This is a genomic window from Micromonospora sp. NPDC005367, assembly GCF_040606825.1.
GTDB lineage: Bacteria > Actinomycetota > Actinomycetes > Mycobacteriales > Micromonosporaceae > Micromonospora.
Genome location: NZ_JBEXFP010000033.1, coordinates 1 through 55,387, shown reverse-complemented (window position 1 = coordinate 55,387; position 55,387 = coordinate 1). Strand labels below are relative to the sequence as shown.

Here is a 55,387-nt window from a genome sequence, read left to right as displayed (position 1 = left end):
AAACGCCCTGCGTGACCGCGGCGACCTGACCGGCGCCCTGCACCACCTGCAGGCCGCGCTGCTCATCCGCCGGGAACTCGGTCAACGGCACCGAGAAGCGTCGGTGCTCGACAACCTGGCTCTGGTCCACCGGGCCCTCGGGGACTACGCGCGGGCCGTCACCTGCCACGAGGCGGGACTCGCCGTCGGCGACGGCGGCACCGATCCGTTACGTGAGGCCCAGGCGCTGGTCAACTTCGCCGAGACACTGCTGGCCTCCGGCGAGCACCAGACCGCGATCGTACGCGCGGGCGAGTCGCTGGAGATCTGCCGACGCTACGAGCACCAGCGGGGCACCGGCTTGGCGCTGCAGGTCCTGGGCGACGCCCACGCCGGCCTCGGGCACCGTGCCGCGGCCCGCCAGCACTGGCGGCAGGCGCTGGCCCGGCTCGACGGGCTGGACCCGCAGGCGTCCGCCCGGCTACGTGAGGCCCTGGCCATGACCGGGACACCGGCCCGTGCGACACCCGATGACGCGTAGCCATCAAGTTCGGTGAGCGCGCGCTGACCGGACCAGGCCGCTCGCGGCGGCTACCGGGCGGTGTGGTGAGCGGCCGCGGACCGTCGACGGTCGGTCAGGTCGGTGCGGACCGAAGAGCGTCCGCGACCGAGCGTCGGGTGGCGGCCAGCGCGGGGACGGCGGTGAGTACGGCGACGGCGAGCAGGACCGTGAGTGCCACGGCGAGGAGCCAGGAAACGGGTGGGTACGGGACCTCGTCGATGCTGAGGGACGCGACGAGCCCGATGCCGGTCGGGATCCCCACGGCGACGCCGGGTACGGCGGGAAGCAGTTGCGCTGCCGCCAGGCCCACGCCGGCCTGCCCGGGTGTGGCACCGAGCGTCCGCGCGACGGCCAGCGGCTGCCGGGCGTCGAGTACCGCCGTCCAGGTGCTCACCACGGCGTTGATGAGCGCAAGGATGCACAGCACGACGGTGAGCAGGAGCATGGCCTGCTCGCTCCGTTCCCACCGGGGATCGGCGAGTTGCGTGTAACCGAGGTCGAAGTGCACCACTTGGGTGTTCTCCATGAGGATGGCGACGAGCGTGGCCGTGGTGATCAGGGTGTTCACCATGACGAGTCGGGCGCGGCGCGGCCGGCGCGCGTTGATGCGCACTCCGATCAGCAGGGCGGTGGGCAGCTGTCGTGACAGCCAGATGCGCCACCGCCGGCGCCGCGGCGGCGTTGCGGCGTCGGCCAGTGCGTGAACGGTGCTGGTGGTGGCGGCGCGCACCACCGGTGCCAGAGCCGCCGCCACTGCGATCGTGAGGGCGAGGGCCGTGACGGCGACCACTATGCGCAGCGCGGGGGGCTGGGTGTTGACGGAGCCGATGAGTCCGGCGCTGGGACGGATCAGCACGGGTGCGGCGAACCAGCCGGCGGCCAGGCCTGCGGCGGCGGCGACGAACCCGATGACGAGGTATTCGGCGAGGTGGACGGCGGCGATCATGGCCGGTCCGGCGCCGACGGCCTTGAGCAGCCCTACCCGGCGGCGTTGGCCGATGATCCGGCCCGCCACGATGCCGGCGACGCCGGCCAGCGCAAGGCCGGTGAGCAGCCAGCTGCCGACGAGCAGCACCGTCCGCGCGTCGCTGTACAACAGGCCGTTGAGGTTGCTGATCCTCTGCCAGGTGGTGAGTTGTTCGCTGACGGTGTACGTGGTGCTGGCCGCCGGGTCGGCGAGTTTGAGGTTCAAGGTGTAGGACAGCGGCTGTTCGCCGGCGAGCGTGGTGATGTCGCTGTGGTCGACCCAGACCAGGCCGCCGCGCTCGACCAGGATGCTGCCGGAGTAGTGCCACCCGGCGTACGGATACGTCGCTCTCGCGGCGGTGACCGCGGTCCCGGTCACGCGTAGCGGATGGCCGTCGATGTCGACCGTGTCGCCGGTGCGGATGCCGAGGGCGTCGGCGAAGAAGCGCTCGACGACCACGCCGCCGGGGCGTACCCAGGTGCCGTCGGTCACGGCGGGCCGGTCGACCGATACGGATGCGGTGTCCCGGCCCTCGACGACGGCGTGCGCGGACTTGCCACCTGCCGTCATCGTCAGGTACGCGATCGGGAAGGGGCCGCTGTGATCGGTGACGCCGGCCGCGGTGGCCATCGGTGCGAGCTCGTCCAGGGCGGCCTGACCGGTGGCCCGGGGTGTCGCGATCACGTCCGGGCCGGCGGTGGCGATCCGGGTCCGCTGGTACGGCCGGTCGGCGATTTCGTTGAGGGTGAGGCCGAGGGCCAGCGTGCCGGCCGCGGCGCTGATGGCGACCAGCAGCAGTACGGACTCGGTCCGGCGCCGGCGCAGGTCCCGCACCAGCAGCCGGCACACGAGCAACAGACGTCCGCTCATGTCAGCGCCGCCCGCCGTAGACTGTGCCGGTAGCGGTGGTGGTGGTGCCGGTGAGCCGACTGTCGTCGGCGAACGAGCCGTCCCGCATGGAGATCACTCGGTCGGCGACCGCGGCGATGCGCGCGTCGTGAGTGACCACCACCAAGGTCTGCCCCGCGAGGCGCAGCTCCTCGAACAGTCGCAGCACGTCCAGGGTGGCAGCGCTGTCCAGGTTCCCGGTGGGTTCGTCGGCCAACACGACAAGCGGCTCGTTGCTCAACGCGCGGGCGATGGCGACCCGCTGCCGCTGCCCGCCGGACAACGCCGACGGCAGGTGTTTGGCGCGGTCGGCGAGCCCGACCCGGTCCAGCAGAGTGATGGCGCGCTGGCGAGCCCGGCGCGGAGACTGCCCGGCCAGCAAGGCGGCCAGCTCGACGTTCTCCACCGCGGTCAGCTCGTCCATGAGGTGGAACGACTGGAAGACGAAGCCGACGTGCTGGCGCCGCAGCCGAGCCAGCGCCCGTTCGCTCATCCCGTCGACCCGATGCTCGGCCAGCCAGATCTCGCCGTCGGTCGGGCGTTGCAGCCCGCCCAGCAGGTGCAACAGGGTCGACTTCCCGCAACCGCTGGGACCCATGATCGCGAGCGTCTGCCCGGCCGGCACGTCCAGGTCGATCTCGTCGACCGCGCGGACCAGGGCGCTTCCCCGGCCGTACCACCTGGTCACGCCTCGTGCCCGTAACAGCGCCGACCCGCTCACGCGGCACCACCGCGCACGCCCTCGCTTCGCTCGGTCATGGTTCCACCTTTCGTGACGTCCGGCCGCGCTCGGTCCACATGCGTTCGCACGCCTGCAGCCACTCCAGGTCGGCCCGCAGCCGCAGCACGACCCCCTCCAACAACAAGCCGACAACCGGATCCACCGACCGCTCCAACGCAGCCCGCTGGGCATCCCGCAGCCGACGCAGCAGCTCGCGCCGCTGTGCATCGACCAGGGCCAGCGGATCGGCCAGCCGGGCAGCAGCGGCAGCCACCAGCTTGAGATGGAACTCACTGAGGTCCGGCTTCGGCCAACTCACCTCGGTCAGCCACGCGGCGACCCGCTGCTGTCCGGCCGGAGTCAACGCGTACACCCGCCGGTCCGGCCGGTCCGGCAGCCCCTCCGCCCGCTCCGAGGTCACCAGCCCCGCCTTGGCCAGCCGGGCCAGCGTCACGTAGATCTGCCCAGCGTTCATCGCCTCGCCGAGCGGGCCGAGCGCGCCACGTATCCGGCTACGCAGCTCATAGCCGTATGCCGGCTCCTTCGCCAGCATCGCCAGCACCACGTCCTGCACTCCGGCACCCCTCCGTCGACCGACAATAGATAACGGTTATCCATCATGCTGTCAAATCCAAGGAAGGGGTGCAGCGGACCGAGCCGATGACCGGCTCGTGACGTGCGGCACGGGGATGGAGGTGATCGCACAACCGAAGGTCGGCGCTAGGCTCGCGGACATGCCGGACACCCAGTACGAAGACCTGCTCCGCCACGTCCTTGCCACGGGCGCCCGCAAGGAGGACCGCACCGGCACGGGCACTCGGTCGATCTTCGGCCACCAACTGCGCTACCGGCTCTCCGACGGCTTCCCGCTGATCACGACGAAGAAGGTCCACTTCCGCTCGATCGCGTACGAGCTGCTGTGGTTCCTGCGCGGCGACGGGAACGTCACGTGGCTGCGGGAGAACGGCGTCACGATCTGGGACGAGTGGGCGGCACCGGACGGTGATCTCGGCCCGATCTACGGTGTGCAGTGGCGCTCCTGGCCGACCCCGGACGGCGGGCACATCGACCAGATCAGTGAGGTGCTGCGGACGCTGCGTGAGAACCCGGACTCTCGGCGGATCATCGTGTCCGCGTGGAACGTGGCCGACATTCCGCGGATGGCGCTGCCGCCCTGCCACGCGTTCTTCCAGTTCTACGTCGCCGACGGCAAACTCTCCTGCCAGCTGTACCAGCGCAGCGCCGACCTGTTCCTCGGTGTGCCCTTCAACATCGCGAGCTACGCGCTGCTCACGCACATGATCGCCGAGCAGGTGGGCCTCGAGGTCGGTGACTTCGTCTGGACCGGCGGCGACTGCCACATCTACGACAGCCATGAGGAGCAGGTCCGCACGCAGCTCGCCCGCGACGCGCGGCCGTTCCCCACGCTGAGCCTGAAGCCGACCGACAGCCTGTTCGACTACACCTACGAGCACATCACGCTCGCCGGCTACGACCCGCACCCCGGCATCAAGGCACCGGTGGCGGTGTGATCGGGGTCGAGTGGGCGCAGTCGGCCAACGGTGTCATCGGCCGCGACGGCGCGCTGCCGTGGCACCTGCCGGAGGACCTGAAGCACTTCCGCGAGCTGACCTCGGGCGCGACTGTGATCATGGGCCGGCGCACCTGGGAGTCGCTGCCGCCGCGGTTCCGGCCGCTGCCGGGCCGGCGCAACCTCGTACTGTCCCGTACGCCACAGGAGGGCGTGGAGACGTTCCCCGACCTGCCGCAGGCGCTCGCCGCGGTCTCCGGGGACGTGTGGGTGATGGGTGGCGCGGCGGTGTACCGGGCGGCGCTGCCGCTCGCGGACCGGATCGTGGTCACCGAGATCCGGGAGCTCTTCGACGGGGACACGTACGCGCCGGACGTCGGGCGCCCGGCGGACTCCGTCGGGGCCTGGCAGGAGTCGTCGACCGGGCTGCACTACCGGTTCCTGACCTGGGAGCGAGGCCAGCAACCGGGCTGAGGATCCGAGGGGTTCCGGCGACGGGGGCACCTGAAGCGTCTCAGGCGGAGTCGTCGCCGAAGGTAACGGCATCGACGTGCCATTGCGACTCGTACCGGCCGTCGATGCGTGGATGATGGCTGTTGTGAGCCACGTGCACTCCGTACCGGTGCGGGTTCATCCCGAGCCCTGCGAGACGAGCGCCAGTCTCCCGCATCCGCGGCTGCGACCGTATGTCGTGGGTTACGGGGTCTTCCGTTCCGGCTCGGGAGCAGCCGTGCGGCACCGGGTCCTGCCGATGAACCTGGTCACGATGATCGTCGACTTCGCCGGGCCGAGCAGGGTGATCACCGGGCCCCGGAGCAGCCCCATCGTCGAACAGACTGCTTGGGGTGACGGTGTCTCGATCGGATTGACGCCGGCCGGAGCGACCGCGCTCCTCGGCGTACCGATGCGGGAAATCGTCGGCGGCACCCTCGGGCTGGCGGATGTCCTCGGCCATCGGGAGGTGGAGTTGGCCGAGCGGCTTGGGGAGGCACCGGACCGGCCGACGTGGTTCGCGGTGCTGGACGAGTACCTGACCGCTCGGCTTGCCGGCGCCCAGCAGCCGGACGGGTTGACGATGCATTCGTGGTGGCGACTCCAGCGGTCCGCGAATCGGCCCTGGATCAGCGCGTTGGCCGACGAGCTAGGCGTCAGCAGACGCAACCTCGAGCTCCGGTTCCAGCGAGAGATCGGCCTGTCGCCCGGAACTGTCGCCAGGATCGCGCGCTTTCAAACCGCCGTGCACATGCTCACCAGGTCCGTCGGTCTGTCGCGGACGGCGGTCGACTGCGGATACGCCGACCAGCCGCACTTCAACCGTGAGATCCGCGCCATGTCCGGCCTGACGCCGACCGAGCTGTGCGCATTCTTTCAAGACCGGGAACTCGCCTCCCGGTAGCGTCCCCGGGCATGCAGCTCACCGGCAAGACAGCACTTGTGACCGGCGGTTCGCGGGGGATCGGCCGGGCGATCGTGCGTCGACTCGCCCGAGAAGGCGCAACGGTCGTGTTCACGTACAAGGAGAACAAGACGGCCGCCGACGACCTCGTCAGCCAACTCGCGGGCACGATCGCCGTCCGCGCCGATCAGGAAGAGCTCAGCAGCATCTCGGCAATGTTCCAGCTGGTTCGCGACGGCTTGGACATCCTCGTCAACAACGCCGCAGTCAATCCCCGAATGCTGATCGCCGAAATCACCGAAGACGAGCTCGACCGGGTGTTGACGGTCAACACGAAATTCCCCGTGCTGGCCATGCGCGAGGCGGCGCCGATGCTGCGCGACAACGGCCGCGGCATCAACATTTCCACCCTCAACACGGTGGTGCCCGCACCCGGCCACTCCCTCTACTGCGCCAGCAAAGCCGCGCTCGAACAGTTCACCGCAGTCGCCGCACGAGAGTTCGGCGGCCGCGGCATCACTATCAACACGATCTCGCCCGGCGCGACCGAGACCGCCCTGCTGCGCGCCGTCAACCCCCCGGAAGCCCTGGCCCAAACCGCCGCCCTCACCGCGTTGCAACGGCTCGGCCAGCCCGACGACATCGCGGCCGTTGCCGCCTTCCTCGCCAGCCCCGACGCGCAGTGGATCACTGGTCAGAACATCCGCGCGACAGGGGGCCTGCTCCTTTGAGGGAAGCCGGAGGTCGCTGCAACCGGCGAGCCCGGGTTGAGCTCGACGGTCCTTGCGTGCGCCTGTTCAGCGGAGGTGATCGATTGCCATACGACAGTACTGTCGATCACCGATGCCACCTCCCGACTCGTCACGGCGATGGCCGAGGACGCGCTGATGGCCCGACACTGGTGCGGACACGGAAGGAACCATGCTCAGCTTCGAGATCACCCCCATAGGTACCGTCCAGAACGAGAGGACGGACGTTCAACACACGGACAACTGGGGAGCCGTCCGCAGCACGATCACCATTGACGAGCGCTTCGGCGATGCCTGCCTACAGGGTTTGGACGGCTTCTCCCACGTGGAGATCCTCTTCGTCTTCGACCAGTTCCCGGACCACGGCGACTACCGCGAGCCCCGTCCCAACCGCGGCCGTCCCGATCTCCCGCCCGTCGGTGTGTTCGCCGGACGCGGCCCGCGTAGACCGAACCGCATCGGGGTGACGTGCTGCGCCATCGAATCCGTCCACGGCCGCGAATTGACGGTGGTGGGCCTCGACGCGGTCTCCGGCACCCCGGTCATCGACGTGAAGCCCGTGATGGCGGAGTTCCTGCCGGCGAACGTCGAGCAGCCGGAGTGGGTCAGCCGCCTGATGTCGGAGTACTTCCAGCCGTAAGGCGCGCGCCTCCCGGCCGAGAGCCGTTGGTGGCGACGGGGATTCGAAACACACCATCCGTCCTGCTCACGCAGCAGGCCGACGCCGGGAACGACGGGCCAGGTTCCACCACCCGAGCTGCTGCACGGCGAGAGTGAGCAGCCCGGCCAGCACGATCGCGCACACGTTGATGACCAGTTGGACGGCCGAGCCGCCCGCCTCGTCCCAGACGCCGTACGCCCCGGCTACCGCCACGTTCGCGGCCGCCGGGACCGTCGTGACCGAAATCAGCACACCGACGAGGCTGCCGGACTTCTTCGAAGTCAGCGAGAGCATGCCGGCGACTCCGGCCAGCAGACCCACCACCCAGGAGAGCGACGTCCGGGCGCCAGATGAAATCGGTCAGCGGACGATCGGCCAGCAACATCCCCCGGTTGACCAGTCCCATGGCGGTCAGCGCCCAGGTGCTCAGCACCGTGGCCACCATGGCGGCGAGGAAACCCACCACAATGGCCAGAAGTGACCGCCACACGGTGTCGAACCGGCGACGCAGCAACCCCACGCAGATCGCGGCGAGCGGGCCGAACTCCGGGCCGACCACCATCGCACCGACGATGAGGATCGGCTGATCGAGCAGCACACCGATCCCGGCGATCATGGTGGCCACGATGATCAGGACCAGGTAGGTGCCGCTCAGTTCGGTCTGCTCACCGGTCTTCGCCGCGATCTCGTCCCAGACCACCGCGTCGGCGCCGCTGCCGGGCGCCTCCCGCGCCGCGCGGTCGGCGGCCACCGAGATGGCCAACTCGACGTCGTCGGCCGCGATGCCGCCCTGCGCCTCCACGCCCAGCCGTCGCAGCCCCTGCAACACACTGTCCGCGCTCTCCCGGACCACGTCGCAGGTGATGAGATCACCGGCGGGCTGGCGGGCGGCGCCAGGAAGCACCACCAGATGCGTCACGCCACGTTCGGCGGCCAGCAGATCGGCGACCGCCGCCGACCGATCCGGCGTCGCGATCACCCTCAAGTGCAGCACGCTCTCCCCTTCGATCGGCTGGCCGTCCTTCCTGCCGGTCCAGCCGTCGCGACTCTACTGCCCGATGCGCGGCAGGTACGGACCGCAGGCCGGGGCGTGCGATGCGAACGAGCACGGCCATGGTCGTGAGACGCGGAGACGAACGTAGGACGATCGAGCGTCCATGCCGGCAGGTGACCGACGTCAGCAGCGGATCCGGGGTGCCAGCCGGATGTCGGTGGGGCCGTTGCGGTCCAGGTAGGTCGACTCGGCGAAGGCCAGGAAGCGTTCGGCGTCGGCCGCGGTCGAGGCCAGCCCGAAGGACACCCGTACCGCTCCGCCGGTCGGCAGCCGCAACGTGGCGAGGTGCTGGTCGATCGTTTCGGGGCGGGTGCGGATCGTGTCGCGGAGCAGGTCCCGGTCGATGCCGAAGGCGGCCTCGGCCGCGCCGGGGTTGCAGAAGCACCCGGTACGCAGGGCGAGACCGGCCGTCGACGATTCGACTGCGACGAGCCGCTCGTCGACGAGCGAGCCGTCCGGCTGGTGGAAGTTGAACGCCACCGTGCCACCGCGGGCGGTTCCGGTCGTCGGCCCGTAGAGCCGCACCAGTGGTTGACCGTTGCGGTGGCGCAGCGCGGTCAGCTGCTCCAGTAGCCACCTGGTGAGCAGGTCGACCCGGGTGTGGATGAGGTCGACGCCGATCGAGCCGAGCCAGCTCAGCCCGAACTCCACGTCGGGGATGCTGAGGAAGTTGAGGGTGCCGTCCTCGAACCCCGACTCGTCGCCCATCGGCTGGTGCCAGTCGCCCTGGACGCTGACGGCGCGGATGGTGCCGCCGGCGAACCAGGGGCGGCGCAGCCGGGCCAGCGCGTCGCGCCGGGCGAGCAGCGCCCCCACTCCGGTGGGGTAGCCGAAGAGCTTGTACCAGCTGAGGCAGACGAAGTCCGGCCGGACGGCGCTCAGGTCCAGCCGGTTCGTCGGTGCGAACGCGGCGGCGTCGAGCAGCACGTCGTAGCCGTGCTGCTGGGCCAGGTCCACCCAGGTCAGCGGATGCTGCACGCCGGTGAAGTTGCTCTGTGCCGGGTACGCGAACAGCCCCGAACTGCCGGAGCCGCGCCGCCGGGAGCGGCCGGTGAGCCTGCCTCGGGCGGTGGTCAGCGCGGCGATCACGTCGGGTTCGGCCACCCGCAGCTCGGGCCCGGTCAGTGGTACGTAGCGCACCGGCGCGTGAGCTGCGCGGGCGTACTCCCGGATGCCGTTGACCGAGTTGTGGTTGTCCCAGGTCAGCACGAGTGGGCGGCCGCGGCCGAAGTCGTACGCCTCGCCGACCAGTCGGCAGGCGCCACTGGCGTTCGGAGTGAAGATGACCGCGTACTCGGCCGGGTCGGCGCGGAAGAAGTCGAGCACCGCGTGCCGAGCCGACTCGACGAGTGAGCCGGCGGCTTCGGAGGTGGGGTTCTCCGAGTGCGGGTTGCTGTACAGCTCGCTGAGCAGCCGGTCGTGGTGGGCGACGATCTGGGCCCGTGCGACCACCCCGGCCCCCGTGTAGTCGAGGTAGACCCGGCCGTCGCGGTCGAGGTGGCGATACTCGGTGGCGCGCAGCTCGTCGATGCGGGTGGTGCGCGCGTACGCGGTGGTCGCCGTGATACGCGTGCCGGGAGGTGCCGCGGATCCGTGTTCCTCGGTTGTCATGTGGGGTGCGGCCAATCCGGTCGGTGGGTCGAGCCGTCGGCGCTCACCTCCCGAGGATCGCACGACGTCGATGTAACCTGTCTGTCGTAATTCGGCGCCGGCGCAGTAGCCCGACCGGTCGGGCCAACCCCCGCCGGGCCGATCCGGCTCAGGGCGCTCCGGTCCAGCTTGCCGTTGGGCAGGGTGGGCAGCCGCCGCACCTGCTCGAACACGGTGGGCACGGCGACGGCGGGCAGCCGGTCGAGCAGATGCGCGCGCAGGGTCTTCGGCGCCACCGGTTCGGCGCAGACCACGAACGCGACGCCCTGGTACGGAACGCCGACGCCGGCCACGAGCACCGCCGGATGGGACATCAGGGCGTGTTCGATCTCGGCCGGTTCGATGCGCATGCCGCCGACCTTGAGCTGCTCGTCGACGCGCCCGTGGTAACGAAGCAGGCCGTCGGCGCCCAGGCTGACCCGGTCGCCGGTGCGGTACACGGGGCCCCCGGACACCACTCCGGGCGAGGAGATGCACAGCTCGCCGTCGTCGATGGAAATGGTCGTACCGGGGATCGGGCGTCCGATCGGTACCGGGTCCTCCCCCGCCACACACCGGTGCACGGTGCTCCAGACGGTGCACTCGGTGGGCCCGTACTCGTTGTAGAGCGCCGCGTGTGGCATCCGCTCGTAGTGCAGGTCGACCAGGCCGGGCGGGCAGCTCTCGCCGGCCACGATCACGGTGGAGAGGCTGGGCATCGGCGACCGCAACGCCAACCGGTAGAGCGACGGCACCATCAGCGTGTGCGTGGGCCGGTACGCGGCGCCGGCCCGGGCCAGCGCCCGTACGTCGAACGGCCGGTCGCTCGGGATGATCAGGGTGCCGCCGGTGCACAGCGTCCAGTAGATGCCCGCGACGGAACTGTCGAACGAGATCGACGAGCAGAGCAGGAACCGCTGCGGCGGGGGGCCGTAGTACTCCAGACGGGCCTTGGTCGAGTAGCTCAGCGCCGCCCTCGACACGGTGACCGGTTTCGGCACGCCGGTCGAGCCGCTGGTGAACATGGTGTACGCGTCCGGCCCGTCCCGCCAGGGCGAGCAGGAGGCCGGCGGCAGTGACGCCAGCAGCTCCTCGGTGAGGGTGACTCGGGCACCGCCGGCCGAGGCCATCAGTTCCCGGCGGGCCGCCGGGAACGCCGCGTCGACGGGGACGTACCGCGCTCCCGCCCGCAGGACCCCGAGCATGGCCACGACGGCCCACCGCGACAGCCGGGTGTGCACGATCACCGGCTCACCGGCGGTCACTCCCCGCTGTTCGAGGTGCAGGGCGACCGCACTGCTCAGGCCGTCCAGGTCCGCGTACGTCAGGGCCTGCTCGGGATCCACCACGGCCGGCGCCTCCCGGCGCGTACCCAGTTGGGCGGCCAGCGCCTCGGGGATCACCGTCGCCTGCCCACGACCGGCATCCGCTTGATCCCGTGCAGCCAGGCCGACCGGACGCGCTCAGGCTCGCCGGCGGGCTCGAAGGAGGAGAACGTGGCGAACAGTTCCTCGAAGAAGATGCGCAACGTCATCCGGGCCAACGCCGATCCCAGGCAGTAGTGCCGCCCGTCCCCGAATGCCAGATGCCGGTTCGGGTGGCGGTCCGGGTGCAGCGTGTCCGCGTCGGGGAAGACGGCCTCGTCGCGGTTCGCCGACCCGAGCCACACCACGACCGGCTCGCCCGCCGCGACCGGTACACCCCCGACGCTGATGTCCCGCGTGGCCAGTCGCATGAAGTGCCCGGCCGGCGTGGCGAACCGGAGCGCCTCCTCGACCGCGCGGTCGATGCGCTGGGGTTGCCGGGCCCACTCCTCGTAACGCCCGAGGCGGATCAGCTCGGCCAGCGCCACGCGAGGCACGTGCGGGATGGCGGCGGCGCCGCCGAGGAGCACGCTGTAGCAGTTGGCCACGACGGCGCCGGGACGCAGCGGCATGGCTCCCAGCACGTCCACCAGGTCGCCGCGCGGGTGCCGCCGATGCTCGAACAGCAGGTTGAACAGGTAGGCGAACAGCTCCCGGTGGCCGCGCTCAAGGGTCGCGGACGGGCCGTCGGGCAGCATGACGTCCGGGTCGTGTTCGGCCACCGACATGGACACCCACCGGGCCAGGTCGGGCCAGTCGGCGGCCCGGATGCCCATCAGCGGCCCCAGGAACGCCAGCGGCAGGGTCGAGGTGAGCTCGGCGAAGTCCAGGTCGCCGCCGGCCGGGCGGAGCATCTCCCGTACGAAGGAGCGGATGGCCGGTGCGTGCCGCGCCACCGTGCGGCCGGTCATCTGACGTTGCAGCGGCCCGCGGATGAGTCCGTGTCGCGGCGGATCGCTCGCCGCGAACTGCTGGTCCTGCGCCGGCTCCGGCCGGCCGATCATGCTGAGCATCACCCCGCCGGTGGAGGTGAATCCGGCATGGTCGGCCAGGACGGCTCTGACGTCGGCGTAGCGGGTGACCGCCCAGAAGCCGGACCGGTCGTCGACCGGTTGCCAGCCGACCGGATCCGAACGGCGCAGCGCCTGCCACACGGCGTGCGGGTCTCCGGCGCCGTACAGGGCGGGGTCGGCGAGGCGGGCGCCGCCCGGGGGGCGGGTGTGGCCGCACGGCGGGGTGCTCATGCGGCAAGCACCTCGTCGACCAGTTCGGCGATGGTCGGCTTGAGGAACAGCACCGCCGCGTCGACCTCGATGCCGAACTCGTCGTACAGGTCCATCAGCAGGTCGGCGGCGAGCAGCGAGTCCCCGCCGAGGGCGAAGAAGTTGTCCTCGACGCCGACCGGCGTGATGTTGAGCTTCTCGCTCCACAGCCGGGTCAACATCGCCTCAAGCTCGGGTCGCGTGGGCATCTATCTCCTCCCATCGGTCGACGAACCGCCGTAGCAACGCGCGCATCTCGGCGTCCTGGTAGGAGCGGCGGTAGCGCAGGCAGGCGGTGTAGCTGCCGGCCGCGCCCGGTTCGAGCCAGAACGCCAGCCCGTTGACGGGCAGCACCGGCCCGCCCAGGCCGAGCCCGCCGGGGATCGTCAACGGTTCGACTCCCGCGCCGTCGGGCACCTGGATGACCTCGAACTGGGCCAGACTCGGTCCGCCGTCGGCGAACAACGCGTCGGCCTGCGGCACCGCGTCCAGCAGCAGCGGGAACGGGATCTCGTTGGCGTACGCCTCGGCGAACGCGTGATGCACCGCGCCCACGGTCGACGGGCCGAGCCGTACCGGCAGCACGTTCATGTACAGCCCGACGGTGTCCCAGTCGGATCTGCGTCGGCCGTGGGTGAGCACCGGGATGACCGTCTCGCCCTGGCAGAGCGGGCCGAGGGCCCGCGCGAACGCGGTGAACAGTACGACGAACGGTGTGCTGCGCACGGCCCGGGCGACCGCGCCCGCCCGCTCCTGGGTGATGCCGCTCGGTGCCCGGATCTCCGCCGTGCCGAGTTCACCGCGCGCACCCGGGGCGAGCGCCGGGACGTCGGTGAGCATCCGGTTCCAGAACGGCGTGAATCGGGTGACCCGGTGCGGCGGGTGGGTGGCGGCGCGGTGGTGGTAGTACGAGGGCGCCGGTCCGCTTCCCGGCTTCAGGACCTCGCGGACGAGCAGCCGCATCGACCACGGGTCGGAGACGTTGTGGTGCGCCACGAGCAGCAGTTCGGTACCGGCCAGGTACGCCCAGAGCAGGCATCGCGCGTCGGGCGGGTACCGGCCGGCGGCTGCCGCCGCCCACACGTCGTCGACTGTTCGCAGCGGAACCGGCCCCTCCCCCAGTACTGGGTGCCGGGCGACGAGGGCGTCGAGGGCCTGCCGCAACGCGGCGAGGTCGGGCTCTGCCGGCAGCCGGATCCCGCCCAGTGCGACGAACCGGTCGACTTCCGCCGGTGCGCCCGCCCAGGACAGGATGCGCTGTCCGAACGGCTGGTCATGCACGTCGTCCTCCTCCCGTGGCCTTCCCGGCCATGTCGATGGGTACCTGCTCGCGCCGGGCCGGCTCCGGGGTCGGCGGTGGCGCGGCGGCCACTAAGGGGGTGCCGTCGGGCAGGTCGCGCTCCAGCCGCAGGGGCGAGAAGTAGAGCCACAGGCCGGAGGCCCACACGCCGGCCGCGGCGATCCACAGCGTCGGCCGTACCCCGAGCCAGCTGCCCAGCAGGCCGCCGGCCAGGGCTCCGACCGGCATCACCCCGAAGATCACCCACCGGACCGAGGCCGTCATCCGCCCCAACAGTTCCGGCGGGCACGCCCCTTGCCGGTAGCTGACCGCGGCGGCGTTGTAGATGGCGAACAGCGCGCCCATGCCGGCCATGCCGACCGTGTAGGCGATCGGACCCCAACCGGGCTGGGCGGCCGGCACGAGCAGTACCGTCCAGCCGAGCCCGAGCGGGGCGATCCAGATGATCCGTGCCGTGCCCACCAGGCGCGCCAGCCGCGCGGACAGCAGGCCGCCGGCGATCCCACCCAGCGTGGTCAGCGCCATCACCGCCCCGACGGCCTGTTCGTTCAGGTGCAGGTCGCGCACCAGGTACAGGACGGCCAGCGCGAAGATCATCTGACTGAACAGGTTGAGCGACGCCGAGGCCGCCACCAGCCTGGGCATGATCGGATGGCGGAACACGAAGGACAGCCCGGCGGCCAGCTCACGTCGGAAGTCCGGCCGCCGCGTCGCGACCGGTGGTTCCTCTGAGCGTCGGATGAACAGCAGGGACACCGCGTTGACCAGGTAGGCGAGCGCGTCGATGCCCGCCGTACGCGCCACACCCAGCACCGACGCCACGACGCCGCCCGCGCTGTACCCGGCGATACGCGAGACCGAGTACGTGGTGGCGAGCTTGCCGTTGGCGTCGAGCAGCTGGCCGCCGGGGACGACCGCCGGCAGGAAGCTCTGGTGCGCGGTCTCGTACAACACCGTGCAGACGCTGGACAGCAGCGCCACGATCCAGAGGTGGGCCATCGTGACCCAGCCGGCCCAGGCGCCGACCGCGACGGTTGCCACGAGCCCGGCCCGGGCGAGGTGACAGGCCACCATGACCGGGCGTTTACGCATCCGGTCCACCCAGACCCCGGCGGGCAGGGACAGGAACAGGTAGGCGACCATCCGGGTGGCACTGAGGACTCCGACCTCCACCGCGGAGGCGTCCAGGACGGTCACCGCGAGCAGCGGAATGACCAGCAGCGAGACGGCGTCACCGACCTCGCTGAGGGTCCGGCCCGACCACAGCACCATGAAGTCGCGGTTCCGCCACAGGCTTGCGCTCATCGGGCGTCCTCGACGGTGCACCGCAGGAGATCGATCATGGCGGTCAGGAACCGTTCCACATCGGCTCGCCCGTACCCGTCGCGCATCACCCGCAGGGTGAGCTGCACCGACGGATAAGCCCTCGCCACCAGGTAGAAGCTGGCCCCGCTGTACGCGCGGGGTGGGAGCCACTCGATGCGGCCGGGCGTGACCTCGGACGGCTCGGGGTCGGCGTCGTCCGGCGCGGGAATGAAGGTGAAGTAGCTGCCGTGGTCGAAGTCGTGGGGGCCGGCGGCGAACGGGTCGTACACGCCGTGCCGCATGGCGTGTACCGCCGCGACGTTGAGCTCGCGGGCCACCGGGCCGAGCGGGCCGTCGGGATCGCAGGAGGCCAGCATGGGCACCCACTGGGTCATGGACGACACCAGCCGCCGTACCGACGGCTCCAGACGGTTCGCGGACAACTGCCACAGCAGCTGGTCCGCCGCCCCCGTGGTGGCGGCCAGCGCCCGCGCGTACACCGCGAGCAGCAGGTTGGGCAGGGTCACCTGCAGGTGCTGTGCCGCGCGGCGGGCCGCACCGTACGGGATGCCCGTGTGGGCGTACGCCCGCAGCAGTGCACCTCGGGACACCGGTACCCGGGGCACGGCGGTGACGATCTGCCGGCGGTACTCACCGGCCGCGGTCAACCTGTCCCGGAACGCGTCGCTGCGCTGCCGTTCGGCCAGTTCACGAGGTGTGGGGGCGGCACGGAGAGGCTCGTCGCGCAGCAGGGCGTAGAAGTCGGACTCCAGGGTCCGTACCGCGGCGCCGTCAGCCGCGATGTGGTGGATCACCAGCTGGACCTGCGGTGACCCGTCGTCGGCGGTGCGGACCCAGGCCCGCCAGGCCGGCTGCTCGGTCAGGTCGAACGGCTCCCGGACGGACGCCTCCGCGAACCGCACGAGCGGGTCGCGCAGGACCGCCTGGCGCACCTCGCCGGGCTTGTCGGCCGGGCGGTAGACGGTGCGCAGCGACTCGTGCCGCACCGCCAGCGCGGTGAGGGCGTGCCGGACCTGCTCCACGGTGACCCCGGCCGGGATCGGCCACGCGGGATCGAGATTCGACTCCCACAGCTGCTCGGGTGGGCGCACCATGAGGGCCTTCCACATGGAGAGCTGCCCCATGGTGAGCGGGTAGGTGCCCTGAATCCGCATGAATCCTCCAGCTTCGCGGGGATGGGTGGTCACCTCGCGGTGACCACCCACCGTGGTTCTCGTGCTCTCTCAGCTGGCGCAGTCGTCCTTACGCATCGCCGCACCTCCTCTCGTCAGCGCCGTCGATCTCCTCCGGTGATGAGGGTGGATCCGGAGGCACATCGCGGAGTGATGGAGCTTCGGGTCAGGTCCAGCTGACGCCGCGCTTGCCGACGCTGCGCATGGCGTTCCTCCCCTCTGACGAGGCGGCCCCGTGCCCGCCCAGTGAACTCAGCGTCGGCCGCCGCCGGCCTGCGCGACAGGGCTGCCGGCGATCGAGGTTGTTCGAAGTTGTTCGAGCGGCGCCGCGGTCGTCACCGGCGCGGACGCACGCTGCCGCCGCCACAGCGGTACGAGAGCGAGAACCAGCAGCGCGCCCGACAGTCCGCTGAATCCGATGACCGTGGTGGCCGCCCAGCGGTCCGCGGCCATACCCGCCATGACCATCGCCATCCCCTGGAACCCGCTCAGACCGGTGATGGCCACACCGAACGCGCGCCCCCGGTACTGCGCCGGCACGGCCCGGCCGAACAGCGCGTTCAGCGGAATGGCGAAGGCGCTCGCCGCGCCGGCCGACACCAACAGTGACAGCACCACCCACAGCGGCGGAACGAACCAGACCGCCGCCAGCACCCCGGCGGCCAGCACCGCAAGGGGCAGGATCAGTCGCGCCCGAGTCGCCGGTGGGCAGAGCCGGGTGAGAGCCACCCCGCCGAGGGCCATCCCGGTCGGCGCCGCCGCCAGCAACAGTCCGACCGTGCCGGCGCCGCCGCCGTACTGGCTGGCCAGCGGCGCCATCAACCCCTCCGCGGCGTAGGTGAACGCGCTGGCCGTCCAGAGAACGAGGACGTAGGCGCGCAGCCGGGGATCACTCCAGATCACCCGGAGACCGGCAGCTCGGCCGGGACCTGCCGGGTCCACCGCCGGGCGGGGCGCGGGGCGGCGCCGGACCCCGATCATGATGAGAAGCGCGGAGAGCAGGAACGTGCCGGCGTCCACCAGCAGCGCGCCGCGCAGCGACAACAGCGCCACCAGACTTCCGCCGACGGCGAACCCGACCACCTGCACGACCTGGGCGCAGATGTTGTCCACACCGTTGGCCACCGGATACCGGTCACCGTCGAGAACCTCGGGCATCAACGCCGCCCGCGCGGCGACGAACGGCGGCCGCAACAGGTTGACCGCGAAGAGCAACACCACCAGGGCGGGCGCCGCGAGGCCGGGCAGCGCCGCCAACGGGATGAGCGCGGCACGCGCGAGGTCACAGGCGACCAGGACCCGCCTCCGGGGGAACCGATCGGCAAGGCCGGACAGCAGCGGTCCACCGGTGAGCCAGGCCAGATAGGAACTGGCGTACGCGGCCGCCGACAGCGCCGCCGAGCCGGTGCCGGTGTAGACGAGGTACGCCACGGTCACCGCGGTGAGCTGGTCTCCCGCCAGCGACAGCAGGTACGCCCCGAACAGGTAGCGGTACTCGCGCACCGCGAACACCTCTTTGTACGTCGCGGCACGCTCGGTCACGCCGGCCCCCGTCCTGCCCCCACCACCGGCTGTCATCACGGCGGTCGGTGCAGACCGTAGCCGCGCCATCGCCGTACCGGGCGATTGCAGGCGTTCGGGGTCGTTCGGATCCGTTCGAGACTCCGGGCTCAGGTTGGGCAGCAGCAGCCGCCAATCCGGACGAGCATTCGGCTGCGCACGAGCTTGCGCCAGCGCTCACGGACTGGGCCTTGCCACTGATGAAGATCGGGGTTGTTTGAACCGTGCGAGGCATGCTCAGCGGTCGTCAGCTCTGCAAAAAGATCACCCAGCCGTGCTCGCATCGCCGCTATCGTGGCGCGTCGCTGACCCTGGAACCGGTGGTAGCTCGAGTTGGCGCGGGCGTTGTGCCGATCAACCTCTGGCCTATCGCAGCATGCGACACAGAGTGGCTGCGACTACACGACGCGATGGAACCCGCCGAGGTCGGGATGGCGGTACGGACTCTCAATCTATCTGGGCCACTCCCCTGCTCCCGAGGTGGAGTATCGCGGCAAGGTGGTCCGTATCTGGACCGACGGCGAAGACGAGGCGACACCTCCGTCGGACAGGGCCTATGTCGATATCGACCGGCCGGCCCTGCCCGATCTCCTGCGATCGGCGCAGTACGACCTGGTCGGCTTCCTCAGAGCAAGGCGTGACTGGACCGAGGAGATCGCGCCGGAGCACGCTGATCGTCTTGTCGTGGCGCTCGACGCGAAATTGCAGATCAGCGAGCCGCTACCGCTGTGACGCGACCGAGTGTCTGGGCGGCTGCGCTTGGGCCGGCGGCCGACCGGTGGGATCTGTGTATGGTCCGTCGAATGATCTTCGGGAGAGTCTGTTACTGGCGGGGCCTGCCGTGACGTCGGTATTGCGGTGGCCCGTGCTCGCGCCGGTGGTCGCGGTTGGCCTGCTGGTGCTCGGCCTGGCGCTCAACGCCGCGACGATCATCTACGACCTCACGCATTGGAACGTGGTCTACTACCTGCCTCCAGAGGAGGCGGCAAACCGAAACGGTCTTGCCGACCTCGGCCTCGAAGTCATCGACCAACTTGCCTCGATCCTGTCCGGCCTGGCCGTGGCCGGGCTGCTCCTGGCGATGGTGGGGCTCGTACGCGGCAGGACGTGGGCACATACGACGACCTGTGTCCTGACCGCCCCGTTTGCGCTTTGCTGCGGTCTGGCGTTCATCAAGGGTCAAGGTTCCTTCGCCGGCAACCCGGACGACCCGAACACCCTCACGCCTCGGCATACCTCGGTGCCGACCTGGGTCCTCATCGGTGACGCGCTGGGGCCGCCTCTGCTCGTGGGCTCGGCGATCATCGTTCTGATCCTGCTGTTCGTCCCTGCGGTCCACCGACGCTTCTACCCGCCCGGTCGGCAGCGCGACCCGCGAGCGTTCCCTCACCACGAATAGTCACGGTGCGCCCGGCTGCACCGCCGGCGGTCTCCTTGACGGAGATGGCCCCTTCGTCGCTCGAGAGCCAGCGGTAGTCGCAGCTGATCGCGTCCCAGCACTACCGAACCTATTTGCGTACGACCGACGAGGCGGTGCGCCACATGAAGGCGCCGTGCTCGGCGTGCTGCCGCCGGGTACGCGTCAGCCGGGGCGGACCTGGGCTCGCGGCACGGCTGCGGGCGGCTCGCCGTGAGCGGCTGCGGCTCGGGTTCGAGCCCTCGCTCCCCAATCAACGGCACGGGTGGATGCGGGAAGCGTTTGCGGCCGGGCCGGAACTATCGGCGCGCTCCGTCCGGTCCCCCGGCGGCCGTCGCCGTCGCCGCCCGCAACCTCGTGGTAGTCCTGCTCGACGTTGACCGACCAGACGTCGTGCGTGGTGCCGCAGGCGATGTTCTCGGCGGTCAGCATGGCCGTCAGCATCGAATGGTCCTGGTTGTTGTAGCGGTGCATGCCGTTGCGTCCGACGGGGTGCACGTTGGGCACCTCGCGCGCCAGCCAATCCCGGATCACGGCGACGTTGTGCTGGTAGCGCTCGTCGTAGACGGGGTACGCCTTGGGCATCCGCACCACATACCCAGCCTCGACGACGCCGGGCCGTACGAGCCCGAGCCGTTCCAGTTCGCGAGTTCCGGTAGCGATCAGGTCGGCGTCCGGTGTACGCCATGTCTCGTCGTCCTCGAAGACGAAGTACTCCAACCCCAGGCAGGTGCGGCCGTCCTTGACCAGGTGCGGCGACCAGGAACCGAAGTTCTGGATCCGGCCCACCTTGACCGCCGGGTCGTGCACGTAAATCCAGTTGTCGGGAAACGAGAATTCCGCGGGCACCACGAGCGCGATGGTCAGGAAGTCCCGATAGCGCAGGTCGGCTGCGGCGGCCAGCACCTCCGGTGGGGCGGCGGGGCGCAGGGCGGCGACGAGTTCCGAGATCGGCATGGACGAGACGACGTGCCCAACCGGATATGACCGCTGGCCCGCGCCGTTCACGGTGACGGCGACCGCTCGGCGCCGCGCCGGGTCACGGTGCACGGCGGTCACCCAGGTGCCGGTGTCGATCTGGCCACCCCGCCGCTGCACCTCCTCGGCGCAGCGCTCCCACATCATCCCCGGCCCGAACTTCGGGTACTGGAACTCCTCGATCAGGCTGGTGACGTCCTTGCGGTTGCGTCGGGGCAGCAGCGCGTTGCGCACCGCCTTGGCCAGCGACAGGTTCTTGATGCGCTGAGCCGCCCAGTCGGCCTGCAACCGGTGGGCCGGCATGCCCCACACCTTCTCCGTGTAGGTCTTGAAGAACATCGAGTAGAGCCGCCAACCGAACCGGGCCGACACCCAGCCCTCGAAGTGCGACTGGTCCTTCGGCGGGCGCAGCCGAGCCCGGGCGTACGAGCCCATGCAGAGCGCTGCTTCTCGGATGCCGAGGTTCCGAAGCGCGTTCGCCGCACTCAGTGGGTAGTCGAAGAGGGAACCCCGGTAGTAGATCCGGCTCATCCTGGGGCGGAGCAGGAAGTCCTCCTCAGGCAGGATCTCGTGCCAAAACTCCTCGACCCGGGGCACCTTGGTGAAGAACCGGTGCCCGCCGATGTCGAACCGCCAGCCGTCGCGCTCGACGGTGCGGCTGATCCCGCCGACGACCTCGTCGGCCTCGAACACCCGTACCGGGACACCCCGGGCGAGCAGCTCGTACGCCGCGGTCAACCCCGCCGGGCCCGCACCGATCACCACCGTACGGTGCTCTTCACCCATCCCCGCTGCTCCCCTGCTCCCGGCCGTTACGGAGCGCCCGCTTACCCGGTCTCCGGGCGATGTCACCCCGATCTCGCCACCCGCCTGACCGCGACGTGTCAACCGCCGGGAAGTGGGGATGTGGCAGCAGGCCGAGGGGCCGGAGCCAGGAGAGACATGATCGGCAGCGGGCAGGGCGACGTCGCCGGGCGCGGCGCGCCGCCGCGGCGCGCCCGGCTGGCGGGAACCCCGCGTCACCTGATCGGCGGCGCGGCCCGGATGGTGGACCGTGTGCCGGCCCCGTGGCCCTTCCTGGTCGCCGTCTTCATCGGTACGAAGGTTGTGCTCACCCTGATCGGGGTGCTCGCACTGAACGTCTTCGACGCAATACCGTGGGCGCCGCCGCCGGACGAGATGCTCATGCGTGAGCAGCAGCGGGACATCTCCGGGCACCGCTGGTTGTCGCTGTGGTTCGCCTGGGACTCGTTCATCTACGACCACCTGGCCCGGCTGCCGCTCACCGAGCCGTGGAGAGACTTCGGTTTTCCGTTGCTCTACCCGTTCCTGGCTCGGTCGCTGGCCCCGCTGCTGGGCGGAAACACCCCGCTGGCGTTGCTCCTGATAGCGAACGTGGCGTTCCTGCTGATGCTCTACTACGCGTACCGGTTGGCGGAGCGGCTCATCGGCGGCGAGGCGGGTGCCCGCCGGTTCGTCCGCTACCTGGTGCTCCTGCCCGCGGCATTCCTGTTCCAGGCGGCGCTGACCGAATCACTCTTCCTCTGCCTCGCGCTGGCCGCCTTTTACTACGTCGAGCGGCGTCGCCTGCTGGTGGCCGGCGTAGTGGGCTACTTCCTGGCCATGAGCCGCTCGGTCGGGTTCCTCGTCGTGGTCCCGCTCGCGCTGGTCCTGCTGCGCCAGCATGGTTACCGGCTGACCCCACCGGCGCTGCGGGGGTACGTACGCGCCGGCTGGCCGCTGCTGTTGGTGCCCGCTGGGTGGGTCACCTTCATGGCGTTCTGCCGCTGGCAGGGCGGGGACTGGTTCGCCTACAAGCGCGCCCAGGAGGAAGGCTGGGGAATTTCGGTGCAGAACCCGCTCTGGGTCGTCTGGCACGGCCTGAGCTCACCGCCCGACGCGCTGCGGGTGCTCCTGGCGGTGGCGGCCCTGGCCGTGCTGATCGCGGGCGCCCGCTCGATCGGCCTGCCGTACCTCGTCTACGGGCTGATCATCGTGATCGTGCCGCTGTCGATGGGGCCGCCGGTGTACAAGAGCCTGCTGCGCTACCTCCTCGCCGCGTTCCCGGTCGCGCTGGTACTGGCCCGCTCGGCCCGGCACGTCAGCGTCGACGTCTGGCTGAGCGTCGCCCTCGCTCTGCTCCAGGTCGCGCTCTTCGTAATCTGGTTGGCCTACTGGGCCCACTTCATCATCTGATCGTGACCCTGTGCGCTCGGCGCTGCCCGGATCCGACGCCGCAAGCCGTTTTCATCACCGCGCTTCGCGCTGCTCCAGCCAGTAGCCGGCGAGCGCGAGCGCTATCAGGGCGTCCTGCGTGAGCAGCGAGGCCGGTAGCCCGAGCAGCCGAAGTGGCGGGCCGCCCTCCTCGTACGGGGACGTTCCGGGCACGGCCAGGGTCAGGTTGAACGCGCCGTAGCGCAGCAGCGGCAGCATGGCCGCCGCACCCGTCGCCAGCCGCCGGTCCTCCCGCACCCCGCGAACGAGCAGCCACAGCATCACGAGACCGGAGCAGCTTGCCCCGATCACCTCCGCCGTGCCGTGCCACCGAGCATGCGGGCCGTAACCCGGCCCGAAGGTGTGCCGCCGGTTCCAGTCGGCCAGCCACGGCACCACGGTCATCGCTGCGGCACTGGTAGTCAGCAGGTACCGGCCCCACCTTGATCGCATGGCTCTTTTCCCATCCTCGCGACTCCTCGGCCGAGAGCCCATCCCCACCGACCTTCGCGGCGAGCACCACGAATGTCTGCAGCTCTGCTGGCCTGCCCGGTGTCGACCATGACAAACCCGGACGGGACGAGTGCCCTAGCCGACAAGTCCCAATGGGCGCCGTACCGCGCCGTAGTGCTCGCGGGTTCGGCCTGTCCCTTGATGTTCAGTTCGCAGGCGGTGCCGGTCGGGTAGTCGCGATGGCCCTGCCTGCCGTGGCTCCATCCGTGCAGCCCGGAGTGTGAGTCATGGGCTCTCGCGGGGTCCGTGTTTCGGTGAGCCGTCGCTGAGCTGGGCTGCCACGAGTTCGCGGATCTGCTCGTCGGGGTCGTTCAGGAGATCGGTCAGGGTCTGGGTGATCAGCTCTGGCTCGACGCCCGAGGCTTCCTCGATGAGCGCAACCAGGGCGTAGTAGCGGGTGTCGGCCTCGTCATCCCGGCACAGCAGCTGCAACGCCTTCGCCGCGTGGGGCTCTATCCGTTCCTCATCCACCAGCGACGGCAGCGCCGTAGCGACGTGGAACCGAACCCGCCAGTGCGGGTGGTCGACAAAGCGCAGAACATCCCCCAGGGCCTCCCTGGCGCGGTTGTACCCGAGGGCGGAGATCACCCAGCCCAAGACACGCGGATCAGCCTCGCGGTCCAGCCGTTCGATCAGCAGCGGTATGCCCTCACGGCTGAAGGGCCTACGACCGGCGACGTCGTGGTCGCCGAGCTCCCGCAGGATCCGCACTCCGAGTTCCCGCTCGGCCGGATTGTCGCGAGCCACGAGTCGTACGGCGACGTCGAACACCTCTCGGGTCGGCCGCGCATGCAGAGCGACCAGGTGGGGCACCGGCTCGTCAGGATCCGCCACCGACACCTCGCTTAGCGCACCCGCAAGCAGCTCCGCGGTCGACAGCTTCGAAAGGTCGACGGGATCGCGCGGAGACGTCACTCCCCAAGTGTCACTCACCGGTCGCAAGATCAGCGTGTCGCGGAGGTCATCGACATGGCCTCGGTTGCCGCGTCGGCCTCAGCCCGGTGGCTGCGTGGCCGCGTCGCCGGTCTGCTCGCGCCACTGCCCGCTGTCGGCCCGGACGAGACGTTGCACCATCGAACGGGCATCGTCCTCGGTGTCGAACTCCCAGCGGAGCACCTTGCCGGTCTCGGAGTCGCCGGCCCTGGCCACGACGTGCCAACGGACCTCGCGGGCGAGCCAGACGTCACGCCGGGTGAGTCGTCCCCACACCCCGTTCCACCAGCGTGCCACCAGCTCCTTCGCCACCCGGTCATCGTACATATGTTCGATCGCCCGTCGCCGGCCGGTCCCGGCCCGCATCGCCGCAACGGCGGGTAACCGTGTGCGCGCCTGACGGATACCTCCCGCCAGGCGCGCACACGCGCCGTTCAGCAGCAGCGGGATACGGCTCCGCTGGCCGCCGGCTCCTGCTCCGCCTCGGCGCCGCCCGGTTCACCGCAGCGGCATTCACCCTCGGTCGCCTTGGTGAGGGTGCCGGCGTCCGCCTTGACGGTGTAGACCTCCCAGGGCTCGTCGCCGGGGCCGCGTACCCAGACCTTGTCCTGAAGGGCGTAGCAGCACTCGGTGTCGTTCTCCTCCAGGGTGATCAGACCGGAGTCGGCGAGACGCTTGGTGGCGGCGTTGACGTCGTCGGTGCTGAAGACCTCGACGCCCAGGTGGTCCATGACGGTTGGCCGGTCGGCCTCACCCTCGATGAGTACGAGCTTCAGGGGTGGGTTCTCGACGGCGAAGTTGGCGTAGCCGGGGCGGCGCTTGGCCGGCTCGACACCGAACAGCTTCGAGTAGAAGGTGACCGAGCTTTCGAGGTCGGATACGCGCAGGGCGAGCTGGACACGGGACATGAGTTCCTCCTGCTAACCAGGGATCAACGGACGTAGAACTCGCGCAGTACGGCGGTGCGGCTGCGCTCGTAGTGGGCGCCGGCGCGGCAGGCGGCGGTGCACACCTGGCCGCACGACTCACACAGCGTCAAGCCGCGGAGATGGCTGGCATGACGACGGCGAAAGAGCTTGATCATCACCTGGCCCCTGTCTAGATGGTTTTCGAATCAGTCCCCACTGTTGCAGCCTGTTTTGACGTCTGTCAAGCTAGAGAAATGTCGAAACAGAGTCTGCCGGTCGTGGATCTTCAGGCGGTGGCCTGCTGCGCCCCGCTGGCGGTCCGCCCGATCGACGCCGAGCAGGCGGCGGTGGTCGCGCCGATGTTCAAGGCCCTCGGCGACCCGGTCCGGCTGCGGTTGATGTCGATGATCGCCTCGGCGCCGGAGATGTGCGTGTGCGATCTGACCCCGGCGTTCGACCTGTCCGGGCCGACCATCTCCCACCACCTCAAAGTGCTGCGTGAAGCCGGCCTCGTCGACTCCGAGCGTCGTGGCACGTGGGTGTGGTACCGCGTCAGGCCGGAAGCGTTTCGCCAGCTCGGCGCGCTGCTCGACCTGCCCGCCACGACCGCCGCCGCCGACGCGTGAACCTCACCCTCGCCCGACGCGCGTCAGCCGAATTCGTCGGAACCGCGCTGCTGGTCGCCGCCGTCGTGGGGTCCGGGATCACCGCCACTCGGCTCTCCCCCGACGACGTCGGGCTCCAACTACTGGAGAACGCGATCGCCACCGCCCTCGCACTGGGCGCGCTGATTCTCATGCTCGGGCCGGTGTCCGGGGCACACTTCAACCCGGTCGTGTCCGCCGTCGACTGGTGGCTCGGCCGCCGTACCGGCACCGGACTGACCGGCTCGGACTTCGCCGCCTACACCACCGCACAGGTGGCCGGCGCGATCACCGGATCAATACTGGCGAATCTCATGTTCGACCTGCCGGCCGTCGCGTGGTCGCAGACCGACCGCGCGGGCGGAAACCTGTGGCTCGCCGAGGTCGTCGCCACCGCCGGCCTGGTCGTCCTGGTCTTCGCCCTCGCCCGTAGCGGCCGGACCGCCACAGCGCCTGCCGCGGTGGGCGCCTACATAGGTGCCGCCTACTGGTTCACGTCGTCCACCTCGTTCGCCAATCCCGCAGTCACCATCGGCCGCGCCGTCACCGACACGTTCGCCGGCATCGCCCCCACCTCGGTGCCCGGCTTCGTGCTCGCCCAACTCGTCGGCGGCCTGGTCGCCGTCGCCGCGCTCGCCGCCTGGTACCCCCACGCCGGGAGCGCGGCTGACTCCGTTGTCATGCCCCACCTCGCCCAGGAGACCGAAGCGCGATGAGCGACAAGCCCAGAGTCCTGTTCGTCTGCGTCCACAACGCCGGTCGCTCCCAGATGGCCGCCGGCTGGCTACGCCGCCTTGCCGGCGACACCATCGAGGTCCGCTCGGCCGGCAGCGAACCGGCTGAACAGATCAACCCGGTGGCCGTCGAGGCCATGCGCGAGGTCGGCATCGACATCACCGACCAGACCCCGGTACGGCTCACCTGGGACACGGCCGAAGCCAGCGACGTCATCATCACGATGGGCTGCGGCGACAGCTGCCCCATCTTCCCCGGCAAACGCTATGAGGACTGGAAACTCACCGACCCCGCCGGACAACCGATCGACATCGTCCGCCAGGTCCGCGACGATATCCGGAGTCGAGTCAGCGGCCTACTCGCCAACCTTCAGCACCAGGGGTGACGTCCGAGACCTGCTGAGCAGAGCAGCTAACGGCCGCGGCGCGGCGGCCCCGAAACCAGCCGTCCGGCCTGGAGTTCCCCGTCCTGCTGCGACTGATCGACGAACGGTCGACCGCCTTCCGGACGGCGATCGCGAGCTCTCTTCGACCTGCTCGTGGCATGGAAACCGGTCCGGTACCCGACTCAGGACGGCTGGCGCGCGGCGTGGGTTCGGATGAGTCCCTCGACGCCGCGCAGGAAGGTCTCGGAGATCAGCACCGGGTCGAAGAGGCAACCGGCCGCCATGGCGCCGTCGCGGAGCATGACGAAGTGCCGCGCGGCGGGCTCGGCCTCGCTCTCCTGGATGTCCGCCAGCAGGGTGTTGATCGTGTCGAGGAACCACTGTCGATGAGCGAGGACGGCCTGGTGCACGGGGTGGTCGGGGTCGGGATACTCCGCGACGGCGTTCAGGAAGGCGCAGCCGCGAAAGCCGGTGGACTGGATGTCACGGGCGATCGACTCCGCGATGGCCCGGAGCGCGTCGGGCGCCGGTAGGCCGGCGGCGGAGGCCGTTGCGACGTGGTCGCGGATGGCTTGATCGGCCGCCTGCAGATAAGCGACGACGAGGTCCTCTTTACCCGGGAAGTGACGGTAGAACGTGGCCCGGGTCACTTTCGCCTCGGCGATGATCCGGTCGACGCCGACCGAGTGGATGCCCTCTCCGTAGAAGATCCTGGTCGCCGTGGCGAGGAGTCGCTCTCGCGCCTCGGACGGCCGGGCTCCAGTCTCGCTACGCACCATGCTCCCATGGTAGCGAACAGAACGTTCGGTCACTACCTTCCGACCGCCGGCACACCCACCCCGCCCGACCACGATCACGCCCTGGACGCACCAGCTCGCCGGCGACACGCGAGAGCGTGACGTTCGGCGGCACCCAGCCGATCACAGACAGGTGGGTAGAACGTTCGGTCTTGACAGGGCGGCGCGCGCTCGCTACGTTCGATTAGACAGAACGTTCGTTCTACTGGGTGGTGTTTCGGCCGTACCCGTGCTGGTGGCGGTCCCCCTCAGGAACCACCGAAAGGATGACCATGACCACCGTTGCCGCCCCTGGCATCTCGACGACGGCCTCCGCCCTGCGGCGGCTGTACTTCGTCCGCTTCGCGTTCGCCATCGTCTGGGCCGGCGTGACGTTTGCGGTCGCCAAAGACCTCAACCCTCTCGCCGTCACGCTCTTCGTGATCTACCCGCTGTTCGACGTCGCCGCCGCCATCGTCGACGCCCGCGCATCCCGAGCCACCGGATCGCCGGCCCTGCTGTACGCGAACATCGCCGTCAGCCTGCTCGCCGCGATCGGCCTGGCCGTCGCCGGCACCTTCGGCATCCCAGCGATGCTGCAGGTTTGGGGTGCCTGGGCGATCGTGGCCGGGCTGATTCAGCTGGTCGTGGGTGCTACCCGTCGCAAGATGGGCGGCCAGTGGCCGATGATCATCAGCGGTGGCATCTCCGTACTCGCCGGCGGGTCGTTCCTCGCGGCCGCCTCCGCGGACAACCCGGCGCTGACCAACGCGATCGGCTACGCCATCCCCGGCGCCATCTTCTTCCTCCTCTCGGCCATCCGCCTCGGCCGGGCCGCGAAGGCCAACTGAGATGGGTAACACCACCTATGACGTGGTCGTGATCGGCGCGGGACCGGTCGGGGAGAACGTCGCCGACCGGGTCGTGCAGGGCGGCTTGACCGCCGCCGTCATCGAGCGGGAACTCGTCGGTGGTGAGTGCTCGTACTGGGCCTGCATGCCGACGAAGGCGCTGCTGCGCAGCGCGACCGCGCTCCGGGCGGCACGGCAGGTGCCGGGCGCGCGGGAGGCGGTGACGGGCGACCTGGACGCGTCCGCCGTGCTGGGCCGTCGCGACGCCTTCGTCTCGCACTGGTCGGACGACGGGCAGGTGTCCTGGCTCGACGCTGCCGGGATCGCACTGTACCGCGGCCAGGGACGGATCAGCTCCGACCGGGTCGTCGAGGTGACCGATGCCGACGGCGCCTCGACCTCGCTCACCGCCCGCCACGCGGTGGTCGTGACGACCGGAAGCAGCGCGCTGGTCCCGGACGTCACCGGGCTGCGCGAGGCGGCACCGTGGACCAGCCGGGAGGCGGCCGCCGCGAGCGAGGTTCCCGGGCGACTCGCCATCATCGGTGGTGGCGTGGTGGCGACGGAGATGGCGACCGCGTACGCGAATCTCGGATCGGTGGTGACGGTGCTGGCCCGTGACGGTGTGCTGCCGCGGGCGGAGCCGTTCGCCGGTGACCGGGTCACGCAGTCGTTGCGGGACGCCGGGGTGTCGGTACGCCTCGGCGCCGAGGCCGTGTCGGTGAGCCGCGCAGCGGACGGCACCGTGCACGTCACGCTCGCCGACGGGGAGCAGGTCGAGGCCGACGAACTCCTGGTCGCCGTCGGTCGTACGCCGAACACGCACGACCTCGGCCTCGACCGGATCGGCTTGACGCCCGGTGCGTGGCTCACGGTCGACGACACGCTGCGGGTCCTCGACGACGACGGGGCGCCGGTCGGCGACGGGTGGCTGTACGCGGCCGGTGACGTCAACCGGCGGGTGCTGCTGACCCATCAGGGCAAGTATCAGGCGCGCGCTGTCGGTGACGTGATCGTGGCCCGGGCAAAGGGCGAGAAGCTCGACGACGGCCGGTGGGGCCGGCACGTGGCCACCGCCGATGAGCGTGCCGTGCCGCAGGTGGTCTTCACCGATCCGGAGGTCGCGTCGGTGGGGCTGACCGCGGCGGCCGCCGAGGCGGCCGGGTTGCGGATCCGAGTCGTGGACTACGACCTGGGCGCCGTCGCGGGAGCCACCCTGCACGCCGACGGCTATCAGGGGCACGCCCGGATGGTGGTCGACGAGGACCGGCGCGTGATCGTCGGTTTCACGCTCGTCGGTCCGGACGTCGCGGAACTGCTGCACGCCGCGACGATCGCCGTCGTCGGCGAGGTGCCGCTGGATCGCTTGTGGCACGCGGTGCCGTCGTACCCGACCGTCAGCGAGGTGTGGCTACGCCTGCTCGAAACGTACGGCCGTTGACCTGCGCCGTGCGGATCACCGCCCGGCTTCCCGACGGTACGGGCCGGGCCTTCCCGGTCGTGCCGCCGCCAACTCCCGTACCACTGTCGTGAAGGGACAGATCTTCCATGCGTTTGCGTTTCTCCCGTCGTGCGGCCGTCGTCAGCACCGCCGCGCTCGCTCTGCTCGGTGCGGCGGCCGTCCCGGCGATGGCCATGAACGCCGGCAAGCCGGGCAGGTCGCCGAAGCCGACCGTCGTGCTCATCCACGGCGCCTGGGCCGATTCTTCGAGCTGGGCCCCGGTCATGCATCGGCTTCGCCATGACGGCTATCCGGTGCGGGCCATCGCCAACCCGTTGCAGGGCCTGACCAGCGACACCGCGTACGTCACGAGTTACCTCGACACGATCGACGGCCCGAAGGTCCTTGTCGGCCACTCCTACGGCGGCGCGATCATCACCAACGCCGCCACTGCCGTTCCTGACGTGAAGTCGCTGGTCTACATCGCCGGCTTCATTCCGGCCAAGGGCGAGACCATCGGCGAGCTCGCCGCGAAGTCCACCCCGGCGCTGCCGCTGATCTCGACCCCGGTTCCCGGCGGCACGGAGGTCGTCATCGATCCGGCCAAGTTCCGCGACGTGTTCGCCGGCGACGTGGACAAGACCACCGCCGCCGACCTCGCCGCCACTCAACGTCCGGCCAACACCGACGCTGTCACCGACGCCAGCGCAGTGGAGGGCTTCCGCACCATCCCGTCGTGGGCCCTCGTCACGCGCCAGGACCACGCCATCAACCCGGATCTTCAGCGGTTCATGACCGCCCGTGCCAACGCCCGCACCACGGAGGTGGACGCCTCGCACGCGGTCCTGCTCAGCCGCCCCGACGCCGTGACCAGGGTCATCGAGCAGGCCGCACGGTGACCCCCGGCGCTTGGACGGGCCCCCGCAACACCACGTCCTGAGCCGGAGAACGATGGCGGCGGTCCGCTCGACCTCAGCGAGCGGACCGCCGCCCTTGTCCGTTGCGGGCGGAGAAGAGAGCAGACACCATGATCCACAGCGGGATGGCCGCGATCCGCGAGACCGTCGGGCTCCGGCGGGACTGCGCCGAGAGGCGCGGCGTGCTGATACTCGGGACCGCCGACGACCAGGCGTACGAGGCACCGCACGTCGGGCTTGGGCCCTGTCCTGCCGGCATCTCGGGCGAGAGCTGCGAAACGGAAGAGCTGACCTCGCTGGTCGGGCTGGCCGCCGAGCGGATCCTGCTGGCCGGCAAGGTGGCGGCGGCGAAGTTCGGCACGGGTACGAGCAGGTCGGCGGGCTGGTGTGGCGGACTCGGATCGGCGCTTCGGGTCCGCCGATCCGAAGCGCCGGCATCCGCACTACTCGATGTCCGAGGACGCGGATGGCCCGGTCCCAGGTCGCGGTGTCCAGGTCGGCGTCCGGGATGCCCGAGGCGTCCACGCCGGCGTCGTTCATCAGAATGTCCAGCCGGTCGAACTCCGCGAGCGCCTCGTGGAACATCGCCTCCACCTGGTGCTCGACGCTGATGTCGCCCTGCACCACGACGGCCCGCCGCCCGGTCTTCTCGATCTCGGCCTTCGTGTGGTTCGCACCAGCGTGGTCGTGCAGGTAGTGCACCACCACGTCCGCGCCCTCCCGGCCGAACTCGATCGCCGTGGCCTGTCCGATGCCCGAGTCGGAGCCGGTTATCAGTGCGGTCCTGCCCGCCAGTCGTCCGGCCATCAGTACGCTCCCCTCGGCGGCTGCCGCATCGCCGCAGCCGTACCCGCTCGCGGCAGCCGTAAGCGAGCGGGACCGGCCGGGCCTACCGGGCATCCCTGCGGTGCGACGACCGTTGTCGCCACACCGATCACGCGGCTGCCCGGCGGCGGCCTCGTCACCGTCTAGGTGGCGCGACAGGTCCGCTCAACGGTTTCGTGCCGGACTCGGCCTGGCCGATGACCCAGGCGGCGTTGATCAGGCCGATGTGGGACAGCGCCTGGGGAAAGTTGCCGGTCAGGCTGCCGTCGCCTCGGTCGATCTCCTCGGACAGCAGGCCGAGGTCGTTCGCCCGGGCGGTGACACTCTCGAAGATCTGCTTGGCCGCGTCGATCTGCCCGGCCATGGCCAACGCCTGGGCCAGCCAGTACGAGCAGATGATGAAGGCGCCTTCCTCCCCCGCCCCGGTCCAGCGCTGCACGAGGTCGCCGCGTCCCAGTTCCCGTCTGATGGTGTCCACGGTGGCTACGACCCGCTCGTCGTCACCCGGAAGGAACCCGATGATCGGCATGACGAGCACCCCGGCATCGAGATGGTCGGATCCGAACGCGCCGGTGAACGCGTGACGCGAGGTGCTCCAGCCGTCGGCGAGGATCGCCTCGCGGCACTGCTCCATGGCCCGCGACCACCGTGGGACCTGCGCCTCGGCGTTCAGGGCCGGTGCGAGCTTGACGGCCCGATCCAGGGCCACCCAGCAGAGCAGCTTCGACGTCAGGTAGTGCCGCTCGCCCTCGCGTCCCTCCCAGGTGCTGGCGTCGGGCTCCCGCCACGTCGCGGCGGCCCGGTCGGCCAGCGAGCGCAGCAGGCCCACGGCGGCGGGCGAGGGGTCCGCGAGTTCGTGCCGCAGGACCCAGGTGCACTCCAGGATCTCGCCGAGCACGTCGAGTTGCTTCTGCTGCCAGGCGTTGTTGCCGACCCGCACCGGTCGGCTGCCCTGGTAGCCCTCGAGGTGCTCCAGGGTGTGTTCGGTGAGGTCCCGCTCGCCACCCACGCCGAACATGATCGGCACATGGTCCCCCTCGTCCGACGATCCGACGGAGGCGGCCATCCAGTCGAAGAAGCGGTGCGCCTCGTCGGGGCAGGCGGCGACCCACAACGCCCTGAGGGTGCTGCTGCCGTCGCGCAGCCAGCCGAACCGGTAGTCCCAGTTCGCCGCGCCGCCGACCATCTCCGGCAGCGAGGTGGTGGCCGCCGCGACCACCGCACCGGTCGGCTGGTAGGTCAACGCCTGAAGGACCAGGGCGCTGCGCCGGACCTGTTCCTGGTAGGGCCCGCGGTAGTCGTGGTGGATGTGGTCCCAGGACTGCCAGCCGGCAACGGTGTCCCGCAGTGCGGCACGCGCGTCGAGCGGCACGGTCGGCGGGTCAGCGGCCCGGCGGTGGTGCAGGGCGAACACGGCGCTGTCCCCCGCTGACAGGGTGAACCGCCCGGTCACCAGCGAACCGTCGACGGCGAGATCGCGATCAGCGGTCAGGATCAAGCGGTCGGCGGCCCCGGATATCTCGATCCCCACCGGCTTTGCGGCGACCGTGGGATTCACCAGTCCGTACTCCGGCCGGGCCGCGACCTCGACCGCCACGTCCACCGCGCCGTCGACGACCTCGACCTGCCGCAACAGGACGTGCGGGGACGTGTAGCCGATCTGGTGGCCACGTTCCCCGGCGCCGAGGCTGAGGGCGTCGGTCAACCACAGCACGCCGCTGTCGGTGTGGAACTCCGTGCGCAGCACCATCGTCCCGTCGAGATAGTGACGGGAGGTCGTGTATCGCCCGCGCGGTCGGATCGACCAGAAGCCGCCGGTGGGGCCGAGCAGACGCGCGAAGACACTCGGCGCGTCGAACCGCGGCGGACACCACCAGTCAACGGACCCGTCCGAGGAAACCAACGCCGCGCCGTGACTGTCGCCGAGAAGCGCGTAGTCACTGATCACAGCCACGCGTGGCGCTTACCCGCGGCGGCGCTCGTCAAGCCCGGGGTTTGCCCCGCCGACGGCCGGCTCGGGCCCCACCTGCCACCGGCAGGCATTGCCGTTGTCGGCCAGACGGGTATCCGTACTCCAGGGTCGGCCCGCGCCGGGATGTCTCCCCAACCACCTGGCTATAGGTTTTCTCCTACAGGGAGTAGGGTGGGGGCATGGCACGAGCGAACCTGACCTCAGCGGTCGTCATCGCGGCGGCGGCGGACCTCGCGGACCGGGAAGGGTTCGACGCGATCACCCTGTCGGCGCTGGCCCGCCGCTTCGGGGTGCAGACCGCGAGTCTCTACTCGCATGTCCGCGACCGCTCCTCGCTGCTCGACGGCGTGCACGAGCTGGCACTCGGCGAGCTCGCCGACCGGGTCGCGATAGCCATCGGCGGCCGCTCGGGCCGAGACGCGCTCATCGCTCTCGCCGACGCGCACCGTGACTACGCCCGCCAGTTCCCCGGCCGCTGGGCCGCTCTGCAACGCCCGGCCGCGCCCTCGACCGTCAACTCGGAAGCGGCCGGCCACCTGGTCGCGCTGACTCTGGCGATGCTCCGCGGCTACCAGTTTCCCGAGACCGAGCTCGTGCACGCCACCCGGCTGCTCGGCGCCACCATCAACGGTTTCCTGGCGCTCGAGGCGAGCGGCAGCTTCGGCCATCGCGAGCCCACGACCGACGTCTCGTGGCGACGCGCGCTGGATGCGCTCGACACCGTCTTCCGCTCCTGGCCGACCGATGGGAAATCCTGATGCAGATTCTTCCCGAACTCGTCCGCGGCGCCGCCGAGGTCGAGGTCACCCCGCGCGGCATCCGGCCGCACCGGCTGCCCGCCTGGGTACGCGAGCAGTTCCCGGACGGCCAGTTGCTCTCGATGGAGAGCCAGCCCTCCGGCGTACGCATCGTGTTCCGGACGACGGCGAGTGCGTTCGAACTGGTGACTCACCCGACCTGGATCGCTTACACGGGCGCCGAGCGATCACGTGGGCGCATCGACGTCTACGCCGATGGTGAGCTCGTCGTCCGCGACGTGCTCGACGGCGGCGATCGGATCGAGGTCGACCTGACCAGCGGCCGGACCGCTCTGCACGTCGGCGAGGCGCACACGACCAGGGTCTCCGATCTGCCCGCGGGCCGCCACCGGATCGAGGTCTGGCTGCCGCACAACGAGACCATCGAGCTGATCGAGCTGCGGGCCGACGCCCCGATCGAGCCGGACGATGCCAGGATGCCGCTGTGGGTGCATCACGGCAGCTCGATCAGTCACGGTTCGAACGCGCTGGCCCCCAGCGAGATCTGGCCGGCCGTCGCCGCCCGTCATGCCGGCGTCGAGCTGCGCAACCTCGGCCTGGGCGGTAGCGCGTTCGTCGATCCGTTCCTGGCCCGCGTGATCCGTGACGCTCCGGCCGACTACATCAGCGTCAAGCTCGGCATCAACGTCGTGAACCTCGACGCGATGCGGCTACGGGCCTTCGTCCCGGCCGTCCACGGCTTCCTCGACACGATCCGCGACGGCCACCCGGAGGTCCCGCTGGTGCTGATCTCACCCCTGTTCTGCGGTGTCCACGAGGACACGCCCGGCCCGGGCGCGATCGACCCCGCCTCGATCGGCACCGACCAGGTGCGTTTCGTCGCGACCGGAGCACCCGGGGACGTCGCGCTGGGGCGCCTGACGCTCCAGGTCATCCGGCGCGAGCTGCGTTCGCTGGCGGACCGCCGCGCGGCCGACAGGAACCTGCACTACCTCGACGGCACCTCCCTGTACGGCCCAGCTGATGCGGTCGAACTTCCGTTGCCCGACGGCCTGCACCCGAGCCCGGAGGCGCACCAGCGCATCGGTACCCGGTTCGCTGCGTACGCCTTCACCGGCACCGGCCTCTTCGCCCGCTGACCCCGGCCGTCGCCGGACCGGCGCTCCCACCTGGGCCCGGTCCCACAGGGCTCGCCGAGCGGGCCGAGAGGCCCGGGGCGGCGGTCCGGCGAGGCGGAGGTGGGTGACCCCACTGTGCCTACGGTGCGACGCGGCGCAGGCCGTCGAAGAGGATCGCCGTGATCTGCCGCGCCTCTTCCTGCCAGCCGTCCGTGGCCCGCATCTCGCAGATGCCGCCCATCGCGCGTAGCAGCGTGCGCCCGGTGACGTCGCCGCGGACGGTGGCCGCCGCCACTCCCGCGGCGAGCAACTGATCGAGTGATCCCGCCATCCGCGTGCGAGCGTCGTCGAAGATCGGGGAGTCCGTCAGCATGATGCTCCCCAACGCCTCGGCCATGCCTTTGCCGATAGCGGCATGGTCGACGAGGAGCAGCAGGAAGCGGCGCAGCGCCTCCTCCGGAGCGTGCTGGGCGAGGAGTTCCGCGGGGGCGGCGCAGAGTTCGTCGACGCAGCCGACCTGGACGCCGAAAGCACCTTCTGGCACCGCCTGCTCGGCGGATCGAGCACGAGAACCGAGAGCCACCACTTCCTGCGCGCCGACGGGTTCCCCGCGATCGTGATCCAGCGAGCGCCCGGACACGTCCCGCCGGCGTGGCCACAGGACGGCAGCCAACAGATGCACGTCGACATCACCACCGACGACCTCACATCAGCCGACAGCGCCGCAATCAGATCCGGCGCGCGCCGGCTACGACCCGTCGACGACGCCGATCTCGCCACGCACCAGGGCGGCCGCGTCTACGCCAGCCCCGCCGGACACCCCTTCTGCCTGCGGCCCGCCTGACACCCCTCGCCGCGGCGAATAGAGGTTTTCGCACTGCCTACTCGCCGCAACGAGTAGGCGGTACGAACCCCGCCGAACTCGGCGATTCTCATCGGGCGCAGCGCGTCAGGCGATCGGTGGTCGCGGTAGGTTGCACAATCATGGCCACCACCGCCGACGTCCGTCGCGAACTCGCCGGCCTCGCCGACCCGGAGCGCGCGAAGGGGTCGAGCCGGTTCCTGCAGATGGTCCCCGGCGGGTACGGCGAGGGCGACACCGCTATCGGGGTCTCCGTGCCCGAGCAGCGCGGGGTGGCTGCCCGGTACTGGCGTGAGCTCCCGCTGACCGAGACGGCGGAGTTGCTGACCAGCGGCGTGCACGAGGAGCGGCTGACGGCGCTGTTCATCCTGGTGCGCAAGTTCGCCAAGGGCGACGAGGTGGAGCGGGGGGAGGTCTTCCGCACCGTTCTCACCAACACCCGGCACATCAACAACTGGGACCTGGTGGACTCGTCCGCGCCGTACATCGTCGGTCCGTGGCTGATCGACAAGGACCGGAGCGTCCTGGATCGGTTGGCCGGCTCAGAACTGGTGTGGGACCGGCGCATCGCCGTCATGGCGACTTTCGCCTTCATCAAGGCCGGTGACTTCCGTTGGACCCTCCGCCTGAGTGAGAAACTCCTACGCGATCCGCACGACCTCGTCCACAAGGCGGTGGGCTGGATGCTGCGCGAGGTGGGCAACCGGGACAGAGCGGCGGAAGAGGAGTTCCTGGCCGGACGGTATCGGGCCATGCCGCGGGTCATGCTGCGCTATGCGATCGAGAAGTTCGAGCCGCAGCGGCGTAGGGACTACCTGACCGGCGTGGTTTAGCCGTTCGACTCGTGCCGAGCGGTGGCAACGCCGCTGGTCACGATTCCGAGACCGGTGCCGGCGGCCCCGATGACCTACGCCCGGCCTGCTCGTCGGGGTGATCCACATCCTTGGCAGCGGAAGGCGGAAGTTCGGCAGACTGCTGTTTAAAGACCCAGGAATGCGGGACTCAGCCGGGTCCAGCCCTGTTTGGGTGGCAGACGAGTCGAGCTGGATACGGCCGCGAAGGAGACGTCGACGGATGGACAATATGTACGCCGTGAGAGCTCACAGCAGGGGCGGCCCGGAGCAGCTCGTGTACGAACAGGCGCCACGACCCGAGCCGGGGCCCGGTGAGGTGCTGGTGGCCGTGAAGGCGGCTTCCATCACCCCCCACGAACTCACCTGGGGGGCGACCTGGACGCACAACGACGACGGGTCAGGACCGGAACGCACTCCGATCATCCCGTCGCACGAGTTCTCCGGAGTCGTCGCGGCGTGCGGTGCCGGGGTGGAGAGCCCCGCCGAAGGGGACGCCGTCTACGGGTTGATTCCCTTCACCCGGGACGGCGCGGCCGCCGAGTACGTCACCTTGCCCGCGGCCGTCGTGGCGGCCAAACCCACCACGGTCGACCACGACCAGACCGCAGCGCTGCCACTGGCCGCGCTGACCGCCTGGCAGGCGCTGGTGGACCACGCCGCCCTGCAGGCCGGCCAGCACGTGCTGGTGCAGGGCGGCGCCGGCGGGGTGGGGAACTTCGTGGTGCAGATCGCGGCCGCTCTCGGCGCTCGGGTGAGCGCCACAGCCTCGGCTGCCGACCTGGAATTCGTCAAGGGCCTCGGCGCCGAGCAGGTCGTCGACTATGCGCATGACCGCTTCGAGGATCACGTCCGGGATGTGGATGTCGTCGTCGACCTTGTCGGCGGGTCGACGCTGTCGCGATCCTGGTCGGTCCTGAAGCCGGGCGGCATCCTGGTCGGCATCGCCGCGCCTCCCGACCAGCAGGAAGCAGCCCAGCACGGCGCCCGCGGGGTGTTCTTCGTCGTCGAGCCCGAGCAGAAGGCGTTGCGTTCCATCGCCGAACTCGTCGATGGCGGCCGGTTGAGGCCGGTGGTGGACCGCGTGCTGCCCCTCGCCGAGACCCGCGCAGGTTACGAGGCACTCGAGACGGCCAAGCGTCGCGGCAAGATCGTCATTCACGTCGCCGACTAGGACGGCGCTCGCGGCCACCGCCGGGACGGGTTCTGCCAGGTCGGGTACCCGGCCGCCGCCGCAGGAACAGCTACACCCGGCCAAGCCCGGATTCGCCACCCGCGCAGCTTCGCGGGCCACTGCCTCCGCTCGGGTGCGGCGGCCCTGCCGCTCAGCTGGGGGCTGAACGGCAGGGCCAAGGGGGTTCGAGGCACTCCCCGAACGAGCGCCGCGCCAGGTTCGTGGCCCTACGCGATGCGGTACCGCTCGCGGGCCCGCTGCACGGTCTCGGTCTTGATCTCGCCGCGCCGGGCCAGGGCGGCGAGGGCCGAGACCACGATCGACTGCGGGTCGACTCCGAAGTGGCGGCGGACGGCCTCGCGGGTGTCGGAGAGGCCGAAGCCGTCCGTGCCGATCGAGTGCCAGTCCTGTGGCACCCACTGGCTGATCTGGTCCGGGACCGCGCGCATCCAGTCGCTGACGGCGAGTACCGGGCCCGGAGCACCGTCCAGCACCCGAGTGACGTACGAGATCCGTTCCTCGCCCTTGAGCTGCGCCGCGTCACAGTCCAGGGCGTCGCGGCGCAGCTCACTCCAGGAGGTGGCGGACCATACGTCGGCCGCCACGCCCCAGTCGCCGGCGAGGAGCCGTTGGGCCTCCAGGGCCCAATGAACGGCTGTGCCGGAGGCGAGCAGTTGCAGGCGCGGCGCGTCGGCCGGCAGGTCCTGCGCGTTGGCTTCCCGGAACCGGTAGAGGCCCTTGAGGATGCCCTCCTCGACGGCCGGGCGCGACGGCATGGGCGGCTGGATGTTCGGCTCGTTGTAGACGGTGAGGTAGTAGAAGACGTTCTCCGCGTCCGGCCCGTACATCCGGCGCAGGCCGTCGCGGACGATCACCGCGATCTCGTACGCGAAGGCGGGATCGTAGGCGATGGCCGCGGGGTTGGTGGAGGCGATCAGGTGGGAATGGCCGTCCGCGTGCTGCAGACCCTCACCGGTCATGGTCGTGCGGCCGGCGGTCGCGCCGATGAGGAACCCGCGGCCGAGTTGGTCGGCGAGCGCCCAGATCTGGTCGGCCGTCCGTTGCCAACCGAACATGGCGTAGAAGATGTAGAAGGGGATCATCGGCTCGCCGTGCGTGGCGTAGGACGTTGCGGCGGCGGTGAAGTCACCGGATCCGTTGGCCAACGCTTCGAAGGGCTTGGCGGGCGGCTCGGGCAGCACCACCGGGTGGACCTTGCGGGCCGGGGCGGGCCCGCCCAGCGCGGCCCGGCGCTCGTACAGGTACCGGACCTCTGGCGAGTCGGCCCCGGGGTGGGCGTACGGCATCAGGTCACCGTCCAGCCTGCTGTCGGGGATGGGAAGTTCGAGGAGGTCACGCAGCGCGCGGAACTCCGCGCCGGTCAGCTTTTTCATCTGGTGGTTGGCGTTGCGCGAGTGGAACCCCGGCCCGAGCGTGTGACCCTTGATCGTTTGAGCGAGGATCACGGTTGGCGCACCGCGGTGCTCGACCGCGGCCCGGTAGGCGGCGTACACCTTGCGCGGTTCGTGGCCCGCCCGCGAGGTGTGGAAGCACTCGTCGATCTTCGCGTCGGTCAGCGCCTTCGCCATCTCTGCGAGGGCGGGGTCGGTGCCGAAAAAGTGGTCGCGGATGTAGCTGACGTCCCGGGCCGCGTAGGTCTGGAACTGCCCGTCGGGAACTTCGCGGAGCCGGCGGACGAGCGCGCCCGTGGTGTCGAGGGTGAACAGGTCGTCCCAGGCTGAACCCCAGAGCGACTTGATGACGTTCCAGCCCGCAGCCCGGAACTGGGCCTCCAACTCCTGAACGATCTTGAGGTTGGAGCGCACCGGTCCGTCGAGCCGCTGGAGATTGCAGTTGATGACGAAGGTCAGGTTGTCCAGGCCCTCACGGCCGGCGAGGGCGAGCGCGGCGGCCGACTCAGGCTCGTCCATCTCGCCGTCGCCGAGGAACGCCCACACCCGTGAGGCGGAGGTGTCCTTGATGCCACGGTGCTGCAGGTAGCGGTTGAACCGGGCCTGGTAGATCGCCGAGAGGGGGGCCAGGCCCATCGACACGGTCGGGAACTCCCAGAGCCACGGCAGCCGGCGCGGATGCGGGTACGAGGGGAGGCCGTCGCCGCCCGCCTCCTGCCGGAACCGGTCGAGGTGACCCTCGCTGAGCCGCCCGTCCAGGAACGCGCGGGCGTAGATGCCCGGGGAGGCGTGGCCTTGGATGTAGAGCTGGTCGCCGGAGCCGTCGGCCTCCTTGCCGCGGAAGAAGTGCTGGAAGCCCGTTTCGTAGAGCCAGGCGGCGGAGGCGAAGGTGGAGATGTGGCCGCCCAGGCCGTAGCGGCTGCCGCGACTCACCATCGCGGCGGCGTTCCAGCGGTTCCAGGCGATGATGCGCCCCTCCATCTCCTCGTCGCCGGGAAACTCCGGCTCGGCGGCGGTCGGGATGGTGTTGATGTAGTCGGTCTCCAGCAACGTCGGCAGCTCGAGGCCGGAGCGCTCGGCGTGTTCGAGCGTCCGGCGCAGGAGGTACGTGGCTCGGTGCGTCCCGGCCGCCGCGGTGACGGCGTCGAGTGAGGCGGCCCACTCGGCGGTCTCCTCGGGGTCGCGGTCCGGGATCTGGTCGAGCGCGCTCGGCTGCTTTCGCCCGATCTTGTCAGTCATGGTGAGCGCCTTCCGACGGTTCCGACCTCTCGTCGCCCAGGCGGGAGGTCGACACTGTGAGACAGGGTCCTGCCGGCGGGACGGCTCGGGCCGAGCCGCACTGCCGGTCCGCCAGCTAGGACCGACTCGTTCACCGATTTGTGACAGCCGAGCGGGCGCAGCCCGTGTGACGTAAGCGTCGACGTCCGCGTACAGCCGCGCCCGTGTCACAGCGTCGGCCGGGTCGTCCGTCCCGAGCAGGAAGGTGTCGACGCGCGCATTGAGGGGGTCGAGCGGTCCTCGTACCCGAGCGAGGCGGCGATCCCGGCGCTCGGGGCGGCCAACGCGGGGTAGCCGGCCTCGGCGAAGACCCGGGCGCTGGCCGCGTCCCACGGTCCGGGCCGAACGAGCGGGTCGCCACATGCGCGGGTTCGGTGCAGGGCGCGGAAGGTACCGGCGGTCACCCTCGCCACGCCCCGAGGGTGTGCTAAGCGTCGGAGCGCAGAATTCGCTCCGTGCCGTCGTTGATCGTCATGCCGGCAGCGCTACGTCGCCGGTGGCACTGCGATACGGTCCACCTCCGTGACAGATTCCTGGTCCAGTTCCGCCGTCCCACCGTCGGTCTCCGGCGCCGACCTGCATCTGGAGCTGACCGGCCCCGGGCTGCGCGCCGGGCTCATCGACGCCCTGCGGGAGGCCATCCGCACCGGACGTCTGGTGCCCGGCACCCGGCTGCCGTCGTCCCGCTCACTCGCGGCCGATCTCGGCATCGCCCGCAACACCGTCGCCGACACCTACGCCGAACTCGTCGCCGAGGGCTGGCTCACGGCCCGACAGGGCTCCGGAACGCGAGTGGCCAAGCGGGCCGAACCACGCGGCGCGGCGCCCCCCATCGCTCGCGCCCGGCCCGCCCAGCGCCGTCCTACATACGGCCTGCTGCCGGGTACGCCGACCCTCGCAGAGTTTCCCCGCACGGAGTGGCTCAAAGCGGCTCGCCGGGCGCTGACGACGGCCCCGAACGATGCCTTCGGCTACGGCGACGCCCACGGCCGGGTGGAGCTGCGTACCGCCCTGGCGGACTATCTGGCGCGGGCTCGCGGGGTGTACGCCACGCCGGATCGGATCGTGATCTGTGCCGGTTTCCACCACGGTCTGACGCTGATGGCGCAGGTGCTTCGGGCGCGGCGGGTCCCCGCGCTGGCTGTCGAGTCGTACGGCCTCGATGTCTATCGCGACCTGCTGACCAGCGCCGGCCTGCGGATCCCACCCCTCTACGTGGACGAGCACGGCGCGCGCACCGACGATTTGGCGGGATTGAGTGGGGTCCGCGCGGCGCTGTTGACCCCGGCGCACCAGTACCCGACGGGGGTCGCGTTGACCCCGCAGCGACGCACGGCGGCGGTGGACTGGGCCCGCGCCACCGGCGGGCTGATCCTGGAGGACGACTACGACGGGGAGTTCAGATACGACCGCCAGCCGGTGGGCGCGCTGCAGGGCCTGGACCCGGAGCGGGTGGTGTACTTCGGCACGGCGAGCAAGTCGCTGGCGCCCGCGCTGCGGCTCGGGTGGATGGTGCTGCCGAAGGAGCTGGTCCCGGAGATCGTGGCCACCAAGGGGGAGATCGACTACATGTCGAGCGCGGTGGAGCAGCTGACGCTCGCCGAGTTCATCGCCTCCGGCGCGTACGACCGTCAGGTGCGCTCGATGCGCGTGCGCTACCGGCGTCGCCGGGATGAGCTGGTCGCGGCGCTGGCCCAGCGGGCGCCCGGCGTCCGCGTGACCGGGATGGCGGCCGGCCTGCAGGCGGTCCTCGAACTCCCGCCGGGCACCGAGGCTTCGGTAGTCCAGGCGGCGGCCCATCGGGGCCTGGCGGTGGCCCCGATGGCCGACTTCCGTCACGAACTGGCCGACCCGGACTGGCGGTCGGCCGAGCCGGACGGGCTGGTGGTCAACTACGCGGCCCCCTCGGACAGCGCGTGGGCGGGCGCACTGGACGCGCTCTGCAGCGTCATGCCGTAGGCCCTACGGTCAGAGCGTCGCCCCGTGTCGCCGGGCTCGCGCTGGAGACGGCCGCCGTCGGCCGAGGCCGGGACTTCGATGCGGAGCGGGTCGTGATCGTGCCGATCGGCGGGGCGCATGCGATCGGCCACTTCCTGACCAGGTTGGCCCCGCTGGGCCCCGAGTCAGACGGGCCGGTCTCTGCGACGTGCGTGAGGAGCTGGTGTTCCGGCGCGGGCTGGAGGCCACCCAGGTCGGCTCGCCCCGTACGCGCGGCGACATGGAGCGCCTCGGGTTCTACGTCTGCGTCAAGGACCTGGAGGACGAGCTGATCGACGCCCTGGGTACCGAGGAGATCGAGGCGGCCGTCGCCCGGGATCGCCCGCCGCGGCCGCTCGACGCGTTGCTCAGTGCCGTCTGACCCGGGCAAGGAACCCGCCGCCGAGCTGCTCATCGGCCCTCTACCGCCCGCGCGCTCGGCCGGTCGGCGCTGGGCGGCGGAGCACGTCCGACCCCGGTGAGTCGCGGCGGTGAACGGGTCGCGATCGACCGCCCCCACCAGGCCGCACACGTCTCGGAGATAGTCGGATCGACGCCAAATTGGCCCATGGACTCGCCATGGAACTGGACCAGATCGTGGTGCCGCCTGGCGCGTAGCTTTGCGGCCGTGACCACGAAGCAGGCACCCATAGCCAGACAACACTCGCAAGGAAGATAGTCCGGATGAAACCGGTCGGATTTCCGATGCGGCCGGGTGGCGCACGTGGCTCGACCTAGGAAACCACGATTGTTTGGGAGAGATGATGCGGATTTTCCTCGCCGGCGCGTCCGGTGTTATCGGGCGGCGGCTGATCCCCCGGCTGGTTCAGGCGGGGCACGTGGTCGGTGGCATGACACGGTCGTCCGACAAAACGGAGCTGCTGGCGCGGCTCGGCGCCGAGCCGATCCTGTGTGACGTCTTCGACCGGGACGCCCTGATCAAGGCGGTTCGCGAATTCGAACCGGACGTCATCCTGAACGAGCTCACCGATCTGCCCGATGAGGTGGAGAAGATCGGCGACCATACGGAGCTGAACGCACGCATCCGGACCGAGGGCAACCAGAACCTGATCGAGGCGGCACGCCAGAGCGGATCGCCGAAGATCCTGGCCCAGACCGTCGCCTGGCAGTTGCCGGACGGACCCGATGCCCGGGCCGTCGCCGAGCTGGAGCGCGCCGTTCTCGCCGAGGGTGGTGTGGTGCTGAGCTACGGGCAGTTCTACGGGCCCGGCACCTACAACGAACAGCAGATCCCCGCCGAGCCCCGAGTACAGATCGACCGGGCTGCCGAGCGAACGGTGGAGCTGCTGGATGCGCCGTCGGGCGTGGTCGTCATCACCGACTAACGATCACCATCCGGCCGCCGGCCGCGCACCGAACTCGACCATGGACCAGTTCCCGGCCGACGACGGTCCGACCCGGCCGCGGATTCCCTTCCCACGTTCACCAACTCTTCCGGCTCGCGCATCGCCACGCGCGGCCGTTCCAGGGAGCTGTCATGTCCTCGATTCCGGGAACCATCGACGCGCCCGTAACCCACCGGCGGCGTACTCTCCCCGCCGGACTGGCGTTGCCGGGCGCGGCGCTCGCGTTCACCAGCCTGTATCTCGGGGCGGGTGTGCTGACGCCCCTGCTGGTGCTCTACCGCCAGCATTGGAACTTCGCGCCGTCACTGCTCACGCTGGCGTTCGCGGTCTACGCGATCGGCTTCCTCGCCGCCGTCCTGACGCTGGGGTCGCTGTCCGACCATGTCGGACGGCGTCCGGTGCTGATCGGCGCGTTGGTGATCCAGCTCGCGTCGAACGTCCTGTTCCTCGTCGCCCCCGATGTGGGCTGGGTGATCGTCGGGCGCATTGTGCAAGGTGTCGCCAGCGGCGCGGCGACGGCCGCCTTCACCGCGGCGCTCGTCGAACTCGCCCCGTCGAACAGGAAGAGACTGGGCACGATCCTCGGCAGCGTCAGCCTGACCGGCGGCCTGGGTGCCGGCTCGCTGCTGGCCGGTCTCGCCATCCAGTTCACGTCCACGGCGAACACCGTCGTCTTCGTCGTACTCATTGCCCTCACGGTTCTCGGGGCGGTCGTCATCGCCCTGTCTCCGGAGACGATGCCCCGCACCTCGGGCGCGCTCCGCTCGATGGTTCCGCGCGTCGCGATCCCGCCCGCCGCCCGGACGGAGTTCGCCGCCGCAGCGCCGGTGGTCGCCGCGGTCTGGATGCTCGCAGGTCTCTCCGGCGGGCTGGCCCCGAGCATGGTCCGCAGCGTTTTCCACCTGGACAGCGGCGTACTCAATGGTGTGGCCGGGTTCATCGCGCCGGCGGTGGCGGCCGTCGTCGGGCTGACCTTCGCCCGCATCGACCCGCGGCGGGCGATGACCATCGGGATCTACGCGTCCCTCATCGGGGCCCTCGGCATCATCGGTGGCGTGTTCGCCGGAAGCCTGGCCGTGATGATCATCGGGCAGGCCGTCGCCGGTGTCGGCTTCGGCGCTTCCTTCACCGCTGCGCTACGCCTCGTCTTCCCGCTCGCGGCGGCGCACCAGCGCGCGGGAGTCGTCGGCGGGATCTACGTCGTCTCCTACGTCGCCTTCGGGCTGCCCATCGTCGTCGAGGGGCAGCTCACCGGCCCACTCGGTGAGGTGCCGGCGGTCGTCTGCTACACCGCGCTGACAGTCCTTCTCACGCTCATCAGCCTCGCCGCTCAGACCCGCATCAGCCGGCGGACGGGCGGCTGACGAACACACGTAGACAGTGGACGACGGGTCCCGGTAGCGACCGGGCACAGACCTCGCCGATGCCGGCGCACGGCTCGTCCCCTGCGACCTTACTGCCACGATCCGGAGAGGCTCGCGGCCTTCTGATGCGAGGTCCTGGACTTCACGGTGATCGACCGGAGCGAGAGCAAGGTCGAGAACGGTTCCCGGGTGCCGACCGTCGAGGAGGTCAGGCCCGCCCGATGCCCGTCCTGCACGCGGTGGCCCGGCCGGACTGAAACGGGTTGGTGTCTGGATCGACGTGATCATCACCGGTCTGACGGTCGGCAGCAGCCCCAAGCCACTGCACGGTCCGATCCGTCGAGTTCGAAATGGACTGCCCGTCGCATGATCGACAAAAGCCTCACGCCGGCCTGGCGATTTACCGCCGTACACCCGGCAAGACGATCATCGGGCTCGCGGACGAGGGGCCTACGGCACCCTGAACGTGGACATCGTGGTGGAGCCTCGCCGGGGCCTCGTCGGACGGTCGGCAAGCCGACGGGGCCCGACGTCGGCGTCAGCGGTAGGTGGTGTAGCCGGCGTCGACCACGACCGACTGCCCGGTGATGTAGCGCCCCGCGTCGGAGACGAGGTGCAGGACCGTGTTGGTGACGTCCGCCGGCTCCAGCATTCCGCCGGGAACCGGTAGCGGGTTCACCACGATCTTCGCGATCTCAGGGTGGTCCTGGAAGTGCCGGCCCATCGCCTCGTTGACGACCATCGGCGTGTTGACGCCGGTGGCGTGTACGACGTTGACCCGGATGCTGTCGGCCGCGACCGCGTTCGCGAGGGTGTGCATGACACCTACCACTCCGTGCTTGGCGGCGGCGTATCCGATCTCTCCGGGGGACGGTTCGGTGAGGATGCCGCCGACGACGCCGATCGTCGAACCGTGGAGGGCCCCGGTGCTGCTCCTGGCCGCCCGGCTCGTCCAGGCCTTCTCCACCGGCGGTGAGTACGGCTCGGCGATGACCTTCGTCACCGAGCACTCCCCCGACCGCCGGCGCGGCTTCGTGGCCAGCTGGCTCGAGTTCGGCACGCTGACCGGTTTCGTACTCGGCGCATCGCTGGTGACCCTGCTGACCACGGTGCTGTCCAGCGCCGACCTCGGCTCCTGGGGCTGGCGTATCCCGTTCCTCGTCGCCGGCCCGCTCGGGCTCATCGGCCTACCACATCGGGCGCCGACCCGTCATGATGACCGGCTGCGTCCTGCTCGTCGTCCTCTCCGTGCCGGCTTTCCTGATCATCCAGCAGCGCACGCTGGTCGCCGTGTTCCTGGGCACGCTGCTCATCGGCCTCATATACCTCTGCTTCGACAACACCGAGCCGGGCACCCCACCGACGCTGTTCCCCACCCGGGTACGGGCCGGAGCGTTGTCCATCACGTACAACATCTCCACCTCATTGTTCGGCGGCACGACGCCGCTGATCGCCGCGGCGCTGGTCGACACCACGCACAGCCTCATCGCCCCTGCTTTCCTGCTGCTGGCCGCCGGGCTGATCGGGGACGTCGCGGTGTACTCCGCGCCGGAAACCGCCCGCCGGCGCATGCCGGACACCCGCCGGTGGCCGCGAGCGAGCAGGAGGCAGCCGCGATCCGGCAGGCCTCGGCCGCGTCCTGACCGATCCCGCGATACGGCCCGGCCGCATGTCAACACCTTCGGTCATCCGGTGATTGAATCCGCACCCGACTTCACCGGGAGCAGCCCCCGCAGGACCAGTTCCGTCAGGCAGTCGGTCAGCTGCTCCCACTCGGCGGCGGACGGCTGTGGTGCGCGACCGAGACGGCGGGCGATCTCGCTCTGGGTCAGGGCCAGCGCGGGGCCGCTGAGCGCGGTGAACAGGACGTCGATCGGGATTCTCGGCATCCGCCCCGACTCCATCAGACGCTCGGCGATCGGCTCGACCCGCTCCAGCAGGGAAGCCGTGTACTTGCTGTAGATATAGTCCACGCGCTCTGAGTTGAGCACGCACTCCGCAGCCAGGATCCGGTTCATCTGAGGCACGTTCGCGGCGACGGAGTAGAACGTCCTGACGACCATCTCGAGTTTCTCGGCGTCGTCCGCATCGACCTCGAAGGCGACGGCGAGTGGTGCCCGCAGGTCTTCCAAGGCATAGTCGACCACCGCTTGCCAGAAGTTGTGCTTGGAACCGAAGCGATCGTTGATGAAGTTGTGGTTGACGCCGAGGCGCTTGGCGAACTCGCGCACCGACCCACCCGCGTATCCCAGGTCCGAGAAGAAGTCCAGCCCGTGCCTGAGCACCTCGGAGTCAGTGAGATCGACTTGCGGTGCCCGTGTCCGGACAGGTCGCCGCTGCTTGCGTTTCGGCTGACTCTCGACCACCCCGGCCCCGCCATTCTTCGCCGGGCGGGCCGCCCCACCCCAGCCATTTGCCGACAATCGTCGATCGGGGGTCCGGGTCTCGGAGTTTCCCACCAATCCAAGGTTGACCAGCATACGGGAGCCGAGCCACTCGTGACGTGCTCCGCCCGACGAGCCGCGCCGATCCTGCGATTCGACAGCCGCCAGCGCATTCCAGCTCTCGGTGATGATCACCACGCGCTCCCGACTCTCCTCTTACGGAAGGGTAGGGTCTGCTGAGGTCGTCGGGGCTGACCAGCCGGTCCCCCTGACGACCATGCCGTGTCTGGGCGGTGCGGCCCAGGATCTGGTACGGCCGCCGCTGATCGTTCTCAAGTCGTCCACCCCGGTCCCCGGGGTGGCTGCCGTGTGCCCGACCGGGCACGCCCGAGTGGAAATGGCTCAATGTCCCCTGCGTTGTCCGCGGTCGCCCGGCCGCGCCTGTCCCGCCCGTCCTGGCTGTCGCCGAAGGTGTTCCGCACCGAGGTCCTCGCCGGGCTGGTCGTCGCTCTCGCCCTGATCCCCGAGGCGATCTCCTTCTCGATCCTCGCCGGGGTCGACCCCCGCGTCGGCCTGTTCGCCTCGTTCACGATGGCGGTCACCATCGCGATCTGCGGTGGCCGACCGGCGATGATCTCCGCGGCCACCGGCGCGGTCGCCCTCGTCGTCGCGCCGCTGGCCAAGGAGTACGGCCTGGACTACCTCGTTGCGGCGGTGATCCTCGGCGGCGCGATCCAGATCCTCCTCGCCGTGCTCGGCGTGGCGAAGCTGATGCGGTTCATCCCCCGCAGCGTCATGGTGGGCTTCGTCAACGCCCTCGCGATCCTGATCCTCACCGCGCAGATCCCGCACCTGATCGGTGTGCCCTGGCTGGTGTACCCACTCGTCGCGGTCGCGCTGGCGATCATCGTGGGGCTGCCTCGACTCACCCGCGCCGTCCCCGCACCACTGGTCGCGATCATCGTGCTGACCGTCGTCACGGCGGTCGCCGGCGTGGCCGTACCGTCCGTCGGAGACGAGGGTGCCCTGCCGGACAGCCTGCCCACTCTCGCCGTACCGCACGTGCCCTGGACCCTCGACACCCTCACCCTGATCGCCCCCTACGCCCTCGGGATCGCGCTGGTCGGGCTGATGGAGTCGCTGATGACCGCCAAACTCGTCGACGACATCACCGACACCCACTCCAACAAGACCCGTGAGTCCTGGGGACAGGGCGTGGCCAACATCGTCACCGGGTTCTTCGGCGGGATGGGCGGCTGCGCGATGATCGGACAAACGATGATCAACGTGAAGGCCTCCGGCGCCCGTACCCGGTTGTCGACCTTCCTGGCCGGCGTGTTCCTCCTGGTCTTGGTCGTCGCGCTCGGTGACGTGGTGGCGGCCATCCCGATGGCGGCCCTGGTCGCCGTGATGATCATTGTTTCGGTGTCGACCTTCGACTGGCACTCCATCGCGCCCAGGACCCTGAAGAGGATGCCGGTCGGCGAGACCGTCGTCATGCTGGCCACCGTGGCGGTCACGCTGGCCACCCGCAACCTTGCCGTCGGGGTACTCGTCGGCGTGCTCACCGCCACGGTGGTCTTCGCACGCCACGTCGCCCGTGTGGTCGAGGTGACCAGCGTTCTCGACCCGGAGGGCAGCAGCCGGATCTACTCCGTGCACGGTGAGCTCTTCTTCGCCTCCAGCAACGACCTCGTCGGCCAGTTCGACTACGCCGACGACCCCGACAACGTCGTGATCGACATGGCCCAGGCCCACGTCTGGGACGCCTCCTCCGTGGCCGCGCTGGACGCGATCACCACGAAGTACGCCGCCCGTGGCAAGACCGTCGAGATCACCGGACTGAACAAGCCCAGTGCCCGCATCCACAACACCTTGGCGGGGCAATTCGGAGTCGACCACTGATGGCCGGCGGCGGGGCCGGGCCGGAGCACGGGCCCGGCTCGGCGCCCGGCCGGCTCGTGCAGATCGGGGAAGCCGCCGAGCGGGTGGGGCTGAGCATCCGGACCATTCGCCACTACGAGGAAGCCGGCCTCATCGTCCCCTCCGCGCGTAGCGAGGGCGGCTTCCGGCTCTACGACGAAGCCGACCTCGACCGTCTCACCGTGGTCAAGCGCATGAAACCTCTCGGCTTCACTCTCGAAGAGATGCGGGATCTTCTCACCGTCCTCGACGCCCTCGCCACCGCCGGCGGCGCCGATCGCGGCGAGCTGCTCGACCGGCTCGGCATGTTTCATGACACCGCGGCCACCCGAGTCACCGCCCTGCGGCGCCAACTCGCCATGGCCGAGGAGTTCGCGGGTACGCTCCGCGCCAAACTCGACCATCACAGAGGCTGAGCAACCGGCACCGTTGCCGATCGGCCGCGTGCCCCGTCAACGCCGGACTGCTCGTACTCCGCGATCTCCGGCAACGCGGCCGACGGGCATCGCCGAGATCGGCCGCCTTGCCGGTGTGCAGGGCAGGACTGCCCTGGATCGCGGCCGCGGTCATCGCACTCGGCTTCTACCGGCCATGGTCGCCGCCCCGGAGACCCGGTGGATCCGGCCCCGGATTTCGCTACCGGGCACCACCCCGGGGCTGATGGCTGCGCTCGTAGTGCCGCCGAGCCTTCATCCGGTTGCCGCAGACCGCCATCGAGCACCAGCGGGCGCTGTTGGACTTGCTGTGGTCGACGAGGAACCGCCGGCACTCCGGATTGGCACAGGGGCGCAGCCGGCCGGGGCTCGACACCCGTAGCGCATCCCAGGCGAGCACCGCCCGTGCGGCCGCCGACCGCCCGCGAGGCAGGTCGAGCGTCCAGGCGATCCCGTCCTGAACGACTGACGGCCGGTACCGCACCCCGTCGACGAACCGTGCGACGGAGCTCGGGGTCTCGTCGCCTCGGACGAGGCCCTGCAGCGCTTGGCGCGCGTCGAGCAGCGCGCGCCACTCGTCCTCCGTGGGCGGCTGCCCGTGCGCGGTGAGCCACTCCCGGCCGGCGTCGGCGTCGGCGAGGTCGTCGCGCGGTACCCCGTCCACCACGGGGGTGGTGTTCAGCAGATCGAGCAGCAGGGTCTCGTCCGCCTCAGTAGTGTTCGGCACGCACACCATCCTAACCGTCAAAGGACACTTGACAGGTTACAACGATCCGTGCTTGTGTCTAACCACTGATGCGCTCTTTGGGGGTTAGAAATGTTGCCTGTTCACCACCGCTACGCCACCGTCCGGGGCCAGCGGCTGTTCTACCGGGAGGCCGGCCCGGCCGACGGGCCGACCATCGTGCTTCTGCACGGCTTCCCGACCAGCTCCTTCATGTTCCGCAACCTGATCCCCGCACTGGCCGACCGGTACCGCGTGATCGCCCCGGACCATCTGGGGTTCGGTCTCTCCGCCGCACCGCCGGCCGACGAGTTCGACTACACCTTCGACGCCCTGGCCGACCTCACCGCCGGCCTGCTCGACCAGCTCGAGGTGCGGCGCTACGCGATGTACGTCCAGGACTACGGCGCCCCGATCGGCTGGCGCCTCGCGCTGGCTGCCCCCGACTCGATCACCGCGATCATCAGCCAGAACGGCAACGGCTACGACGCCGGGTTCATCCCCGACTTCTGGCAGACCGTGTGGAACTACCACCACGCGCAGACCCCCGAGACCGAGGCGGCGATTCGAAGCGCGCTGACGCTCGAGACGACCAGATGGCAATACCTCACCGGCGTACCGGACGAGACGCTGGTCAGTCCGGACACCTGGCAGCACGACTTCGCGCTGCTGTCCCGACCCGGCAACGACGCGATTCAACTCGCGCTCTTCCGCGACTACGCCACCAATCCGCCCCTCTACCCGGCGCTGCACGAGTACCTGCGCCGGAACCACCCGCCGGTACTCGCGGTCTGGGGCCGGAACGACCCGATCTTCGGCCCGGACGGCGCACGCGCCTTCGCCTCCGACGTCCCGGCCGCCGAGATCCGTCTGCTCGACGGCGGCCACTTCCTGCTGGAGAGCGCCGGCGCCGAGGTCGCCGAACTGATCCGTGACTTCATGGCCCGCGTGACGATCCGACACTGAGGGCTCCGGCCCCGCGCCGGGCGCGGTCACCACTCGGACACCCAGAGCCGACCCGACACGACGGACCGCTTCATAACGTTTTGTCCGCTTTCTCGTTCCACCTGGGGACGGGTGGCTGTTGCCACATGCCGTCAACTGACTCGAACGGGGGAAGCGGTGGGTTCTGTCCTGAGAAGATTCACCACGGCGTCGGTGGCGACGCTGGTCGGCGCGGTGGCCAGTGTGGGCGTGGGAGCGCCGGCACTGGCCCAGCCCGGCAGCGCCGACGCCAGGGGCGTGGTCGTCGACCTGTCAGCGGAAGTCCTTGGTCTGGCGGTGGTCGACGCCGACGCGGTCATCGGGTCGGCGACGGCGCCGCCCGGCGGCGGTACGGACACCTCGACACTGCTCACCATCTCCCTGCCCGGCGCGCTGGGGGTGAGCGCGAGCGGCACGGTCGAGGAGGTGACCGCCACGCGTTCGCCCGGGGTCTCGTCCGCGCTGTCCCGCGTCAGCGACCTCGGCCTGAACGTGCTCGGCATCGACGTGGTAAACACGGCAGAGGCGACGGCGAGCGTGTCGTGCCCGTTCGACGGCGCGCAGAACGCCGACACGACGCTGGTTGGTCTCGAGTTGTTCGGCCAGGCGGTGACGCTGGTGGCGAACGGCCCCAGTGTGGACGCCAGCGCGGCGGTAACGGTGCCCGGACTCCTCGGGGCGACTCTCAACGCGTCGTTGACGCGCGTCGAGACCACCACCGCCGCGGGTGCGGCGGCGGCTGCCGTGCGGGCTTCCCTCACCCTGAGCGGCTCGGTTCTCGGGCAGCCGGTGGTCATTCCGGTCGGCACGGTCATCGTGGCGGAGGCGACGTGTGAGCGTCCGGACGCGCCCCAGCCGCCCACCGCCGCGTCGATCAGTCCCAATGAGGGTCCGCAGTCCGGCGGGCAAACCGTGACGATCACCGGCACCGGCTTCGTACCCGGCGACACCACAGTCACCTTCGACGGAACACCCGCCACCAACGTGGTCGTCGCCGCCGGCGGCACCTCACTGACCGCAGTCACACCCGCAGGCGCAGTCGGCCCCGCATCAGTCGTGGTGACCACCCCCGGAGGATCCGCACCACCGCTGAACTACACCTACCTCGCTGACGGCACCGACGCCGTCATCACCGACCTGACACCCACCACCGGACCGACCTCCGGCGGCACCACCGTCACCATCACCGGCACCGGCCTCACCGGAGCCACCGGCGTCACCTTCGACGGCGTACCCGGCACCAACTTCACCCTCAACCCGGACGGCACCACCGCAACCGTCGTCACCCCACCCAACACCGCCGGACCAGCCACCGTCGAGCTGGTCTTCCCCGCCGGAGAAACCACCGCACCCACATTCACCTACATCGCACCCACAATCACCTCCGTCGTCCCCAACCAGGGACCCAGCACCGGCGGCACGACAGTGACCATCACCGGCACCGGCCTCACCGGAGCCACCGAGGTCGACTTCGGTGACACACCCGGGACGAACCTCGTGGTCGACCCGAGCGGCACCTCACTGACCGTCGTCACCCCACCCGGCACACCCGGAACCGTCGACGTGACCGTTCTCATCCCCGGCGCCGACGCCACCGCACCCGACAGCTTCACCTATGTCACCGCCCCGCCCACCGCCGGGACCATCAGCCCCGATGAGGGTCCGCAGTCCGGCGGGCAGACAGTGACGATCACCGGCACCGGCTTCGTACCCGGCGACACCACAGTCACCTTCGACGGAACACCCGCCACCAACGTGGTCGTCGCCGCCGGCGGCACCTCACTGACCGCAGTCACACCCGCAGGCGCAGTCGGCCCCGCATCAGTCGTGGTGACCACCCCCGGAGGATCCGCACCACCGCTGAACTACACCTACCTCGCCGCCGCGCCCACGGCCGGGTCTATCAGCCCGGGTCAGGGCCCGACCACCGGCGGCACCACGGTGACGGTGGGCGGAACCGGTTTCGTCCCCGGGCAGACCACCGTGACGATCTGCGGGCGGACCATTGCGGCGGATGAGGTGAACGTGGCTGCGGACGGACGTTCGTTGACGTTCCGCACGCCGGCCTGCCGGGCAGGTGACACGGCAGTAGTCGTGACCACCACGGGCGGCTCGTCGAACCCGGTGAACTTCCGGTACGTCGGACAGATCCTGCCGGTGACCGGTAACGCGATCGGGACGCCGCTCACCGCCGGCGCGATGCTGGTGATCATCGGTGGCTTCCTGATGCTGCTGCACCGTCGTCGAAGCATGGCGTAACACCCTGGTCAGTTCGACGAAACGGAGCTGTCTGGGCCGGACCGCGAGGCACGCCCGGACAGCTCCGTTTCTGCACCGCCGGTTTCGCTTCCCCGCGATCAGCGGAGGCGAACGATGCCAGCGGGATCCTTGGCCGATGAGGAAGCGGCGGTGTCGGGGCCCCACCGCGGGACGACGACGTGCGACCCGTCAGCGAACAAGGCGAGCGTTGAGCCGGGCGGCCTGGCGCGTCAGGTGGTCGCGCTCCGCGAGGTTGGGGGTCTTGCGGGCCGCCTCGGCGTACAGCGGTGCCGCCGCCGCCAGGTCACCGTCGCGCTCGTGGAGGTACGCCGTCACCGCGGCGTGGCGGGGCAGTGCGACGTCCAGCTTCGCGAGCGCTGCCAGCCCGGCACCCGGTCCGTCGGCCTCACCGACGGCACGCCACCGCCTCCGCAGCCTTTTCGGTGGCCGCCCTGTACTACGCCGCGTCGGCGATGCTCGATGCCCGCCGCGCCGAGCGCCAGCACGCCGCCGACCGCGTCCGCGCGGCAGGCCGCCGTGCGCGCCGCCATGGCGGACATGGTCGCCGAGTTCGGCGCCGACACCGTCCGCGACTTCCTGGCCGCCGACCTGGACGAGCAGCGCCGCCACGTCATGGCCATCCTGCTCGACGGCGCCCCGCTGCCGCGCTAATGCTGCGGCAAGTGCGCCGACCGCGCCGGCCGCCGGCACGGTAGCCGCACCGGCACCGCCTCGACCGGCTCGGCGTGCCCCGGCACGCTGCGAGGCTTCCGGTGACCGCCCCGGCCGGTCGCGAGTGCCCCGGCTGCGCCCGGTCGGTCCCGCTGGCAGCGTTCGGCCGCGACAAGCGCACGGCGGACGGCTGGCACCGTTCGCGCCGTGCCTGCC

General features: G+C 70.3%; 56 protein-coding genes and 4 pseudogenes (1 of these 60 cut by a window edge). 30 read left to right on the top strand and 30 right to left on the bottom strand.

Annotated elements, in window-relative coordinates:
• A protein-coding gene (locus tag ABZS42_RS21840; protein WP_355147994.1) for a tetratricopeptide repeat protein crosses the window boundary here: on the top strand, positions 1–520 show its final stretch. The gene continues 2,117 nt to the left of window position 1, outside the view; only the last 520 of its 2,637 coding nucleotides appear in the window; the start codon falls outside the window, past its left edge; the stop codon is at positions 518–520.
• Positions 521–614: 94 nt separating this feature from the next.
• On the opposite strand, the gene ABZS42_RS21835 is transcribed toward ABZS42_RS21840, so the two are convergent.
• The 3 genes from ABZS42_RS21835 to ABZS42_RS21825 all read right to left on the bottom strand — a co-directional run bounded on the left by ABZS42_RS21835 (position 615) and on the right by ABZS42_RS21825 (position 3,691).
• The gene (locus ABZS42_RS21835; protein WP_355147992.1) at positions 615–2,378 is read right to left on the bottom strand and encodes an FtsX-like permease family protein; all 1,764 of its coding nucleotides are present in this window, start codon (positions 2,376–2,378) and stop codon (positions 615–617) included.
• Between the two features lies 1 nt (position 2,379).
• Positions 2,380–3,084, bottom strand: a complete 705-nt coding sequence (locus tag ABZS42_RS21830) for an ABC transporter ATP-binding protein (protein ID WP_355147990.1) — start codon at positions 3,082–3,084, stop codon at positions 2,380–2,382.
• A 67-nt stretch (positions 3,085–3,151) separates the two neighbouring features.
• Positions 3,152–3,691 (bottom strand): PadR family transcriptional regulator, encoded by a 540-nt coding sequence (locus ABZS42_RS21825; RefSeq protein ID WP_355147988.1) that lies wholly within the window; start codon positions 3,689–3,691, stop codon positions 3,152–3,154.
• A 160-nt stretch (positions 3,692–3,851) separates the two neighbouring features.
• On the opposite strand from ABZS42_RS21825, the gene ABZS42_RS21820 reads away from it, so the two are divergent.
• From ABZS42_RS21820 to ABZS42_RS21800, 5 genes are all read left to right on the top strand, one after another.
• Positions 3,852–4,649 (top strand): thymidylate synthase, encoded by a 798-nt coding sequence (locus ABZS42_RS21820; RefSeq protein WP_355147986.1) that lies wholly within the window; start codon positions 3,852–3,854, stop codon positions 4,647–4,649.
• Positions 4,646–5,122 carry a dihydrofolate reductase gene (locus ABZS42_RS21815; protein WP_355147984.1) on the top strand — a complete coding sequence of 159 codons (477 nt, stop codon included), beginning with the start codon at positions 4,646–4,648 and terminating at the stop codon, positions 5,120–5,122. Before ABZS42_RS21820 ends, ABZS42_RS21815 begins: the two co-directional genes overlap by 4 nt.
• Positions 5,123–5,234: 112 nt before the next feature.
• The gene (locus ABZS42_RS21810; RefSeq protein ID WP_355147982.1) at positions 5,235–6,044 is read left to right on the top strand and encodes a helix-turn-helix domain-containing protein; all 810 of its coding nucleotides are present in this window, start codon (positions 5,235–5,237) and stop codon (positions 6,042–6,044) included.
• 11 nt (positions 6,045–6,055) lie between these two features.
• Positions 6,056–6,775: an SDR family oxidoreductase gene (locus ABZS42_RS21805; RefSeq protein WP_355147980.1), complete on the top strand. Its 720-nt coding sequence runs from the start codon at positions 6,056–6,058 to the stop codon at positions 6,773–6,775.
• A 190-nt stretch (positions 6,776–6,965) separates the two neighbouring features.
• Complete coding sequence (locus tag ABZS42_RS21800) at positions 6,966–7,433, top strand: SAM-dependent methyltransferase (protein ID WP_355147978.1); 468 nt, start codon at positions 6,966–6,968, stop codon at positions 7,431–7,433.
• A gap of 66 nt (positions 7,434–7,499) precedes the next feature.
• Here the strand turns inward: ABZS42_RS21800 and ABZS42_RS21795 are convergent, their stop codons facing one another.
• From ABZS42_RS21795 to ABZS42_RS21750, 10 genes and pseudogenes are all read right to left on the bottom strand, one after another.
• Positions 7,500–7,748, bottom strand: a complete 249-nt coding sequence (locus ABZS42_RS21795) for a DUF389 domain-containing protein (RefSeq protein WP_355148012.1) — start codon at positions 7,746–7,748, stop codon at positions 7,500–7,502.
• Between the two features lie 157 nt (positions 7,749–7,905).
• Positions 7,906–8,016 (bottom strand): annotated as a pseudogene (locus ABZS42_RS21790) (DUF389 domain-containing protein); the annotation flags it as partial.
• Positions 8,017–8,631: 615 nt separating this feature from the next.
• Positions 8,632–10,119 carry an aminotransferase class V-fold PLP-dependent enzyme gene (locus ABZS42_RS21785; protein WP_355147976.1) on the bottom strand — a complete coding sequence of 496 codons (1,488 nt, stop codon included), beginning with the start codon at positions 10,117–10,119 and terminating at the stop codon, positions 8,632–8,634.
• Positions 10,116–11,540 carry an amino acid adenylation domain-containing protein gene (locus ABZS42_RS21780; protein ID WP_355147974.1) on the bottom strand — a complete coding sequence of 475 codons (1,425 nt, stop codon included), beginning with the start codon at positions 11,538–11,540 and terminating at the stop codon, positions 10,116–10,118. Before ABZS42_RS21780 ends, ABZS42_RS21785 begins: the two co-directional genes overlap by 4 nt.
• Positions 11,537–12,745: a cytochrome P450 gene (locus ABZS42_RS21775; protein ID WP_355147972.1), complete on the bottom strand. Its 1,209-nt coding sequence runs from the start codon at positions 12,743–12,745 to the stop codon at positions 11,537–11,539. The genes ABZS42_RS21780 and ABZS42_RS21775 overlap by 4 nt, the downstream gene beginning before the upstream one ends.
• Positions 12,742–12,972 (bottom strand): phosphopantetheine-binding protein, encoded by a 231-nt coding sequence (locus tag ABZS42_RS21770; protein ID WP_355147970.1) that lies wholly within the window; start codon positions 12,970–12,972, stop codon positions 12,742–12,744. Before ABZS42_RS21770 ends, ABZS42_RS21775 begins: the two co-directional genes overlap by 4 nt.
• Entirely contained in the window at positions 12,950–14,044 is a 1,095-nt protein-coding gene (locus tag ABZS42_RS21765) for a hypothetical protein (RefSeq protein ID WP_355147968.1), read from the bottom strand. Before ABZS42_RS21765 ends, ABZS42_RS21770 begins: the two co-directional genes overlap by 23 nt.
• Positions 14,037–15,368: an MFS transporter gene (locus ABZS42_RS21760; protein WP_355147966.1), complete on the bottom strand. Its 1,332-nt coding sequence runs from the start codon at positions 15,366–15,368 to the stop codon at positions 14,037–14,039. The genes ABZS42_RS21765 and ABZS42_RS21760 overlap by 8 nt, the downstream gene beginning before the upstream one ends.
• The gene (locus tag ABZS42_RS21755) at positions 15,365–16,543 is read right to left on the bottom strand and encodes a condensation domain-containing protein (protein ID WP_355147964.1); all 1,179 of its coding nucleotides are present in this window, start codon (positions 16,541–16,543) and stop codon (positions 15,365–15,367) included. Before ABZS42_RS21755 ends, ABZS42_RS21760 begins: the two co-directional genes overlap by 4 nt.
• Positions 16,544–16,813: 270 nt before the next feature.
• On the bottom strand, positions 16,814–18,103 hold the full coding sequence (locus tag ABZS42_RS21750; RefSeq protein ID WP_355147962.1) for an MFS transporter: 1,290 nt from the start codon (positions 18,101–18,103) through the stop codon (positions 16,814–16,816).
• A 498-nt stretch (positions 18,104–18,601) separates the two neighbouring features.
• Between ABZS42_RS21750 and ABZS42_RS21745 the strand changes: the two genes are divergently transcribed.
• Entirely contained in the window at positions 18,602–18,853 is a 252-nt protein-coding gene (locus tag ABZS42_RS21745) for a hypothetical protein (RefSeq protein ID WP_355147960.1), read from the top strand.
• A gap of 133 nt (positions 18,854–18,986) precedes the next feature.
• Positions 18,987–19,520, top strand: coding sequence for a hypothetical protein (locus ABZS42_RS21740; protein WP_355147958.1), 534 nt, complete (start codon positions 18,987–18,989; stop codon positions 19,518–19,520).
• Between the two features lie 183 nt (positions 19,521–19,703).
• On the opposite strand, the gene ABZS42_RS21735 is transcribed toward ABZS42_RS21740, so the two are convergent.
• Positions 19,704–21,302 carry an NAD(P)/FAD-dependent oxidoreductase gene (locus tag ABZS42_RS21735; protein ID WP_355147956.1) on the bottom strand — a complete coding sequence of 533 codons (1,599 nt, stop codon included), beginning with the start codon at positions 21,300–21,302 and terminating at the stop codon, positions 19,704–19,706.
• Positions 21,303–21,458: 156 nt separating this feature from the next.
• On the opposite strand from ABZS42_RS21735, the gene ABZS42_RS21730 reads away from it, so the two are divergent.
• A complete protein-coding gene (locus tag ABZS42_RS21730; RefSeq protein ID WP_355147955.1) occupies positions 21,459–22,712 on the top strand; it encodes a hypothetical protein in 1,254 nt (417 codons plus the stop codon).
• 54 nt (positions 22,713–22,766) lie between these two features.
• Here the strand turns inward: ABZS42_RS21730 and ABZS42_RS21725 are convergent, their stop codons facing one another.
• The 5 genes from ABZS42_RS21725 to ABZS42_RS21705 form a co-directional block, all read right to left on the bottom strand.
• Positions 22,767–23,135, bottom strand: coding sequence for a hypothetical protein (locus ABZS42_RS21725; protein ID WP_355147953.1), 369 nt, complete (start codon positions 23,133–23,135; stop codon positions 22,767–22,769).
• A 333-nt stretch (positions 23,136–23,468) separates the two neighbouring features.
• Positions 23,469–24,158 (bottom strand): HEAT repeat domain-containing protein, encoded by a 690-nt coding sequence (locus tag ABZS42_RS21720; RefSeq protein ID WP_355147951.1) that lies wholly within the window; start codon positions 24,156–24,158, stop codon positions 23,469–23,471.
• A 78-nt stretch (positions 24,159–24,236) separates the two neighbouring features.
• Positions 24,237–24,488 carry a hypothetical protein gene (locus ABZS42_RS21715; protein WP_355147949.1) on the bottom strand — a complete coding sequence of 84 codons (252 nt, stop codon included), beginning with the start codon at positions 24,486–24,488 and terminating at the stop codon, positions 24,237–24,239.
• A 122-nt stretch (positions 24,489–24,610) separates the two neighbouring features.
• On the bottom strand, positions 24,611–25,084 hold the full coding sequence (locus ABZS42_RS21710; protein WP_355147947.1) for an ArsI/CadI family heavy metal resistance metalloenzyme: 474 nt from the start codon (positions 25,082–25,084) through the stop codon (positions 24,611–24,613).
• A gap of 23 nt (positions 25,085–25,107) precedes the next feature.
• A complete protein-coding gene (locus tag ABZS42_RS21705) occupies positions 25,108–25,263 on the bottom strand; it encodes a hypothetical protein (RefSeq protein WP_355147945.1) in 156 nt (51 codons plus the stop codon).
• Between the two features lie 75 nt (positions 25,264–25,338).
• On the opposite strand from ABZS42_RS21705, the gene ABZS42_RS21700 reads away from it, so the two are divergent.
• The 3 genes from ABZS42_RS21700 to ABZS42_RS21690 are packed head-to-tail and all read left to right on the top strand — an operon-like array spanning position 25,339 to position 26,848.
• Complete coding sequence (locus ABZS42_RS21700) at positions 25,339–25,710, top strand: metalloregulator ArsR/SmtB family transcription factor (protein ID WP_355147943.1); 372 nt, start codon at positions 25,339–25,341, stop codon at positions 25,708–25,710.
• Complete coding sequence (locus ABZS42_RS21695; RefSeq protein ID WP_355147941.1) at positions 25,707–26,444, top strand: MIP/aquaporin family protein; 738 nt, start codon at positions 25,707–25,709, stop codon at positions 26,442–26,444. The genes ABZS42_RS21700 and ABZS42_RS21695 overlap by 4 nt, the downstream gene beginning before the upstream one ends.
• Positions 26,441–26,848, top strand: coding sequence for an arsenate reductase ArsC (locus tag ABZS42_RS21690; protein ID WP_355147939.1), 408 nt, complete (start codon positions 26,441–26,443; stop codon positions 26,846–26,848). The genes ABZS42_RS21695 and ABZS42_RS21690 overlap by 4 nt, the downstream gene beginning before the upstream one ends.
• Before the next feature lie 182 nt (positions 26,849–27,030).
• Here ABZS42_RS21690 and ABZS42_RS21685 read toward each other — a convergent pair whose 3' ends face one another.
• Positions 27,031–27,627, bottom strand: coding sequence for a TetR/AcrR family transcriptional regulator (locus ABZS42_RS21685; protein ID WP_355147937.1), 597 nt, complete (start codon positions 27,625–27,627; stop codon positions 27,031–27,033).
• 290 nt (positions 27,628–27,917) lie between these two features.
• On the opposite strand from ABZS42_RS21685, the gene ABZS42_RS21680 reads away from it, so the two are divergent.
• From ABZS42_RS21680 to ABZS42_RS21670, 3 genes are all read left to right on the top strand, one after another.
• Complete coding sequence (locus ABZS42_RS21680) at positions 27,918–28,475, top strand: hypothetical protein (RefSeq protein WP_355147935.1); 558 nt, start codon at positions 27,918–27,920, stop codon at positions 28,473–28,475.
• Position 28,476: 1 nt separating this feature from the next.
• On the top strand, positions 28,477–29,916 hold the full coding sequence (locus ABZS42_RS21675) for an NAD(P)/FAD-dependent oxidoreductase (protein WP_355147933.1): 1,440 nt from the start codon (positions 28,477–28,479) through the stop codon (positions 29,914–29,916).
• A 107-nt stretch (positions 29,917–30,023) separates the two neighbouring features.
• Positions 30,024–30,815 carry an alpha/beta hydrolase gene (locus tag ABZS42_RS21670; protein WP_355147931.1) on the top strand — a complete coding sequence of 264 codons (792 nt, stop codon included), beginning with the start codon at positions 30,024–30,026 and terminating at the stop codon, positions 30,813–30,815.
• Between the two features lie 480 nt (positions 30,816–31,295).
• Here the strand turns inward: ABZS42_RS21670 and ABZS42_RS21665 are convergent.
• Both ABZS42_RS21665 and ABZS42_RS21660 read right to left on the bottom strand, forming a co-directional pair.
• Positions 31,296–31,640 (bottom strand): annotated as a pseudogene (locus ABZS42_RS21665) (SDR family NAD(P)-dependent oxidoreductase); the annotation flags it as partial.
• A gap of 154 nt (positions 31,641–31,794) precedes the next feature.
• Positions 31,795–33,612 (bottom strand): glycoside hydrolase family 15 protein, encoded by a 1,818-nt coding sequence (locus ABZS42_RS21660; protein ID WP_355147929.1) that lies wholly within the window; start codon positions 33,610–33,612, stop codon positions 31,795–31,797.
• Between the two features lie 197 nt (positions 33,613–33,809).
• Between ABZS42_RS21660 and ABZS42_RS21655 the strand changes: the two genes are divergently transcribed.
• Both ABZS42_RS21655 and ABZS42_RS21650 read left to right on the top strand, forming a co-directional pair.
• Complete coding sequence (locus ABZS42_RS21655) at positions 33,810–34,388, top strand: WHG domain-containing protein (protein WP_355147927.1); 579 nt, start codon at positions 33,810–33,812, stop codon at positions 34,386–34,388.
• Positions 34,388–35,527: a GDSL-type esterase/lipase family protein gene (locus ABZS42_RS21650; RefSeq protein ID WP_355147925.1), complete on the top strand. Its 1,140-nt coding sequence runs from the start codon at positions 34,388–34,390 to the stop codon at positions 35,525–35,527. Before ABZS42_RS21655 ends, ABZS42_RS21650 begins: the two co-directional genes overlap by 1 nt.
• A 118-nt stretch (positions 35,528–35,645) precedes the next feature.
• Here the strand turns inward: ABZS42_RS21650 and ABZS42_RS21645 are convergent, their stop codons facing one another.
• Entirely contained in the window at positions 35,646–35,915 is a 270-nt protein-coding gene (locus ABZS42_RS21645; protein ID WP_355148010.1) for a hypothetical protein, read from the bottom strand.
• A gap of 6 nt (positions 35,916–35,921) precedes the next feature.
• Here ABZS42_RS21645 and ABZS42_RS21640 point away from each other — a divergent pair, with 6 nt between their 5' ends.
• From ABZS42_RS21640 to ABZS42_RS21630, 3 genes are all read left to right on the top strand, one after another.
• Positions 35,922–36,350: a VOC family protein gene (locus tag ABZS42_RS21640; protein WP_355147924.1), complete on the top strand. Its 429-nt coding sequence runs from the start codon at positions 35,922–35,924 to the stop codon at positions 36,348–36,350.
• A gap of 140 nt (positions 36,351–36,490) precedes the next feature.
• Positions 36,491–37,201 carry a DNA alkylation repair protein gene (locus tag ABZS42_RS21635; RefSeq protein WP_355147922.1) on the top strand — a complete coding sequence of 237 codons (711 nt, stop codon included), beginning with the start codon at positions 36,491–36,493 and terminating at the stop codon, positions 37,199–37,201.
• A 160-nt stretch (positions 37,202–37,361) separates the two neighbouring features.
• Positions 37,362–38,393 carry an NADP-dependent oxidoreductase gene (locus ABZS42_RS21630; RefSeq protein ID WP_355147920.1) on the top strand — a complete coding sequence of 344 codons (1,032 nt, stop codon included), beginning with the start codon at positions 37,362–37,364 and terminating at the stop codon, positions 38,391–38,393.
• A gap of 227 nt (positions 38,394–38,620) precedes the next feature.
• On the opposite strand, the gene ABZS42_RS21625 is transcribed toward ABZS42_RS21630, so the two are convergent.
• Positions 38,621–41,044 (bottom strand): pyruvate dehydrogenase (acetyl-transferring), homodimeric type, encoded by a 2,424-nt coding sequence (locus ABZS42_RS21625; RefSeq protein WP_355147918.1) that lies wholly within the window; start codon positions 41,042–41,044, stop codon positions 38,621–38,623.
• A gap of 206 nt (positions 41,045–41,250) precedes the next feature.
• A complete protein-coding gene (locus tag ABZS42_RS21620; protein ID WP_355147916.1) occupies positions 41,251–41,496 on the bottom strand; it encodes an isocitrate lyase/phosphoenolpyruvate mutase family protein in 246 nt (81 codons plus the stop codon).
• Between the two features lie 109 nt (positions 41,497–41,605).
• On the opposite strand from ABZS42_RS21620, the gene ABZS42_RS21615 reads away from it, so the two are divergent.
• The 4 genes from ABZS42_RS21615 (at position 41,606) to ABZS42_RS21600 (ending at position 45,791) form a co-directional block, all read left to right on the top strand.
• Positions 41,606–43,042 (top strand): PLP-dependent aminotransferase family protein, encoded by a 1,437-nt coding sequence (locus tag ABZS42_RS21615; protein WP_355147914.1) that lies wholly within the window; start codon positions 41,606–41,608, stop codon positions 43,040–43,042.
• Positions 43,043–43,229: 187 nt separating this feature from the next.
• The gene (locus tag ABZS42_RS21610) at positions 43,230–43,442 is read left to right on the top strand and encodes a hypothetical protein (protein WP_355147912.1); all 213 of its coding nucleotides are present in this window, start codon (positions 43,230–43,232) and stop codon (positions 43,440–43,442) included.
• A 382-nt stretch (positions 43,443–43,824) separates the two neighbouring features.
• Positions 43,825–44,406, top strand: coding sequence for an NAD-dependent epimerase/dehydratase family protein (locus tag ABZS42_RS21605; protein ID WP_355147910.1), 582 nt, complete (start codon positions 43,825–43,827; stop codon positions 44,404–44,406).
• Between the two features lie 152 nt (positions 44,407–44,558).
• On the top strand, positions 44,559–45,791 hold the full coding sequence (locus ABZS42_RS21600; RefSeq protein ID WP_355147908.1) for an MFS transporter: 1,233 nt from the start codon (positions 44,559–44,561) through the stop codon (positions 45,789–45,791).
• Between the two features lie 538 nt (positions 45,792–46,329).
• Here ABZS42_RS21600 and ABZS42_RS21595 read toward each other — a convergent pair.
• On the bottom strand, positions 46,330–46,794 hold the full coding sequence (locus tag ABZS42_RS21595; protein ID WP_355147906.1) for an SDR family oxidoreductase: 465 nt from the start codon (positions 46,792–46,794) through the stop codon (positions 46,330–46,332).
• Here ABZS42_RS21595 and ABZS42_RS21590 point away from each other — a divergent pair.
• A pseudogene (locus ABZS42_RS21590) lies at positions 46,676–46,924 on the top strand (MFS transporter); the annotation flags it as partial. The gene ABZS42_RS21595 and the pseudogene ABZS42_RS21590 sit on opposite strands and share 119 nt — an antisense overlap.
• 54 nt (positions 46,925–46,978) lie before the next feature.
• Here ABZS42_RS21590 and ABZS42_RS21585 read toward each other — a convergent pair.
• The gene (locus ABZS42_RS21585) at positions 46,979–47,278 is read right to left on the bottom strand and encodes a hypothetical protein (protein WP_355148016.1); all 300 of its coding nucleotides are present in this window, start codon (positions 47,276–47,278) and stop codon (positions 46,979–46,981) included.
• A 198-nt stretch (positions 47,279–47,476) separates the two neighbouring features.
• Positions 47,477–48,370 (bottom strand): TetR/AcrR family transcriptional regulator, encoded by an 894-nt coding sequence (locus ABZS42_RS21580; RefSeq protein WP_355147904.1) that lies wholly within the window; start codon positions 48,368–48,370, stop codon positions 47,477–47,479.
• Between the two features lie 210 nt (positions 48,371–48,580).
• Between ABZS42_RS21580 and ABZS42_RS21575 the strand changes: the two genes are divergently transcribed.
• Together ABZS42_RS21575 and ABZS42_RS21570 are read left to right on the top strand one after the other, a co-directional pair.
• Positions 48,581–50,080, top strand: a complete 1,500-nt coding sequence (locus ABZS42_RS21575; RefSeq protein WP_355147902.1) for a SulP family inorganic anion transporter — start codon at positions 48,581–48,583, stop codon at positions 50,078–50,080.
• Positions 50,080–50,514, top strand: coding sequence for a MerR family transcriptional regulator (locus ABZS42_RS21570; RefSeq protein WP_355147900.1), 435 nt, complete (start codon positions 50,080–50,082; stop codon positions 50,512–50,514). Before ABZS42_RS21575 ends, ABZS42_RS21570 begins: the two co-directional genes overlap by 1 nt.
• Before the next feature lie 220 nt (positions 50,515–50,734).
• Here the strand turns inward: ABZS42_RS21570 and ABZS42_RS21565 are convergent, their stop codons facing one another.
• Positions 50,735–51,259, bottom strand: coding sequence for a CGNR zinc finger domain-containing protein (locus ABZS42_RS21565; protein ID WP_355147898.1), 525 nt, complete (start codon positions 51,257–51,259; stop codon positions 50,735–50,737).
• A gap of 90 nt (positions 51,260–51,349) precedes the next feature.
• Between ABZS42_RS21565 and ABZS42_RS21560 the strand changes: the two genes are divergently transcribed.
• Positions 51,350–52,222 (top strand): alpha/beta fold hydrolase, encoded by an 873-nt coding sequence (locus ABZS42_RS21560; RefSeq protein WP_355147896.1) that lies wholly within the window; start codon positions 51,350–51,352, stop codon positions 52,220–52,222.
• 156 nt (positions 52,223–52,378) lie between these two features.
• A complete protein-coding gene (locus ABZS42_RS21555) occupies positions 52,379–54,499 on the top strand; it encodes an IPT/TIG domain-containing protein (protein ID WP_355147894.1) in 2,121 nt (706 codons plus the stop codon).
• A 189-nt stretch (positions 54,500–54,688) separates the two neighbouring features.
• Here ABZS42_RS21555 and ABZS42_RS21550 read toward each other — a convergent pair.
• Positions 54,689–54,916 (bottom strand): annotated as a pseudogene (locus ABZS42_RS21550) (RNA polymerase subunit sigma-24); the annotation flags it as partial.
• A gap of 63 nt (positions 54,917–54,979) precedes the next feature.
• Here ABZS42_RS21550 and ABZS42_RS21545 point away from each other — a divergent pair.
• Positions 54,980–55,171: a hypothetical protein gene (locus ABZS42_RS21545; RefSeq protein WP_355148014.1), complete on the top strand. Its 192-nt coding sequence runs from the start codon at positions 54,980–54,982 to the stop codon at positions 55,169–55,171.
• Positions 55,172–55,387 lie beyond the last annotated feature (216 nt).

Excerpts from the sequence above, each read along its gene's own strand:
- ABZS42_RS21655 (WP_355147927.1), top strand. The coding sequence starts at position 33,810 with ATGGCACGAGCGAACCTGACCTCAGCGGTCGTCATCGCGGCGGCGGCG.
- ABZS42_RS21805 (WP_355147980.1), top strand. The coding sequence starts at position 6,056 with ATGCAGCTCACCGGCAAGACAGCACTTGTGACCGGCGGTTCGCGGGGG.
- ABZS42_RS21760 (WP_355147966.1), bottom strand. The coding sequence starts at position 15,368 with ATGAGCGCAAGCCTGTGGCGGAACCGCGACTTCATGGTGCTGTGGTCG.
- ABZS42_RS21710 (WP_355147947.1), bottom strand. The coding sequence starts at position 25,084 with ATGTCCCGTGTCCAGCTCGCCCTGCGCGTATCCGACCTCGAAAGCTCG.
- ABZS42_RS21820 (WP_355147986.1), top strand. The coding sequence starts at position 3,852 with ATGCCGGACACCCAGTACGAAGACCTGCTCCGCCACGTCCTTGCCACG.
- ABZS42_RS21640 (WP_355147924.1), top strand. The coding sequence starts at position 35,922 with ATGGTCGACGAGGAGCAGCAGGAAGCGGCGCAGCGCCTCCTCCGGAGC.
- ABZS42_RS21730 (WP_355147955.1), top strand. The coding sequence starts at position 21,459 with ATGATCGGCAGCGGGCAGGGCGACGTCGCCGGGCGCGGCGCGCCGCCG.
- ABZS42_RS21670 (WP_355147931.1), top strand. The coding sequence starts at position 30,024 with ATGCGTTTGCGTTTCTCCCGTCGTGCGGCCGTCGTCAGCACCGCCGCG.
- ABZS42_RS21675 (WP_355147933.1), top strand. The coding sequence starts at position 28,477 with ATGGGTAACACCACCTATGACGTGGTCGTGATCGGCGCGGGACCGGTC.
- ABZS42_RS21630 (WP_355147920.1), top strand. The coding sequence starts at position 37,362 with ATGCGGGACTCAGCCGGGTCCAGCCCTGTTTGGGTGGCAGACGAGTCG.
- ABZS42_RS21575 (WP_355147902.1), top strand. The coding sequence starts at position 48,581 with ATGTCCCCTGCGTTGTCCGCGGTCGCCCGGCCGCGCCTGTCCCGCCCG.
- ABZS42_RS21690 (WP_355147939.1), top strand. The coding sequence starts at position 26,441 with ATGAGCGACAAGCCCAGAGTCCTGTTCGTCTGCGTCCACAACGCCGGT.
- ABZS42_RS21570 (WP_355147900.1), top strand. The coding sequence starts at position 50,080 with ATGGCCGGCGGCGGGGCCGGGCCGGAGCACGGGCCCGGCTCGGCGCCC.
- ABZS42_RS21545 (WP_355148014.1), top strand. The coding sequence starts at position 54,980 with ATGCCCGCCGCGCCGAGCGCCAGCACGCCGCCGACCGCGTCCGCGCGG.
- ABZS42_RS21680 (WP_355147935.1), top strand. The coding sequence starts at position 27,918 with ATGACCACCGTTGCCGCCCCTGGCATCTCGACGACGGCCTCCGCCCTG.
- ABZS42_RS21635 (WP_355147922.1), top strand. The coding sequence starts at position 36,491 with ATGGCCACCACCGCCGACGTCCGTCGCGAACTCGCCGGCCTCGCCGAC.
- ABZS42_RS21795 (WP_355148012.1), bottom strand. The coding sequence starts at position 7,748 with ATGCTCTCGCTGACTTCGAAGAAGTCCGGCAGCCTCGTCGGTGTGCTG.
- ABZS42_RS21725 (WP_355147953.1), bottom strand. The coding sequence starts at position 23,135 with ATGACCGTGGTGCCGTGGCTGGCCGACTGGAACCGGCGGCACACCTTC.
- ABZS42_RS21835 (WP_355147992.1), bottom strand. The coding sequence starts at position 2,378 with ATGAGCGGACGTCTGTTGCTCGTGTGCCGGCTGCTGGTGCGGGACCTG.
- ABZS42_RS21650 (WP_355147925.1), top strand. The coding sequence starts at position 34,388 with ATGCAGATTCTTCCCGAACTCGTCCGCGGCGCCGCCGAGGTCGAGGTC.
- ABZS42_RS21755 (WP_355147964.1), bottom strand. The coding sequence starts at position 16,543 with ATGCGGATTCAGGGCACCTACCCGCTCACCATGGGGCAGCTCTCCATG.
- ABZS42_RS21685 (WP_355147937.1), bottom strand. The coding sequence starts at position 27,627 with ATGGTGCGTAGCGAGACTGGAGCCCGGCCGTCCGAGGCGCGAGAGCGA.
- ABZS42_RS21700 (WP_355147943.1), top strand. The coding sequence starts at position 25,339 with ATGTCGAAACAGAGTCTGCCGGTCGTGGATCTTCAGGCGGTGGCCTGC.
- ABZS42_RS21770 (WP_355147970.1), bottom strand. The coding sequence starts at position 12,972 with ATGCCCACGCGACCCGAGCTTGAGGCGATGTTGACCCGGCTGTGGAGC.
- ABZS42_RS21605 (WP_355147910.1), top strand. The coding sequence starts at position 43,825 with ATGCGGATTTTCCTCGCCGGCGCGTCCGGTGTTATCGGGCGGCGGCTG.
- ABZS42_RS21735 (WP_355147956.1), bottom strand. The coding sequence starts at position 21,302 with ATGGGTGAAGAGCACCGTACGGTGGTGATCGGTGCGGGCCCGGCGGGG.
- ABZS42_RS21785 (WP_355147976.1), bottom strand. The coding sequence starts at position 10,119 with ATGACAACCGAGGAACACGGATCCGCGGCACCTCCCGGCACGCGTATC.
- ABZS42_RS21625 (WP_355147918.1), bottom strand. The coding sequence starts at position 41,044 with ATGACTGACAAGATCGGGCGAAAGCAGCCGAGCGCGCTCGACCAGATC.
- ABZS42_RS21775 (WP_355147972.1), bottom strand. The coding sequence starts at position 12,745 with ATGAGCACCCCGCCGTGCGGCCACACCCGCCCCCCGGGCGGCGCCCGC.
- ABZS42_RS21810 (WP_355147982.1), top strand. The coding sequence starts at position 5,235 with ATGATGGCTGTTGTGAGCCACGTGCACTCCGTACCGGTGCGGGTTCAT.
- ABZS42_RS21585 (WP_355148016.1), bottom strand. The coding sequence starts at position 47,278 with ATGAGGCTGTGCGTGGTGTCGACCAGCGCCGCGGCGATCAGCGGCGTC.
- ABZS42_RS21560 (WP_355147896.1), top strand. The coding sequence starts at position 51,350 with ATGTTGCCTGTTCACCACCGCTACGCCACCGTCCGGGGCCAGCGGCTG.
- ABZS42_RS21600 (WP_355147908.1), top strand. The coding sequence starts at position 44,559 with ATGTCCTCGATTCCGGGAACCATCGACGCGCCCGTAACCCACCGGCGG.
- ABZS42_RS21800 (WP_355147978.1), top strand. The coding sequence starts at position 6,966 with ATGCTCAGCTTCGAGATCACCCCCATAGGTACCGTCCAGAACGAGAGG.